The organism is Pseudomonas hygromyciniae, assembly GCF_016925675.1.
In the GTDB taxonomy this organism is placed as follows: Bacteria; Pseudomonadota; Gammaproteobacteria; order Pseudomonadales; family Pseudomonadaceae; genus Aquipseudomonas; species Aquipseudomonas hygromyciniae.
The window spans coordinates 295,320-352,138 of record NZ_CP070506.1 but is presented as its reverse complement, the minus strand read 5'-3'; the positions used below and the strand labels follow the sequence as shown (position 1 = coordinate 352,138).

Below are 56,819 nucleotides of genomic sequence, written 5' to 3'. Positions count from 1 at the left end.
TGCAGCGTTCAAGGCCGTGCCCTACACCGCCGGCATCAACAACCACATGGGCAGCCGCATGACCGCCGAGCCGGGCGCCATGGCTTGGCTGATGGGTGAACTGCAACGTCGGCACAAGTTCTTCGTCGACAGCCGCACCAGCGCCAAGACCGTGGCCGCCGCCGAGGCACAGAAGATCAACCTGGCCCACGTCTCACGGGATGTATTTCTGGATGACGAACGTACCGAAGCGGCTATCACCACGCAGTTGCAGACCGCTATCAAGCTGGCCCACAAACAGGGCTCGGCGGTGATGATCGGCCACCCTTATCCACAGACCCTGGCGGTATTGGAGCGCGAGCTGCCCAAGCTCAAGGCCCAGGGCATCGAGTGGATTGATATCAAGTTGATGATCAGTGTGCGCAGCAACCAGGCCATGGGCGGCCACGGCAAAAATGGTATCTACCGCTAGATAGCTACCGCACCGGCGCACGTGAACACCTGAATAGTGAACGGACAACGTTCAACTATCAGGATGCCCATGAATATCTCCCCACACCTTTTTTCAGCAGTAGAGCTAGCCGCTCGATGGCGGACGTGTCGTGCCAAAAAATCACCAAGCACTGAGACCTGCGAATGGAATCGATAAAATTTGGCAACCTGCTCATCAACTTCACAACCCAGTTCACTCGGCTGTGGAACAACAAGGGTTCACCCAACGCATCACCCGTCGGTTTTTGGCGGCCGGTACCGTCCGCCGACTTCCTGACGGACTATTTCCCGCTTGGCGACCATGCAGTTGCAGGACACAGCGATATCAACCAGAAAACCGTAGTCGCCGTGGTTTCGGAGGCCCCTGCGCAAACCGAAGAAGAGCGCACTAAAGGCAAGGCGCTCATGCCGCCCGATGAATTCGAAAAGGTGTGGGATGACAAAGGCTCCCAGGCCCATTCCAACGGGGCCATCTGGCGCCCGCTCCCGCCCACCGGCTATGTGGCAATGGGGCTCGTGGCCACCGATGGCTACGACAAACCTTCACGCAACACGGTTCGGTGCGTTCGGGCTGATCTGGTGATTGCCTCATACATCAGCGACCTGATCTGGAACAACAGGCGCAGCCCGGCCCGGCTGGACTTCAGCGCCTGGAGCATCAGCCCGCCAGGGGCAGCGGCAGGCGAGGTGTACCTGTCGGCAGGAACCTTTGTCGGCGCCGCCAGCTATACCAAACCCTCGGTACACATTGCCGCTTACTCATTGCGCATGCAGATCCCCCTGCAGGTCAGTGTCCCGCCTCCGGCGCCGGCGCTTGCAGGCGAGCAACAGCCTTCGCCCTTCGAGAAGGCCGAAGTCACCCATATCGCAAAACTGGCCTGGTTTACCGTCAAGGACCCCAACCTGTCGCCCCTCCAACAACTGCGTACGTCCCCCACTTACCGCCTGGAGAGAGCGGACAAATACATATTGGTCGGGTTTGGTCATAACAGAAGCTCGCTGAACCAGTCCTTCAAATGGACCGCTACGCGAGGGCAAAACGGCAGTAGCCTGAAGACACTGACCCACACCACCGCCATCGAAATTGGCACTGAGTGGGGTTTCAACGTGTGGGGCGCTTCGGGCAAGGTCTCGGCAAAACTCAGCGGTGGCCTCACGCACACGCAAACGTCCTCCGATGGATGGACCACCTCGACCGCTTTTGAAGTCAACGCCACGGTGCTGTTCTGGTCAAGTTTTTCCGGACACCGACTACGGTAATTAAGCCGACTGCTGCTCCATGGCTATTGGCGACAGGTAGTTGTTGTAGCTGTGGAGCCTGATTCGGTTGTATCGCATGAAGAAGCTGGTCATATCCTGCCTGGCTTCTTCAACTGTTGTGTAGCCCTTGGTGGGCACCCACTCTGATTTGAGTGTCCCGAAGAAACGCTCTGTTGGCGCGTTGTCCCAGCACTGCCCCCCTACGGCTCATGCTTTGCGCTATCCCATGCTCCAGCAGTGCGGACTGAAAGAGCTGGCTGGTGTATTGGCAGCCTTGATCCGAATGAAACATCAAGCCTGCATGTTTGCCTCGAACCTCCACCGCCATTCTCAGCGCTCTGCTAACCAGGTTGGCGTCATTGACCAGAGAAAACGCCCAGCCAACGATTCGACGGGCGAACAGATCAATGACCGCTGCCAAGTGATACCAGCGCTTCCCAACCATCAGGCTGGTAACGTCGCCGCACCAGACCTGATTGATTGCGGTTGGCTCGAAGTTACGCTCGAGCAGGTTCTTGGCCACAAATGCTTCGACGCCTCTAGAGCGATACTGATGGCGGCGGCGCTGTCTGCTGGCCAGGTTTGCCTCCGCCATGAGTCTTCCGGCCAGATGCCGTCCCACCTTGATCTGCTGGGCCTTCAAGTGCTGAGAGATCATCCGCGCGCCTGCACTTCCCCGGCTTTCGACATGCAGTTGCACGACTTTTGCTCTGAGCGCGTCACGCTTGGCATTCGGCGCTGAGCGACGCTTAAGCCAGTCATAAAACGCGCTGCGGGAAACGCCCAGCGCACTACAAAGCAGACGGGTCGGATATGAGCTCGACTCCCTCAGCTCCTCGATCAGGAAAAACGATCGGGATCCGACATCAAGAGAGCCGTAGCCTTTTTTAAGATTTCAGCCTCGGTCTCCAGGCGCTTGACCTTGGCTCGCAGCTGTTGAAGCTCTCGCTGTTCGTCGCTGATTGCTTTGGTACCTGCCACTGGCTGCCCTTTCTGACGTTCTTTACGAACCTGATCAACCCAGCGGCGCAGAGCCGTAGGGCCAACGTCCATCGATGCACAGACGTCAGGAACTGAGCAGTTATCATCAAGAACCATGCTTGCAGCACGTTGCTTGAACTCGCGGGTGTAGGTCTTTCGTTCTTGCATGGAACCTCCTGGTTGGGCGAATCATATCGCCCTTAAGAGGTGTCCGGGATCATTAGGCCAGTTCAAGCCCGCGCACAAGGCGGTAGCCGTCTATCTGGTGCAAAGCGACTACAAGTTGCTACGAGAAAACGGTACGCAAGTAGCAACGAGCATCAGCTACACCGATGGTGACAGTGTGTATTGGAGCGAATACCCACCGGCCCGGGAATGCGAGGTCACGTGCAGGCCACTGCCAGCGCCTGCCTCATGAACCGCTAGAGATAGCGCCCCATGATCTCGGTTACCACGCCCTCTTTACGGAGCTGATCCAGCGCGGCTTGCAGTTTGGCGACGGTTTCGTCCGGTACGTCTTTGTTCAGGGCCAGGTACAGCTGGGCACTGTTGAAACGCAGCACGGTCTTGAGCCCGGTTATGCCGACTTGCCGCGCCAGGTAACGTCCGGCTGGATCGCCAGTGGCCCAGAGATCGATCTGGCCATCCCGCAGTTTTTGCGCATTGTCCTGGTCGCGGAGCACGACCACAGGTGTGAGCCCTTGTTTTTCCAGACTCTGGGCAATCGCGTCACCCTTGTAGGCACCCACCTTGTAGCGCCGGGCCTGCTCAATTTCGGTCAATTGGATCTTGCTGTCAGCGTTGGCCAACAGCACCCAATCGTCCGGGCCGATAGGGCCGACCCACTTGAACAAGGCTTCGCGATCCGGCTGGCGCGCCATGACGAATACCCCGTAGCCAGGTTGCTCCAGGGCGAGTTTATAGATCCGCTCCCAGGGGAAACGCAGCGTAAGGCTGTAGGAAACGCCAGCGCGCTTGAAGGTTTCGCGCACGATGTCCACGGCGATGCCTTCGATGTTCTCGTCCCTGGCGAAGTTCTTGCCGTTTTTCGCCATGTTGTAGGGCGGAAAGTTTTCCGTCAGCAACACTAGAGAATCAGCCGAGTGCTCGGCAGCATTGGCCGAAGCTGCCAACAGAATGGAAGAACTGGCGAGGGCAAGAAGCAGGTCTTTGAGCATGAAGGGTTACCGGAATCCATGGCTGGCCCCAGAGTGCCGCGAGCCTGTCATGGTGTCCAGTGACGTTTAGCGTACGACGATGCCGCGCGCCGCCATGTAGGCCTTGGCCTCGGGAACGGTGTATTCGCCAAAGTGGAAAATGCTCGCCGCCAGCACCGCGCTGGCGTGGCCTTCGATGACGCCGTCGGCCAGGTGTTGCAGGTTGCCCACACCACCGGAAGCGATCACCGGAATGCCCAACGCGTCACTGATGGCGCGGGTCACGCCCAGGTCGAAGCCGTTTTTCATGCCGTCCTGGTCCATGCTGGTCAGCAGGATTTCACCGGCGCCCAGGCCTTCCATCTTCATGGCCCACTGCACCGCATCCAGGCCGGTAGGCTTGCGCCCGCCATGGGTGAAGATCTCCCAGCGCGGAGGTTCACCCGGCCCGGAGACTTTCTTGGCGTCAATGGCGACCACGATGCATTGCGAACCGAAATGCTGCGCGGCTTCGCCGACAAACTCCGGGTTGAACACCGCGGCCGTGTTGATCGAGACCTTGTCCGCACCGGCATTGAGCAGGTTGCGGATATCCTGCACGGTGCGCACGCCACCGCCCACGGTCAGCGGGATAAACACCTGGCTGGCCATGCGCTCCACCGTATGCAGCGTGGTATCGCGGCCGTCGACGCTGGCGGTGATGTCAAGAAAGGTAATCTCGTCGGCACCCTGCTCGTCGTAACGACGGGCAATTTCCACCGGGTCGCCGGCGTCACGGATGTTCTCGAACTTGACGCCCTTGACCACGCGACCGTTGTCGACGTCCAGGCAAGGGATGATGCGTTTAGCCAGCGCCATGGTCAGTCCTCAGCCTTTGTAGGCATCGCAGTAAGCCTGGGCTTCAGCCACGTCCAGGGTCCCCTCGTAGATCGCGCGGCCAGTGATGGCGCCGATGATCCCCGGCGCCTTGGCGTCCAGCAGCGACTTGATGTCGCCCAGGTTGTGGATACCACCGGAAGCGATCACCGGAATTTTGGTGGCGGCCGCCAGGGCAGCGGTGAAGGGCACGTTGCAGCCTTGCATCATGCCGTCTTTGGCGATGTCGGTATAAACGATGGCGGACACGCCGTCTGCCTCGAACTGCTTGGCCAGGTCGATCACCTGAATGGTGCTGATCTCAGCCCAACCGTCGGTGGCGACGAAGCCATCCTTGGCGTCCAGGCCCACGATCACCTTGCCCGGGAACGCGCGGCAGGCCTCGGCGACAAAGGCCGGGTCTTTCACGGCCTTGGTGCCGATGATCACGTAGCTCACGCCCGCTTTGACGTAGTGCTCGATGGTTTCCAGGGAGCGGATACCGCCGCCGATCTGGATCGGCAGGTTCGGGTAGCGCTTGGCGATGGCGGTGACCACTTCGCCATTGACCGGCTGGCCTTCGAAGGCGCCGTTCAAGTCCACCAGATGCAGGCGACGGCAGCCGCCTTCCACCCACTTGGCAGCCATGCTGACCGGGTCATCGGAAAACACCGTGGAATCTTCCATGCGGCCCTGGCGCAGACGTACGCAAGCGCCGTCCTTGAGATCGATAGCGGGGATAATCAGCATCTGGCAAACCTTATTCGATATTCAGCATTGCTCGAAGAATCAGGGTTTTTCGAGCGCCCACAAGTCGCTTTCGATGCTCTCGAACCTTTCTTTAAGGTGCGTCTGCACATCGAAAATCGCCCTGTTGTAATAGTGCGGAGCAATTTCAGTGGTGAACAGTTCGAGGATCTCAGCCACCTCGAACGACCCGAGCTTGAGCTCGAAGCGGTCATCCATGAAACGCTTGATCTTGTCGGTCGCCTCACTCTCCTGCTGGGGAGTGAGATTGAGGATCGGCGGCTTGATCTTCTTGGCCATTACCAACGCCCATCCCAACTGGCGAAGTTCTGCAGCAACTGCAGGCCATGGGTATGGCTCTTCTCCGGGTGGAACTGCACGGCAAAGCGCGAGCCTTCGGCCAGCGCGGCGGCGAAATCGACGCCATAGTGCCCGCCACCCACCACCTGGCGCGGGTTACCGGCGGCGATGTAGTAGCTGTGTACGAAGTAGAAACGCGCCATGTCCGGGATGTCATGCCACAGCGGGTGGTTGACGGTGCGGCGCACTTCGTTCCAGCCCATGTGCGGGACTTTCAGGTGTTCGCCGTCTTCATGCAGGTCTTTGCCGAAGAACTTCACATCCCCCGGGAACAGGCCGATGCAGTCGACGCCGCCGTTTTCTTCACTGCGTTCGAGCAAGGCTTGCATGCCCACGCAGATCCCGAGGAACGGCCGGTCCTGGCTGACTTCGCGCACCAGGCTGTCAAAGCCCAGGCGACGGATTTCAGCCATGCAATCGCGAATCGCGCCTACACCGGGAAACACCACCCGGTCGGCTTCGCGGATCACCTTGGCATCGCTGGTAATCAGCACCTTGCCGGCGCCTACGTGTTCGAGGGCCTTGGCCACCGAATGCAGGTTGCCCATGCCGTAGTCGATAACCGCGACCGTCTGCATTACAGAACGCCCTTGGTCGAAGGCATTTGCCCGGCCATGCGGTCATCGAGCTCCACGGCCATGCGCAGGGCGCGGCCGAAAGCCTTGAACACGGTTTCGATCTGGTGGTGGGTGTTGGTGCCACGCAGGTTGTCGATGTGCAGGCTGACCAGGGCGTGGTTGACGAAGCCCTGGAAGAACTCCTGGAACAGGTCCACGTCAAAGCCGCCTACGGTGGCGCGGGTATACGGCACGTGCATCTGCAGGCCTGGGCGGCCGGAGAAGTCGATGACCACCCGCGACAGTGCCTCGTCCAGCGGGACATAGGCGTGGCCGTAGCGACGGATGCCTTTTTTGTCGCCGATGGCCTTGGCAAACGCCTGGCCGAGGGTGATACCGACATCCTCCACGGTGTGGTGGTCGTCGATATGCAGGTCGCCCTTGCTGACGATATCCAGGTCGATCAGCCCATGACGGGCGATTTGATCCAGCATGTGCTCAAGAAAAGGGACACCGATATCAAATCGGGCCTTTCCGGTGCCATCCAGGTTGATCGAGGCTTTGATCTGGGTTTCCAGAGTGTCGCGCTCGACGGACGCCTTACGTTCGGCCATCACCAGCTCCGCAAAATCATTGGGCGAAAAAGGTGGCCATTATAGGGGGTGTGGGCGCTAAACAGAAACATCGGAGGGGATAAGACTGACGGCCTGTCGGGCATAGACATGTCAGTACAAGTGCGGGAGCTGGCTTGCCTGGGATGCAGACGCCTGAGTACCACAGCTACATCGAGCTGATTCTATCGCGGGCAAGCCCGGCTCCCACAGGAACCGGGCCCACACGGGTTATGCGGTGTTAGTGGAACAGCACTGCAGTCTTCTGCAAGGTCACCCACACGCCCCACGCCAGCGGAATACCTACCACCAACCAGGCCGCAATGGCCAATGGCACGGTGCCGGAAGCGGCTTTCCACTCCAGGGACGTGGTGGCATCGGCGCCCTTGTCATGACCCAGCGCCTGTTCGGCAGCCAGTTCGGCGTCGGTCATGAAGTACTTGTCGGCCACCGGGCGTACCAACAGGTTGCAGATAAAGCCCAGCACCAGCAGGCCGGCAAGGATATACAAGGTGATGTCATAGGCCGCGGCGCGCTCGACGCCGATGCTCAATTGATACTCACGCAGGTAGTTCACCAACACCGGGCCCAGCACGCCGGCCGCCGCCCAGGCGGTGAGCAGGCGACCATGGATTGCACCAACCATTTGCGTACCGAACAGGTCCGCCAGGTAGGCCGGCACGGTCGCGAAGCCGCCGCCGTACATCGACAGGATGATGCAGAACGCCGCCACGAACAGCGAGACGTTGCCCAGATGGCCGAGGTTCGGGATCAGCGCGTACAGGGCAAAGCCCAGGGCGAAGAACACGAAGTAGGTGTTCTTGCGGCCCAGGTAGTCGGAGAACGACGCCCAGAAGAACCGCCCACCAATGTTGAACAGGCTCAACAACCCGGTGAAACCCGCAGCAATAGCGGCGATGGAGGCCAGTTGACCGGCATCCAATTGGCCAAACGGAACATCCACACCCAGCAATTTGCCGCCGAACACTTCCTGCAACAGCGGCGACGCCATGCCCAGGATGCCGATACCGGCCGATACGTTCAGGCACAGCACCAGCCAGACCAGGCGGAATTGCGGGGTTTTCCAGGCCACGTTCACGTGGACGTGACGGTGGGTGATCATCGCATTACTGGCTTTTTTCGCCGGTGCGGTCCAGCCCTCAGGCTTCCAGCCGGTCGGCGGCACGCGGTAGGACAAGGCGCCGCCGATCATGAACACGAAGTAGATCGCGGCCATGACCAAAAAGCTCTGCCACACGCCTACGCCAGTCGGCGAAGCAAAGTGGCCCATCAGCGCTGCAGCCAGGGGCGCACCGACCATCGCACCACCGCCAAAGCCCATGATCGCCATGCCCGTGGCCATGCCGCGTTTGTCCGGGAACCACTTGATCAGGGTCGACACCGGCGAGATATAGCCCAGGCCCAGGCCGATACCACCAATCACCCCCGAACCGAGCCACATCAGCCAGATCTGGTGGGTATAAATCCCCAGCGCCGAGATCAGCAGGCCCCCACACCAGCACAGTGCCGAGACCACACCGGCCTTGCGCGGCCCGGCGTGTTCCAGCCAGCCGCCCCAGATCGCTGCCGAGCAGCCCAGGAAGATGAAGAACAGGGTGTAGATCCAGCCCAGCATGGAGATCGGCCAGTCGCAGGACGACGAGAAGACCTGCGCGATAAAGCTCATGTCCGGTGCACAGGCCACCGGTGCGGTCACGCCCAGCGCCTTGGACAATGGCAGCCAGAACACCGAGAAGCCGTAGGCCATGCCGATGCACAAGTGGATGGCCAGGGCGGCCGGCGGAACCAGCCAGCGGTTGAAACCGGGCTTGGCGATGATGCGTTCCTTGGACAGGAACGCAGGCTGCGCAGCAGAATTGCCGGCCGCAGTGCTAGTGTTCATTGGTGTTTCCCCCAGTTGTTGGTCTGTGTTCGCCAGGCGCTCTCCTCCTCGGCCTTTGCACGCAATGCGTGGCCGTTTTGTCGAGTGAAGCTCCCTGTAGGCGCGACGTTTCGTCGCAGAAGGCGGGCGAACGCGCAAAGATTAGCATTTGGCGCAGCGAGAGAAACCAAACTGACACTACCTTTTTCAGCCCATCTGTTTTGTTTGACACTATGTAACGATGCGTAAACAGCCGCGGACCTCCCGGCGTTATACTCTGCGGCTAAATTTTGAAATCGACATACAAGGACTCGCCCATGAAAGCGTTCGGCAAAATCCTGGGTCTGGTACTTCTCGGGCTGTTGCTGATCATTGTGGCTCTGGGCTTTGCCCTGACCCACCTCTTCGATCCCAACGACTACAAAGACGAGATTCGCCAGATTGCCCGCGACAAGGCCCACATCGAGCTGACGCTCAATGGCGATATCGGCTGGAGCCTGTTCCCCTGGCTGGGCCTGGAGTTGCATGAGGCCAGCGTGGCCACCCTGAACAACCCTGCCCAACCATTTGCCGACCTGCAGATGCTCGGCCTGTCGGTGCGCGTGCTGCCGCTGCTGCGCCGCGAAGTGCAAATGAGCGATGTACGCGTCGAAGGCCTGAACCTGCGCCTGACCCGCGACAAGCAAGGCCATGGCAACTGGGAAGATATCGGCAAGGCTCCGCCCGTTGCGGCTACCACCAGCGCCGAAGTGCCCGCCACGACTGCGCCAGCTACCGCGCCAACGCCTGAGAAACCGGCCCAGCCAATCCGCCTGGACATCGACAGCCTGACGGTCAATAACGCCCGCATCGAGTACAACGACGAGCAGACCGGCAAGCAATTGAGCGCCGAAAGCATCCAACTGAGCACCGGTGCCGTGCATGAAGGCGCGAGCATTCCGGTCAAGCTCACCGCATTCTTCAGCAGCAACCAGCCGGTCATGCGGGTCAAGAGCGAGCTCAGTGGCGAGCTGCGTTTTGATCGCGCCCTCAAGCGCTATCAGTTCGAAGACATGAAAGTCGCCGGCGAAGCCACGGGCGAGCCCCTGCAAGGCAAGACTGTAACGTTTGCCACCCAGGGCCAGTTGCTGGTGGACCTGTCGGCGAACATCGCCGAGTGGACCGGCCTCAAGCTCTCGCTCAACCAACTACGGGCACTGGGCGAACTGAAGGTCCACGACCTGGATAAAACCCCACAGATCAGCGGCGCCCTGTCGATTGCCCAGTTTGACCTGGCCAAGCTCCTCGACAGCGTCGGCCAACCACTGCCAGCCATGGCCCCAGAGAGCCTGAGCAAGGTCGAGCTGGTCAGCCGCCTGCAAGGCACGCCGTCGAGCATGGCGCTGGAAGACCTCAACCTGAAAGTCGATGGCAGCACCTTCACCGGGCGCCTGGCGGTGGAAGACTTTGCCAAGCAATCCCTGCGTGTGCAGTTGAAGGCCGACACGTTCAACGCCGACCACTATCTGCCCGCCAAGTCCGAGGCCGCCAACAGCGCCGCCGTCGCGCGCCAGGCCGAAGTGCAGAGCAGCGAAGCCGGGGCCATGGCCGCCGGCGGCACCACGCCGTTGCCGGATGCGCCGACCAAAGGCGCCTGGAGCACCGACAAGCTGCTGCCGCTGGCACGCCTGCGTACCCTGGATGTGATTGCCGACCTGTCCTTCGGCCAACTGACCCTCAGCCAGTTGCCCATCGAGAACGCCACCCTCAAAGCCTCTGGCCAGGGTGGTCAGCTCAAGCTCGACACCTTGAGCGGCGGCCTCTACAACGGCACCTTCCAGGCCAACGGCAACCTCGACGCCCGCGAAGATGTACCGCTGTTGGCACTGCAGACCAAAATCAAGCAAGTGCCAGTCGAACGCATCCTGCAGGCCCAGGGCAAAACCCCACCGGTCAAAGGCCAGATCACCCTCGACAGCAACCTGACGGGGCGCGGCAACAGCCAGAAGGCGCTGATCGACAGCCTCAATGGCACCGCCAGCTTTGTGATCAACAATGGCGTGCTGCTCAACGCCAACATTGAGCAACAGCTGTGCACCGGCATCGCCCTGCTCAATCGCAAGACCCTGGCCAGCGAACCGCGCGGCAAGGACACACCGTTCCAGGAGCTCAAGGGCAACCTGACCTTGCGTAACGGCGTGGCCAGCAACCCGGACCTGAAAGTGCGGATCCCCGGCCTGACCGTCAACGGCAATGGCGACATTGATCTGCGCGTGCTGGGCATGGACTACCGTGTGGGCATCATTGTCGAGGGTGACAAGCGCGACATGCCGGACCCGGCCTGCCAGGTCGGCTCGAACTTCCGAGGCATCGAAGTCCCGCTGCGCTGCCGTGGGCCGCTGGAGCTGGGAGCCAAGGCCTGCCGCCTGGACAAGGACGGCCTGGGCCAGGTTGCGGCCAAGATGGCCGGCAACAAGCTCAGCGAGAAAATTGAAGAGAAACTCGACAAGGTCAATCCCAAGCTCAAAGACGCCCTCAAAGGTTTGTTCAACCGATGAGAGACGAGCAATTCTCAGCGGCCGTGCTGGACTGGTACGACCGCCATGGTCGCCATGACCTGCCTTGGCAGCAAGGCATTACCCCGTATCGGGTGTGGGTCTCGGAAATCATGCTGCAACAGACCCAGGTCAGCACCGTGCTCAACTACTTCGACCGTTTCATGACCTCGCTGCCAACGGTCGAAGCCCTGGCCGCCGCGCCCGAAGATGAAGTGCTGCACCTGTGGACCGGGCTCGGTTACTACACCCGGGCGCGCAACCTGCAAAAGACCGCGAAGATTGTCGTCGCCGAATACGGCGGCGAGTTTCCCCGCGATGTAGAAAAGCTTACCGAGCTGCCGGGCATCGGCCTGTCCACCGCCGGCGCCATCGCCAGCCTGAGCATGGGCCTGCGCGCACCGATCCTCGACGGCAACGTCAAGCGCGTGCTGGCACGCTTTACCGCCCAGGAAGGCTATCCGGGCGAGCCCAAGGTGGCCAAGCAGCTGTGGGCCACTGCCGAGCGTTTTACCCCCCACGACCGCGTCAACGCCTACACCCAGGCGATGATGGACATGGGCGCCACCCTCTGCACCCGCAGCAAGCCCAGTTGCCTGCTGTGCCCCCTGGAAAAGGGCTGCGAAGCGCACATGCTGGGCCTGGAAACCCGCTACCCGATCCCCAAGCCACGCAAGACCATCCCGCAAAAGCGCACGCTGATGCCCTTGCTGGCCAACCAGGAGGGCGCGATCCTGCTTTACCGTCGCCCTTCTACGGGCCTGTGGGGCGGGCTGTGGAGCCTGCCGGAGCTGGACGACCTGAACGACCTGGAACACCTGGCCAACCAGCACTCGCTGGCGCTGGGCAAGCAACAGGAGCTACCGGGGCTGGTGCACACCTTCAGCCACTTCCAACTGGCTATCGAACCCTGGCTGGTGCAGGTCGAGGAATCGGCCCATCACGTGGCCGAGGCCGACTGGCTCTGGTATAACCTCGCCACCCCGCCGCGCCTGGGCCTTGCCGCCCCGGTGAAAAAACTGCTGAAGCGCGCGGCCGACGTATTGAACGCAGGAGTTTCGTCATGACCCGCACCGTTATCTGCCGCAAGTATCACGAAGAACTGCCCGCCCTGGAGCGCGCCCCGTTTCCGGGAGCCATGGGCCAGGACATTTTCGACCACGTTTCCGCCAAGGCCTGGGCCGACTGGCAGAAGCACCAGACCCTGCTGATCAACGAAAAACGCCTGAACATGATGAATGCCGAAGACCGCAAATATCTTCAGGGCGAGATGAAGAAGTACTTTTCCGGCGAGGATTACGCCAAGGCCGATGGCTACGTGCCGCCTGCTCAATAATTGAGCAAAAAACGGGGTCGGCACGTAAGCGACGGTAATAATTAAATATTTTTTGAAAACTTGCTTGACGACCCCCTGAAAAACCCGTTTAATGCGCCCCGTTGCCCAGATAGCTCAGTCGGTAGAGCAGGGGATTGAAAATCCCCGTGTCGGCGGTTCGATTCCGTCTCTGGGCACCACTAATTAGTTTCAGGTGGTGCAAACGTCATCTGAAACACACAAGAAACCCGCCTAGTGCGGGTTTTTTGTTGTCTGCGATTTGGTACGCCAGCGCCCCTCTGGTTACTTTAAGGTTAACGCCAAGCCTCACCGGCACTTGATGTGTTATTTATCGGGCTGCTCAATCGTCTAGCCTTAATCCAATCTTCAGCAAGGTAGTTACTTCCATGAACCGGTACTTGTTCTGCACGCTGTTAATGCTGACAGCGCTGCTCAGCGGATGCGCCACGACGATGGACGTCGCGATCAACGCAACCCCTGACCCGGACTATCACTTTGATCGACAGGCGCCAGTGCTGGTGACGTCGGTCAGCGGCAATGGCGAGAACGCGCTCAACGCCCGCTACTATCTGCGCGATATGGTCAGCGCCATGAAGGACCAGGGCTTTCGCGAGGTCTATACCGACATGACCCTGCCCAAGAACCGGGCACCGAAAATCACGATCACCCTCGACATCGACAGCCACCAGGTGACCTATCGCTATACCGCCACCGACTATGGGCAAGTGCCAACCAGCACTTCCACGGTGTGCAAGAACAGTAAGAAAAAAAGCGACCAGATGATCTGCACCAGCACGCCGAACACCACCTATGGCCCGGTGGGCAGCTCGGAGCGCACCGCCTACACCACGCTCACCACCTTCACCGCCACGGCCCGGGATGAAGCGAGCAAACGTGCGGTGTACCTGCTGCGAGTGACGTCCTACAACGAGGACTGCCAGGCTGCCAAGGTCGAGGCCTTCCTGGTGCAGCAGGGCCTGCAGAACCTGAATTTCCAGGATCGCGTGCAACGCAACTACAGCGTCACGATGCCCGAAGGGTATCGCTGCAAATAATTCATCCATGATGACGGTCACTTCGGAGTCAGCGGTCTCGGGCCCCAGCCCAGGATCAAAGACTCCGCAGCCTTGATCGCTCCCTCCCCGCGCAAGACCGCCCTATCGCCACCCCACGCATCGAATGCCTGCGGCCAAAAATCCAGGATTGACCAGCATTCAACGTTGCTAATAGCAATTATTATCATTTAAGCTGGCGCGCAAAATATCCTCCCCCTGCATCACTAAAAATAATCAAGGAGCTGCAATGCCCTCTGCACGCGAGCCAGGTTCATGGTTGAAGGCGCTCGGCCTTGCCCCCTTCGGATTCGCTTCGATGCTGGTCCCGGTCGCAAACGCGGCCCAGGAAACAGGCCAGCTCGAACTGCCCAGCCAAAGTATTACGGCAACTGCCTCAGAAGAAATCGCAGACGGCCCGATCAAAGGCTATGTCGCCAAGCGCAGTACAACGGGGGCCAAGACCGACACTCCGATTACTGAGATCCCCCAGTCGATTTCCGTCATCAGCGCCGACCGTATGCGTGATCAGGGCGCGCTGACCGTGCAAGACGCGTTGCGTTATGTGGCCGGGGTGCGCGCCGAAACCTTCGGGCTCGATAGCCGGGGAGACTGGTCGAAAGTGCGGGGCAGCTCACCTGCCCTGTTCCTTGATGGCTTACAGCAGAGCTTCGGCACTTACACTAACGTGCGCACCGATCCCTTCACCCTGGAACGCCTCGAAGTGCTCAAGGGCCCGGCGTCAATGCTTTATGGGCAAAGCCCGGTGGGGGGCTTGATCAACCAAGTCAGCAAACGCCCCAAGGCCGAACAACACACCGAACTGCAACTGCAATACGGCAATTACAACCGCAAGCAGGTCGCCGTCGACACCACGGGCTCCCTGAACCCACAAGGCACGCTGTTGTACAGGCTGGTGGCGATTCAACGGGACAGTGACACTCAGGTTGACCACGTCAAAGATAACCGCCAGGTCCTGATGCCATCGCTGACTTGGCGCCCCAACGAAAATATCGACTGGACCCTACTGGCCAACATCCAGCGCGATGACAGCGGCTCCACCACGCAGTTCTTCCCACATAAAGGCACGGTCTGGAATGCGCCCTATGGCCGGATCCACAGCAACCGATTCGCCAGCGAGCCAGGATTCGACGAATACGACAGTGACCAGACAGCCCTGACGTCGCAATTCTCGTGGCACGTGAACGACACATGGACGCTGCGACAAAACCTGCGCTGGCAGAAAAGCAAAGTCAGCTACCAATCGATTTATGCAAAATTCGCAAGAAATCCACCGTTTAACGCCGATAACCAGACCCTCGACCGTGTCTATTACGTTTCCAAACCAGAGGTCAAAGTCTGGGTCGCCGACCAAAACGCCGAGGCCCGATTTGACACCGGCCCGCTACAACACACGCTGCTGCTGGGGGGCGACTACCAGCACGCTGTCTCCAACCGCGACGGCGCCAGCGGCGCGGCAACACCCCTGAACGTGTACAACCCGGTGTATGGCACCTTTGATCCCTCTGTCATTCGCCTCACCGCAGACCCGGAACAACGGGTCATGCAGCGCGGGCTCTATGCCCAGGACCAGATCAAATACGAGCAGTGGTTACTGACCCTTGGCCTGCGCAAGGATTGGGCCTCCAGCCAGACCCAAGGCAAGGCCCAGCAAAAAGACGACAAGGTGACCGGTCGCGCGGGCCTGACCTACCTGTTCGACAACGGCATAGCCCCCTACTTGAGCTACAGCGAATCATTCCAGCCGCAAATCGGCCTCAACCAGCGAACGCTTGACCCCTACGTACCGCTCAAGGGCAAACAGTGGGAGTTGGGTGTGAAATATCAGCCCGTTGGCAGCAACAGTCTCTATACCGCTGCGGTGTATGACATTCGCGAGCAAAACCGCCGCATGCCCGACCCCCTGGATGCGATGAACACCCTGCAAAGTGGTGAAACACGCGCCCGTGGGCTGGAGCTCGAAGCTCTGGTGACGGTCACGCCCGACTGGGACCTGATTGGTACCTACAGCTACACCGACACCACCGTCCTCAAGGGCTCACCCGCCGAACAAGGCAAACGCCTGGCCAGTGTTCCAGAGAACATGGCGTCGGTATGGAGCCAGCATCGGTTCAGCATCGGTGACCTATCCGGGTTCAGTGTCGGTGCAGGCGTTCGCTATGTAGGAACAAGCTGGGATGGGGCCGACCGCCTGAAAACGCCATCTACCACCCTGGTGGATGCGATGCTCGGGTACCAATACCAGAACTGGAACCTGACCCTCAACGCGACCAATCTTGAAGACAAGACCTACTACACGACATGCCTGGCGCGAGGCGACTGCTTCATCGGCAACCGCCGCACGCTCGTCGGTACGCTGGCCTACAACTTTTGATCGCGCTTTAAGATCACGGCACGCGAAACACCAGCAGCGGGTTGTCATTGAGGCGCCCATTGAACACTGGAGCCAGGTGCTCCAGCGGCGTGCCTTGCAGCAGTTGGGTTTCCTTGCGCGCGACGATGACCCAGGACGAGCGCGGCAGCGCGCTCAATTGCGCAAGGTTGTCACGCCCGACAAACAGCGGCTGCTCGTCATGGTCCAGGTTCATGATGTAGCGAATGGCCCAGGTATCCTTGCCGAGGTTGAGAAACACCAACGGCCCGGGGTTCTCGGCGCGCAGGGTTTGCACCGCCCCCACAAAGGTTTTGGTGTCGAATTGCAGATCCTTGGCCGGCTCGACAACCGTCACCAATACCAGCCATTGAGTGCCCAGCGCGATCAGGCTGAGCACCACCAGTCGCGCCCCCACACGGCCGCGCAAACGGCGCCAGGCAACCACCGCCGCCAGTTGCAGGACGATCAGCAGCGCAATCAATCCCGGCACCGAAACATCCGGCCAGAAACCGTGCTTGCTCCACAGGTGCCGGCAAACCAATACCACGACAACTCCCAGCAGCGGCAGGATCGCCACCAGCCACTCATAACCCCGACGCACGCCAAGCAACCAACCCCGGGCCTGAAGCAGCCCATAGGCCGCCACAGCGGCAAACATCGGGACCATGGGCACGATGTAGTAGGCGCGCTTGAAGTTCGGCACCGACAACCCCAGCAGGATCATCAAGCCACAACCACCCAGGCGCAGCATCAACCGCACATCGGCATCATCTTTGCGCGTCGTCCATGTGTGACGCAGGGCAATCAACGTCGCCAGCGCCAGCGGTATCACCGGGAAATAACGATACAAGCTCAGTTGAAGGTAGAAGTAGAACGGTTCACCGCTTTCATCGAGGCGACCGGCCACCTGCATCTTCTGCACCTCGTCGGCAAACCCTTCACCACCGCTGATCCGCGCCAGCTTCAGCAGCACCCACCAACAGGCCAAGAGCAGGACCAGGCCGATTACCCCGTGGGCAATTACCTTTTTGATTAAGCCAATCTTCTCTTCTCGCGAGCCAGCAGGCCCCATTGCCCAATACACACAGGCAACACCACAGACCTCGATCAGCCCCAAAGGGCCGCGAATGGCAAATGCCGCCACGAACAAGGGAAAGATTGCGTATTGGCGCAGCCTTGAGCCCAAACGCTCGCCGGTGTGCAGTAGGTAGAAACACCCAAGACACAGCAGCGAGACCATCTGATCCAGACACACCGAGCGCGACTTCTCCAGCAATTGCGCAGTCGATGCCGTGAGCAATACCGTCAGCAACGCCCATGCCCGCCCAGAAGGCACCAGCAAACGATAGACCAGCGCCATGACCCCGGCCGACGCCAGAGCGGTGGGTAGGACGTTAGCCAGGTCGTTAGGCGCACCGAACAGCCGGGCAAAGAACAGGCTGAAATAGGTCGCGGTACCCGGGTAATCCGGGTAAGGCTCACCGTAGGTGGTGGGGAAGAAGCTCGCACCGTGGCGAAACATCTCCTGCATAAACACCGCCCAGCGCCCGTCAAACCCTTGAGGCTGTTGATCCCAGATGCCTAGGGTAAATAGCAACAAGGCCACCAGGAAAACACCCAGGGCCTCCACACGAAAACGGTTGCGGTGTTCCATGCTTTAACCTGCCAGGCCGGGAGAGATGCAGGCGTATATTGCCGCCAGCGCGCCTGAATCGCGCCTGAACCAAATGCAACATTCCCTCCCTCACCACCGATCAGCAGTCACACTTAAAGATTACGGGCCTTTGCCCATCGATTTTGTTAGCGTCAACTTCCAATAAAAACTGCGCATGGGCAGCCCTTGCCCCATCGAAAGCGCATGGATCGAGGCCCGTCATGAATCTGCCCACCCACCTTCACCCCGAGGCATTCCGCGAGCCCGCCGCCGATAGCTACCCCATAGGCGGCTTCACCTGGCGTCATATCCGCACCGATATCGAACGCCCGGTAGTGATCATCAACGCCGCCACCTCGGTGCGCTGCCGGCACTATTCACGCTTTGCCGACTACCTGTTTGCCAACGGTTTTGATGTGATTACCTACGACTATCGCGGCATCGGCGAATCGCGCAGCGGCTCATTGCGCGGGTTCAAGGCCTCGTGGTCGGACTGGGGCCGGCTGGATTTCGAGGCAATCTTGCAGCGTGCGCAGCGCGAGTTTGCCGGGCAACCCATTGATGTGGTCGGCCACAGCTTTGGCGGCTGTGCGGCCGGGCTCGGAGCGTCGGGGGCGGCGATCAGGCGCTTGGTCACCGTGGGGGCGCAGTTTGCCTACTGGCGCGACTATCAAGCGAACGGCCGCTGGCGGATGTTTGCCAAGTGGCATCTGGTAATGCCGCTGGTGACCGCCGTATGCGGGTATTTCCCGGGCAAGCGCCTGGGCTGGCTGGAAGACACACCTGCCGGTGTCGTGCGCGACTGGAGCACACCCACGCCCACCTACGAGACGCGGCCCAGCGGGCGCGCCCTGGGCGAGCTGCCCTTTGCCCGAGTGAAGGCACAGATCCTGGCGGTCAGCATCAGCGACGACCCATTTGGCACGGTGCCCGCCATCGAGCGCCTGCTGAATTACTTCCAGGCCAGCGAGCGCACGCACTGGCGCATCGCGCCGATGGATATTGGCGAAGAGGCCGTCGGGCATTTCGCGTTTTTCCGTAGTGAATATCAGGATCGCTTATGGCCGATTGCCCTGGCGTGGCTGCAGCACGGCCAACTGGCGGCCGACACGCCGGGGGCGCAGCTGTAGAAACCCTTGGGATTTCGCCCGACCTGCGCTTCAATACGCCACCCAGATCCTGACCCAAGGACGTGAGCCCATGGCTTCGCCAGACAAGCAGCAAAAACGTGCCCAGCGGGCAAAAGCCAAGGCCAAGCAGAACCGCACCCAACGCGCCAATGCGCCGAAGCAGGATGCATTTGCCGGTGACGACGACCGCATTGATCTTGAGTCGGTGGACTTGACCGAACTGTTCGTGGAGATGCGCGTGGCCGGCGAGATCAGCCAGCAGGCGCTGTGTGCGGCGTTCCTGGCGCACCCGCTGCTGGCGTTGGTGCTGGAGCAGGAGGGCGAAGAGAACGCCACGGACTTTATTCTGGCAGCGCTGATCGAGTATCGGCAGTGGTCCACCGACAGCGACGATGAAGCGGCGGCGTTGGCGTGGATTGAATCGCCAGCGTTTCAGGCCGATTACGTCGCGGCGTCGCAAGCACTGACCACTTCGCAAGATTGATACAAAACCACTGTAGGAGCGAGCTTGCTCGCGAAGAACTCAAGAACAACGCGTTTACCCGGCAGCACGCGTTATCGTTGACGTTTTTTCGCGAGCAAGCTCGCTCCTACAGTATTTCGTGGCGTTAGCAGCCAGCAGGCCGATTACGTGGCCGCGTCGCAGGCACTGACCACTTCGCAAGATTGATACAAAACCCATGTAGGAGCGAGCTTGCTCGCGAAGAACTCAAGAACAACGCGCTTACCCAGGCAGCACGCGTTATCGTTGACGTTTTTCGCGAGCGAGCTCGCTCCTACAGTATTTCGTGGCGTTAGCAGCCAGCAGTCCAATTACGTGGCCGCGTCGCAGGCACTGACCACTTCGCAAGATTGATACAAAACCCATGTAGGAGCGAGCTTGCTCGCGAAGAACTCAAGAACAACGCGTTTACCCGGCAGCACGCGTTATCGTTGACGTTTTTTCGCGAGCAAGCTCGCTCCTACAGTATTTCGTGGCGTAGCAGCCAGCAGGCCGATTACGTGGCCGCGTCACAAGCACTGACCACTTCGCAAGATTGATACAAAACCACTGTAGGAGCGAGCTTGCTCGCGAAGAACTCAAGAACAACGCGTTTACCCAGGCAGCACGCGTTATCGTTGACGTTTTTCGCGAGCGAGCTCGCTCCTACAGTAGAGGGGGCTGATCAATTCAGCACTGCAGTCCCGAGGTTGCGGGCTCTGCGCCGGCTCGCCACCAGCAACCCCGCCACCACCACCAGCAAGCTCAACACACCGGTCGCAATAATCTCCACCCGGTGCGCTTCCTGGAACAGCATGATGGTCAGCGCACCGACGATAAATACGATCACTGCGTAGGTCAGGCCCGGAAACAGCCACATCTTGAAGGCAATCCTCTCGCCCGCCGCCGTACGTTTCTGACGCATGCGCAGTTGCGACACGGCAATCACCAGGTACACCAGCAGCGCAATCGCGCCGGAGCTGGCCAGCAGGAATTCAAACACTGCCGCCGGCGCCACGTAGTTGGCGAATACCGCGAGGAACGCCGCGCCCGTGGACAGCATCACTGCCCAATAAGGCGTGCCGCTTTTGTTGGTGCGTTTGGCCACCGCCGGTGCATCGCCACGACGCCCCAGGGAAAACAGCATGCGCGACGCGGTGTACAGCGCCGAGTTCAGGCAACTGGTCACGGCGACCAATACCACCAGATCGACGATCAGCTTGGCATTCGGGATGCCCATGCGCTCCAGCACAGTCTGGTAGGAACCTACAGCCGCCAGGGTCGGATCGTTCCACGGCACCAGGGCCACGACGATGAAGATCGACACCAGGTAGAACAAGCCAATCCGCCAAATCACCGAGTTGGTGGCCTTGGTGATTTGCTGGCCAGGGTTTTTCGATTCTGCGGCCGCGATGGTCACGATCTCAGTGCCCATGAACGAGAACATGGTGGTCAGAATCGCTGCGAGCACCGCCCCCATACCGTTGGGCAAGAAGCCTTGGGTGTCGAACAGATGCGATACCCCGCTGACCTGGCTACCCGGCAGCAAGCCGAAGATCGCCAGCACACCGAGGATCACAAAACCGATGATCGCCACCACCTTGATCAGGGCAAACCAGAACTCGAACTCGCCGTAGTTCTTCACGCTGAACAAGTTGGTAGCGGTCAGCAACAAGGTAATGACCAGGGTGAACGCCCAGATCGCCACGTCGGGGAACCAGGCGTGCAGGATGGTCGCGGCGGCGTTGGCTTCCAGGGGAATGACCAGCACCCAGAACCACCAGTACAGCCAGCCGATGGTAAAACCGGCCCAATGGCCGATGGCCCGGTCGGCGTAAGTGGAAAAAGAACCGGTGTCGGGAGACGCGACGGCCATCTCGGCCAGCATGCGCATCACCAATACCACCAGCGTACCGGCCGCAGCATAGGCCAGCAGCACGGCCGGGCCGGCTGCCGCAATCGCGTGGCCGGAGCCGACAAACAAACCGGCGCCAATCACACCGGCAATCGACAGCATGGTGACATGCCGCGGTTTGAGCCCCTGTTCGAGGTCATTGGAGCTTTGCGTACTACTCATTGACACACCTTTGCGAGGAATTGCGTATTCGGTCCACCCGGTTTGCTGCGCTTTCGTGAAAAGAAACAAACGGGGCGTTCTTTATTTTTTACGCAAGATTTGCGCCAAAATGTTACAAAGCCAAGATTGACGCGGCCTGTAGGACAATTCTCCAACGCTCGCAAGCCATTGAGATTACTGGCAATCCGCCACAACGTTACCAGCCGACTCACTTCCAGAACGCATGGGCGCACCAAAAACACACACAGAAAGTAAGTGACGCCCAATTAAAGGGCTGATAGGCACCGTTTACCCGTTTAACCCTTCCAACACCCGGCCAAAGCTGGCACCATCGCGCCCTTTTTTACGCGACTGCCACGGGTTTATCGGTTAAAACGGTTGTTCGGTTGTTGATGGCGCGACACGCTGCTGTGCCGATGCGACAACCTGTCACACACCGCCTGTTTAACGCCCGTGGCGCTGTTGGCTGTCATCCGAACGCTATGCTAGCTTGGCGCCACGCCAGGAAGGCGACCCAACAGCAGGAACGCAATGAACACAATGAGGACCACTCATGGCTTTGGCCGCGCCCGCGCTTGAAATCCGCAACTTGCATAAACGCTATGGTGAGCTGGAGGTGCTTAAAGGTATCTCGCTGACCGCTCGCGACGGCGATGTGATCTCGATCCTGGGCTCCTCCGGTTCCGGCAAGTCCACGTTCCTGCGCTGCATCAACCTCTTGGAAAACCCGCACCAGGGCCAGATCCTGGTGGCCGGCGAAGAGCTCAAGCTCAAGGCCGCAAAAAACGGTGAGCTGATGGCCGCCGACGGCAAGCAGATCAATCGCCTGCGCAGCGAGATCGGCTTTGTGTTCCAGAACTTCAACCTCTGGCCACATATGAGCATCCTCGACAACATCATCGAGGCCCCGCGCCGCGTGCTCGGCCAGAGCAAGGCCGAAGCCATCGAAGTGGCCGAGGCGCTGCTGGCCAAGGTCGGCATTGGCGACAAACGCCACGCCTACCCGGCGCAATTGTCCGGCGGCCAGCAACAGCGCGCCGCCATTGCCCGCACGCTGGCGATGCAACCCAAAGTCATTCTGTTCGATGAACCCACTTCGGCACTTGACCCGGAAATGGTTCAGGAAGTACTTAATGTGATCCGCGCGCTGGCCGAAGAAGGCCGCACCATGCTGCTGGTCACCCACGAAATGGGCTTTGCCCGCCAAGTGTCCAGCGAAGTGGTGTTCCTTCACCAGGGCCTGGTCGAAGAGCAAGGATCGCCACAGCAGGTGTTTGAAAACCCGCTTTCGGCGCGCTGCAAACAATTCATGTCCAGCAACCGCTAACGGAGCAACATGCATGCAGAACTATAAAAAATTCCTCCTGGCCGCCGCCGTTTCCATGGCATTCAGCGCCACGGCCATGGCCGAGACTTTGAAAATGGGGATCGAAGCGGCCTACCCGCCCTTCAACAATAAAGACGCCAGCGGCAACGTTGTCGGCTTCGACAAAGACATCGGCGACGCCCTGTGCGCCAAGATGAAAGTCGAGAAGTGCGAAGTGTATGTCTCGGATTGGGACGGCATCATCCCGGCCCTGAACGCCAAGAAGTTCGACTTCCTGGTGTCGTCGCTGTCGATCACCGACGAGCGCAAGCAAGCCGTTGACTTCACCGACCCGTACTACTCCAACAAGCTGCAGTTCATCGCAGCCAAATCCATCAAGGACTTCAAGACCGACGCCAACTACCTCAAAGGCAAGATCATCGGTGCACAACGCGCGACCTTGGCCGGCACCTACCTGGAAGACAAACTGCCAGACACCACCGCCAAGCTCTACGACACCCAGGAAAACGCTTACCTCGACCTGACTTCCGGCCGCCTGGACGGGATGCTCGCCGACAAGTACGTGCAATACGAGTGGCTCAAGAGCAAAGACGGTTCAGCCTATGAGTTCAAAGGCGACCCGGTTGTAGAAAGCGACAAGATCGGCATCGCCGTGCGTAAAGGCGACCCACTGCGCGAGCGTCTGAACAAGGCCCTGGCGGAAATCAAGGCCGACGGCACCTACAAGAAGATCAACGACAAGTACTTCCCTTTCAGCATCGAATGATCCTGATTGGCCAGACCGGCGCGCTGCGTTGAGCGCGCCGGTTTTTCGCAAGCCTTGCGCGATATGAAAAAACCATGAATTTCGATCTCTACGGATTCGGCCCCGCACTCGCTGCCGGCGCGCTGATGACCGTCAAACTGGCACTCACGGCGTTATGCCTGGGGCTGGTGCTCGGCCTGGCCGGCGCCCTGGCCAAGACTTCCCCGTACAAGTTCCTGCAATGGCTTGGCGGCGCTTACTCGACCATTGTCCGGGGCATTCCCGAACTGCTGTGGGTGCTGCTGATCTACTTCGGCACGGTCAATATGATGCGGGCCCTGGGGGAGTTTTTCGGTAACCCCGACCTGTCGCTCAGCGCCTTCGCCGCCGGGGTGATCGCCCTGGGCCTGTGCTTTGGCGCCTACGCTACCGAGGTGTTCCGTGGCGCGATCCTGGCGATTCCCAAGGGCCACCGTGAAGCGGGCATTGCCCTGGGCCTGTCGAAGCTGCGCATCTTCACCCGGCTGATCATGCCGCAGATGTGGCGCATCGCCCTGCCGGGCCTGGGCAACCTGTTCATGATCTTGATGAAGGACACCGCGCTGGTCTCGGTGATCGGCCTGGAAGAAATCATGCGCCACGCGCAAATCGGCGTGACCGTCACCAAGCAGCCTTTCACCTTCTTCATGGTCGCGGCCTTTATGTACCTGGGCCTCACCGTCCTGGCCATGGTCGGCATGTACTTCCTGGAAAAACGCGCCGCTCGCGGCTTTGCGAGGAGCACGCAATGAACGGCGACTATAGCTGGCTGTCGCATTTCGACCTGGGCCTGAACTGGGCAGTAATCATCAAGTGGCTGCCACGACTGGCCCAGGGCGCGACCCTGACTCTGGAGCTGGTGGCCATCGCGGTGATCGCCGGCCTGCTGCTGGCGATCCCCCTGGGCATCGCCCGTTCCTCACGCCTGTGGTACGTGCGCACCCTGCCCTATTGCTACATTTTCTTCTTTCGCGGCACACCGCTGCTGGTGCAGCTGTTTTTGGTGTACTACGGCCTGGCGCAGTTCGACGCCGTGCGCGAAAGCGCCTTGTGGCCGTACCTGCGGGACCCGTTCTGGTGCGCCACCGTCACCATGACCCTGCACACCGCCGCCTACATCGCCGAGATCCTGCGCGGCGCGATCCAGGCCATCCCGCCTGGTGAGATCGAAGCGGCACGGGCGCTGGGCATGTCCAAGCCCAAGGCGCTGTTCTACATCATCCTGCCGCGTGCGGCGCGCATCGGCCTGCCGGCCTACAGCAACGAAGTGATCCTGATGCTCAAGGCCAGCGCCCTGGCCAGTACGGTGACCTTGTTGGAACTGACTGGCATGGCCCGCACCATCATTGCCCGTACCTACCTGCCGGTGGAGATCTTCTTTGCCGCCGGGATGTTCTACCTGCTGATGGCTTATGTACTGGTGCGCGGCTTCAAGCTGCTGGAACGCTGGTTGCGGGTCGATGCCTGCCAGGGACGCTGATACCCGGTTGACGGGCGAGCGCCTGCTGGAACGCTTCCTCGCGCTGGATGCGTTCCTCACCGAACATCAAGGGCTGTGGCGACCACGGCCCTTTACCCATCTGCGATTGCCTTGGGAAACCCAGCATCCGCAACTGGCCCAATGGCTGCGCCAGCGCTCGCTGGCAGAGGCCGAAAGCAGCCACAACCTGCCCACCGAACTACAGGCGCCGGCGCCGTTTCCCCAATGGGCGCAGCTGGCCACGCGTCTGAGTGCTGTGGATAAGTTACCGTCCGGCGCGCTGCATACGCCGCCGTCGCGCCTGAATGTGGATGTACCCGGGCGCAAATGGCAACAGATCGAGGCGTTTGGCGCCGCCCTGCAGTTTGCCCAGCGCCCCACCCATTGGCTCGACTGGTGCGCCGGCAAAGGCCACCTCGGCCGTCGGCTGCTGCAACCGGGGCAAGAGCTGACCTGCCTGGAATACGATCCAGCGCTGGTTGCCGCCGGCAAAGCCCTCAGTGATCACCATCGATTGCCAGCGCAGCATCGTGAGCAAGATGTGATGGCCGAGGACGCCGTGCAGCACCTCACCCGCGAACACACCCCGGTTGCCCTGCATGCCTGCGGCGATCTGCACGTGCGCCTGCTGCAACTGGCCAGCGCCGCCGGCTGCATGCACCTGGCCGTGGCGCCGTGCTGTTACAACCGCATCGGCAGCGAGCAGTACCAGGCGCTGTCGACCCCGGCCCGCGCTTCGGCACTGCGTTTATCGCGCGAAGATCTTGGCCTGCCCCTGAGCGAAACCGTCACCGCTGGTGCGCGGGTGCGCCTGCAACGCGATACATCCATGGCCCGGCGCCTGGGCTTCGACCAGTTGCAGCGGCAACTGCGCGGGCGTGATGAGTACCTGCCCACGCCTTCGCTGCCCAGCGAATGGCTGAGCCGCCCCTTCGCTGACTACTGCCGGCACCTGGCGGCGCTCAAGGGGTTATCCACAGGTGAACAGGATTGGCCAAGCCTGGAGCAGCACGGCTGGCAACGCCTGGCGCAGGTACGAAACCTGGAGTTGGTGCGTGGCCTGTTTCGCCGCCCACTGGAAGTGTGGCTGGTTCTGGATCGGGCACTGTTTCTGCAAGAAAACGGCTACAAGGCTCAAGTAGGCCACTTCTGCGAAACAGCGCTGACACCGCGCAACCTGATGGTGCTCGCCGAGCGCGATTAAAGGGCAAAGCACCCTGTGGATAACTCTGTTGATGGTTTTTTGGAGTACCCCGTAAATGCGGGGTTCACAGGCCAAAATGCTGACTGGTCATTTTTTGTTCACAAAATAAAACGCACGCAAAACAGGCAGTTGCAGTGTAATGAGAACAGCTCCACAAAATGACCGTTTCAACAGCTGTCCGACTAACGGATTGTGCATAAGCATCTGCACCTAACCGTATAAGACGCCGTCCAATCGCTGACACAGCGCATGGATATCGTCACAGGCCATGCTCGCCGCCGCGCTGTCCAGCGGGTCCTCGCCAAAGGCCAGCGCCTCACTGATCAGCGGGTCACGATGGATCACTTCCAGACCGTTTTCCCCAAGGCGCTGCTGGAATAAGTCCAACATATCCAGGCTGAAGGCGTTGCCTTCGTCCAGTTGGTTGACGAACACGTGGCAACGCAGTGCCGAGGGGCGCGCAAGGTGTGGCGCCAGCAACCGTTGCATCTGCTCCAGTGCGCCCAGTGATGTCGCATCCGCCAGGGCCACCACCACCGCGGTATCGGCGACGTGCAGGGCCTGGTGCAGGTAGACGTTATTGCCGGCGGGAGTGTCAATGATGACCGTGTCCTGCTCACTCAAGCCCAGGTGCGATAAATGCTGCGCCAGCCACTCCGGATCCTGCTTGAGCCAGCGTTGCAAGTCTTCTTGCTGCTGCGTGTCGGTCTCGCCAAAGAGCACCACCCGGCAGCCGCCGAAACCGGGCTGGGCGAGGTGATCCCACGGTCGGTTGCACAGGCTGGCGCGACCGAGTCCCGGAGTGTCCAGAGGTAAGCCGAAATGCAGGTGCAGGGCGTTTTGCGGGTCCAGTTCCAAGACCGTCACCGCACGCCCCAGGCGTTGCAAGCCACTGCCCAATAACGTCGCCAGTGTGCTGCGCCCCACCCCACCATTGACCGACGCCAACACCACGACCCTAGCGCGGCAGGCCGGCATGGCAGTTGGCTGGGGTTGTTCAGCGGGGGAACGTACGTCGTCCAGGGGGGTGTCTTCGAAGAACTGCAGCGTCGACGTTATCTGCAGCTCATGCCTAGCAGTATTCTTTGCGAAACCTTCGTCGGCCTGGCTCACAGCCACTCCTCCCTTATCACGGCACCTCTTATAGAACCTGGGTGCATTTGTTGTTCAAGGAGTGTGTGACAGGACTAGGTGAGTGTCATTATTTTGGTGTTTTTTATCATGATAATTGCGACGAACGGCTAATCGTCAATTTAACGACTCTCCTTTATCCGCTCCCACTGCTGCGCAACCTGCTCGGCACTGGACGCACTGACCCGCGCCAGGTCCACGGGATATTCCACCCCAGGATTTTCGACAAACCGCGTCGCAGTAAATTGACCGTTGCTGGCCCGCAAGATGTAGCCGGTGTCCTGGCATTGCCCCGACGCCAGGAACACCACCCCCGGCGCCACCCACTCAGGCTTGAGATTATCCGGCTCGCCCTCAACACCCCACATACGCGTCTTGGCCACCGGCGACACCGCATTGACCAGAATCCCGTCCTTCGCGCCTTCCATACTCAGGGCATTCATGATGCCCAGTTGCGCCATCTTCCCGGCCGCATAGGCCACCAGACCCGACTGGGCATATTGCTGGTACATCGCCCGATCAGAAGACGTCAGCACCACCCGCGCCGCCGCCGATTGCTTGAGGTTTTTCCAGGCATGTTTGCACAGCCAAATGGGCGTATAGACATTGATATCCAGCGCACGCCCGACAAACGCCGCGTCCGCCTCCTCAATGGCTTGATAACCCACCCAGCCGGCGTTATGAATCAGGATATCCAACTGACCAAATGCAGCGATGGCCACCTCGACCAACTGCCGGCAACCTTGCTCGCTGGACAAGTCACCCTGATGATCAACCACCCTCAACCCCTGAGCCTGCAAACGACGCGCCGCGTCCTGGGCGATGGCATTATCGCCCCCCGAACCGAGGTGATCGGCGCCGATATCACTGACCACCACATTAGCCCCGCGCCGGGCCAAGGCTTGCGCGTAAACGAAACCCAAGCCACGGCCTGCGCCGGTGATAACGGCGGTTTTTCCTGCGAAGTTCATGGAATTTTCCTCGTTGAGTGCCACCTCAACTTAACAACGAACAACGGTGTTGTTTAATACTGATCAAGGGGCAGTTTGATACCTTCTGCGTATCAAGCCTCACGCCATCCCAGGGCCTGGGCACAGGCCCTCATCCGCCTTCGCGAAACCGCGGGAGCGCACGGCCGGCGAGGGAAAAATCGGGTTCTGAAAAATAGTCAGAATTCAGGGGTTTACAGAACCTTTTCAATCGCTATAATCGTCGCCCTAACACGCCGGTATAGCTCAGTTGGTAGAGCAACTGACTTGTAATCAGTAGGTCCCGGGTTCGACTCCTGGTGCCGGCACCATACAAAACGAAGCCCCTGCAGAAATGCAGGGGCTTTGTTGTTTCTGGGATTCGGGGTTTGAGCGTACCCGTCCTATCCACTCGCAGTGGGCACCCTCTTCGCCTCCCTCTCCTCCCCATTGCTTAGCTCCGTCCGGGCATCTGACGTACGTGATGCCTGCATATTTTGGGTGAGCGTAAATCTGTCTCCTTTTCCAAAACGTCCACATAGTGTCCACACCGGAATTACTAGGGCGCGCCCCACCACTTCCATTTCGGCGATTGAGATGTTGCTGTCAGATCACGACTAATCGTCAGGGACATCTGGTGAAAATAAATCCGTCCCCTTTTGAGTCCCCTTTTCACTCCCTTCGGGCTTCAATCCCTAACGTCTCCGGCTGGTGCTGGAGGTTTGCGTGCTTGACCGAATAGTGGGGCACCATGCCAATATCGCCGCAATAATCTGACCTCATTAGCGCGTTGAACGGAAGCAATCCATGCGTAAAGCTGCTCTTTTACTGACCTTTACTGCTTTGGCCGCCGGATGCACAAACACCGGGCCAGGATCACCGGGCGATCCCTACGCAAGCATACGTTGCTCGAAATCATTGGATCCCCCCCCCATCCCCATTGAGCATGTCGAGTACGTGCGCGCGCAAAGCGATGACGGAGACCTCTATTGCAAAAACGTACTTGCCCTTATGTACGAAAGCGGCACGGGTGTTCCGCAAGATATACCGAAAGCCAAAGCGCTCTTTCAATCAATCGCGGATGTGGACGAAGCGGGTTATCACAACCTCGGCCGCATGGCGGAGCAGGGTATTGGTGAAACACCCGACTATGCGAAGGCAAGAGCCCTTTACCAGCGGTCTATTTCTGTTTCTGATAGCAAAAGGAAGTTGGCAAAATTCATGGAGGAAGGGATTGGCGGCCCCCAGGACCTTAACGGGGCAATGGCGCTATATCTGGAAGTCAGCAGCGAAGATATGTACCGGCTACGCGCCAAAGGTGTGCCGTTATCCCCCGAGCAGATAAATGACTTCAACGCAGGCTGGCTCAAGGGAGTGACTAGCAGAATTCAGATGAAGACAGGGCAGGTAAAAAATAGCCTGCCCCTGGAGGTAACGCGAGGCCCTGCTCTCAAGCCAGTTTGGTTCGCGTTGAAGTACATCAAGGGGTCCTTAGTACCTGAAATCGACCTCCTCGAAAGTTCGGGCAATAACATCGTCGATCATCTGGTGTTGAAGGGAATGAGTTCCTACAGATTTCGCTATGAACCTATCATGCCCGAAGGCAAGACCGTTTGGCCGCTGGTTACCAGTCTCAGCCCAAATTCAGCTCCACGCAGTTTGGAGTAGTACGTTTCCCTTGCCGCGCAGCGGGCCGGGCTTTCGTGCTGCGCATCGAGCCTGGTCAAACAGCCGACCTGTCTCCACCTCTTCGGGCTTCAATCCCTAACGTCTCCGGCCGGGCGGCCTGCTGATCAGCACCCACACTCAATCCCCCCCACCTCAACCCAACCTATTCAAAAAATACCGACTAGGCACCTCCCCCAACACCCGCCTGAACACACTCGTAAACGCACTCGAACTGCTATACCCCAAATCAATCGCCACCCGCGTCACCGACTCGCCATTCCCCAACCTGACTACCGCCGCCAACAGGCACGCTTGCTGGCGCCATTCCACGAAGCTGATTCCGGTCTGCTGACGAAACAATCGAGTGAAGGTGCGGCGGCTCATGCCGAGGCGTTGGGTCATGTCGTCGATGCTGGTTTCCAGTGATGGCTGTTCCAGCAGGTTGCGACAGATGTGGGCCAGCCGGGGATCGTTGGGGAGGGGGGCGTTGAGTGACAGGGGGGCGCATGTCGGCTATTTCGTCGAGCAGCAGGGTCATCAGGCGGCCGTGCAGGTGTTCCTTTTCGTAGAGCGCCGGTACGTCGATGGCGCGGATCAGCAGTTCGCGTAGCAGCGTCGATACGCCGAATACCTGGCACTGCGCCGGCAGGTTGAGGCGGGTTGCGGCTCGGGCGCGGATGTAGGTGTTGAGCATGGTCACCGGGCCGCTCATGCTCATTTCGTGGGGCACGCCCGCCGGGACCCAGATGGCGCGGTGGGGCGGTACCACCCAGTTGCCTTGTTGAGTGAAGACGGTAATCACACCGCAAGCGGCGTAGGCAAATTGCCCGCGTTGATGGGTGTGTAACGCAAAGTGCTGGCCATCGTGGTAGTCGTTGGCCGTGACCACGGCGTCGCGGGGGGTGTTTTCGTAGGGGTCGATGTCAGTTTCGCGCATGGCCCGAATTTAATGATTTATGACCTGATAGTGCAAGCGAGCCATCGCGCCTATTGCGCATAGTGACGCCTTGGCTGGCGCACACAGGTGCTGGCGCTGCTTTGTGGGATCAGCACACCATGCAAAAGAAGCATCTGGCCCTGGCCGTGTTGGTGACGGCTGTCTGGGGGCTTAACTTTCCGATTACCAAGCTGGGCCTGGCGGGGATCGACCCGCTGTTGCTGACCGCCCTGCGCTTTACGCTGGCGGCGTTACCATGGGTGTTTTTTGTACAGCGTCCGGCCATTGCGATGAAGTGGCTGGTGGCCTATGGCTTGATTTTCGGGGTGGCGATGTGGGCCTTGATCAATCTGGGGATTGAACTGGGTGTACCGCCAGGCACTGCAGCATTGCTGATCCAGTTCAGTGCGTTTTTTACCTTGGGTTGGGGGGTGTTGTTGTTTCGTGAGCGACTGAGCGTAGGCCAGATCCTGGGGGTGGGTCTTGCGGCAGTAGGACTGATCGGCATTATCGCCAGCAGTCCAGGCGAGGCGACAACGCTGGGCTATGGCTTGTTGCTGGTGAGTGCGTTCAGCTGGAGTGTGGGCAACGTCATCATCAAGCAATCGAAGGTGCGCGAGATGTTTGCTTTTGTGGTGTGGGCCAGTCTGTTCCCGCCGCTGCCATTGCTATTGCTGACCTGGCTGGCACATGGATCGGCGCCGTTCGCGGCGCTGGTCACCCACATGGAATGGCTGACGGTGTTTTCGCTGCTGTTTCAGGTGTATGCGGCCACGCACTTTTGTTACTGGGGGTGGAATTTACTGCTGCGCGAGTACCCGGTTTCCAAGGTGGCACCGTTGTCGTTGCTGATTCCGGTGTTTGGCGTCACAGGGTCCATGCTGTTGCTGGGGCACCGGGTCGATATCAACGAAGGGATCTCGATTGCGCTGATTTTGTCTGCATTGGCAGTCGGGCTGGTGACATGGCGCCGGCCGAAACGGGTTGTATCGCCCGGTCAATAACTCACCGCCCACACCCGGCGTTCATCCAGAAATCTACCGCGCGCAGGAAGGTCGTATCGCACCCTGCCGGGACGCCATCTCCCGCTTGCTGCCGAAGGCGGCGAGCGCCAGATGGCACTTAGCCATATTTCTAATTGACACCCCCCTCCCCGTCCTTTAAAACCCATGCATTCGCTGTGTTCACGCGGGAAAACCTGCCCCTCAACAGCACTCGCCGTTTTTTATCGAGACATGGATGTCGAAGAACCCCCCGCTTTTTAATCGTCGTCGCTATTTGCTCGCGTTTTTTATCGTGTTGCTGGCAGTGCTCGATCCCTTTGGCCTGGCCAGTTCCAGCGACAAGGCATCCGCCCAGTGGCTCAACCGGATGTTTTCCAGCAAGTACCCCAGCAACGGCCAGCAACACATCACCGTGGTGTTGATCGATGACGCCTACCTGATGCGTAACAACACCTCATGGCCGATGCCGTACAACGAGCAGAGCAAGCTGTTCAAACGCTTGCTGGCCTATAAACCCAAAGCGGTGTTTGTGGATTTGCTGTACAGCCACGATCACTCCCTGGGTGACCCGACGCGGGGCAGTCAGTTGTTGGCGAATGTGTTCGAGCGCTATCAGCGCCGGGGCATTCCCTTGCTGCTGGCCAATACCGGGGTGACGCGGGGTGAAAAAGGGCAAGCCAATACCCTCGAACAATTTGCCGCATTCAGCCAGCCAGGGCTGGTGGTGTGGGACGGTGTGGACGACAAGTACCCGCTGGCCATGCCGACCGCGCTGGGGGTGATGGAAACCCCGGCCTTGGCGCTGTACCGCCAATTCTGCAAAGACGCACCCTGCGCGGATCTGCCCGAAGATGCCGAGGCGGCCTCACGCTTGCAGCCAATTGCCGTGCAGTGGGGCTTGAAGCTGGCACCCGAGCAGGCGCAGATCGCGGATATCCAGCACTGCGCAGCGCCACGCAACTTTGTACTGGATTGGGTGGCGCAGTTTTTCCAGGCGGTGTTCTGGAAACTGGACGACTCCGCCCAGGCCCGGTGCCCTTATAGCTTGACCTTGTCGGCCAGCGACCTGGAGGTCAGTTCGCCGGAGGATCAGGCGCTGGTGGCCGGGTTATTGCGCGACCGGCTAGTGATGGTCGGGGCCAGCATCACCTCCACCGGCGATGTGGTGCAGTCGCCCGTGCATGGGCTGATTCCTGGGGTTTACCTGCATGCCATGGCCTTGGACAACCTGATCAACAAGGGCATGGATTACGAGCGCGAGCCGGCCAATTTCCCCGGTTGGAACCTGCACTGGGTAGACGTGCTGGAGCTTGGGTTGCTGGCGCTGATTATCGTGCTCAAGGCCCTGCATGCCCGGCGCCTGGCCGGCCTGCATACCTGGACGCGCTGGCGCAGGCATGAGATCCGCTTCTTCACCTCGCCCTATCCCTCGTGGGGCTTGGTGATGCTGATGCTGCTGGCGGTGTGCGGGGTGCTCTATCTGAACCACATCACCCTGGTCAACGTACTGGGGATTGTTTTGCTGTCATTGGCGCTGTTCAGCGAGCGGATCGAAGCCTTCTTCGACCGTGGTCGCTGAAGGGTGCCGCCACGTCGTCTCACTCAAGGAAACCAAGGATGAACAGAATCCTCATCGTGTTACTCGCCGCGCTCTACAGCCAGGGCGTACTGGCCGAAACCCATGTCATCAAGGAGTTCCTGGCCGACCCGGTAGAGGTGGTGGACGAGCAAGGCAAGCTGCTGCGGGAAGTCGCCCGCAAAGACACACCCAAGCAACCCGTTCAGGTGTTGCAACTCAACAAGGACCTGGAGCTGGTCCTGGTGGAGCTGGCTGGGCAGAAAGTCTGGCTGGATACCAGGGACCTGCGAATCGACCCGCCCCTGAATGTCACAAGACTGCCCTGCCAGCAAATGCCCCAAAGCCTGGCCAAGGACAGTAACAACAAGTCCACTCTCGGCTACGGCGCGGGCTGCAATCAATAAAGGAGTACCGCGGTGAAGGGATATCTATTGCTGGCCAGTGCATTGCTCAGCGGTTGCGCCACCTTGAAGGGTGCAGACCAGGCGTTTCTGAACCTGGTGGGTCCATCGACCCAGTCACGGGTCCAGGGCCACTATGTGGATAACGCTGACGTGCGCCAGTACTACAAGCTCGACGCGCAGCGCACGGGCCAACAGCGCTTGAGTTACGACGGCCGCACCGTACCTGCCGCCGAGGCGCGCCAGCAGAACCTGGCGGATATCCCAATGCTGCAGGTGTACTTGCAGGGCATCGTCACACGCCTGTCCAAGGGCTGGCCGGGGGAGTTGCCGCTGTTGCAGGTGAAGATCACCGACAGCTACAGCTTCGGGCCATCGGCGGACCCGTACGGCAATATCTTCGTACCCCTGGGTATGCTGGAAAACGTCGGCAGTGAAGACGAAATCGCCGCCATGCTCGGCCATGAAATGAGCCATGTGCTGCTGCATCACCATGACCGCGCAGCCGCGTTCCAGGAGCAGAAAGACATGTTCACCACCGTGGCCTCGACGGTGGCCCTGGCAACGGTGGCGGCCAACACCGGGGTGGATCGCAGCTCAGGCACCATGAAGCTGTTCAGCAAGGACCCGGCCGGTACGCAAAAAACCATCGGCAACACGGTGCTGTATACCTCGCTGGCCAACAGTTTTTCCGACAACGTCTGGAGCACCGCCTGGGGCCGCAGTCAGGAAGACCAGGCGGACTTGCTCGGCACCGACCTGATGATCCGGGCCGGCTACGCGCCCCGTGCGGCGACCCACAGCCTGGAGCGCCTGAATGATTTCCAGGGCAAGCAGAAACCATTGCTGACGGGCTTTCTCACCGCGCGCAAGAACGCGATGCAAGACTCATTGCAGCAGTTCAACCTCGACCGCTTTACCAAGGAGCTGGACGTGCTGGTCAAGGACGGCCTGACCACCACCATCACTGCCACCACCGATTACTTCAACCGCTCCCACATGTCCGCCCTCGACCGTGACACCGAGCTGCGCCAATACCTGCAACGCGAGTACCGCAAGGAGCGCCGCGCTCGGGTCAATACCACGAGCTGGCCAAAGGTGCGTGACGCCGCGCCAGTGGCCAAGGCCATGCAAGGCTATAAAGATGCCTACGCCGCCACCGCCGCCCTGGCAAAAAACAAGGTGCCCGAGGCCGATGCCTTTATCCGCCGAGCCTTGAGCTCACCGGTCAAGGACCAGCCGAACATCCGTCGCACCGCCTACGCTGTACGCCTGGCCCAAGGCAGAAATGCCGATGCGCTCAAAGAGTTGCAGGCGATCAAGGACTGGTCCCTGGCTGGGCCTTCGACCTATGACTTGATGATCAGCTATTACCTCAAGCGCGGCGACGGCAAGGCCGCGTTGGCCATGATCGACAAGGCTGAACGCAACCTGGGCTCGGAAGAGCTGTTTATCACCGAGAAGCTGCTGGCCAATCAGCAACTGCAAAACACCCAGCAGGTGCAAAGCGTGCTGCGCAAATGCGGGCAGTACCCGGCGCGCAAGGCCAATTGCCAGAAGTTGGCGCAGGTCAAGGCGTAGGGTTTCAGGCAGGTATAAAAAAACCCCGACAAGTCGGGGTTTTTTATTGCCTGGTATCAGGCACGACGCACGATCTTAGAACACGTTGATCGGGTAGTCGGCGAACAGACGGATTTCGTTACCACCAACGTTGTATTTGTTGGCGTTGGTCGAAACACGCAACCAGGAGGCGCGGGCACGCAGGCTCAGGTCTTTAGCCGGGCCGCTCTGTACCACGTACTTGAACTGGTTGAAGATTTCACGCTCGGTGCCATCGCCACGGTTGCTACCGTCGTCGATGTTGGTGCCGCGCACGTAAGCGATGTTGTAGCTCAGGCCAGGTACACCGAAGGTGGTGAAGTCAATGCCATAGCCGACCTGCCAGGAGCGCTCGTCTTTAGCGTTGAAGTCAGACCAGTAGGAGTTGGCCAGCAGGATGGTGTTGCCACCGTCGCCAATGCCGCTGTCCTTGGTGTTGTCACGATAGCCGCCGTACATGTAGCCGGTGTCACCGGAGCTGCGCTGGTGAGCCAGGGTCAGGCTGTGCGGACCGAAGGCCCAAGTGGCGCCCAGGCTCCAGATTTTGTTGTCGCGAGCGCTAGCATCACCCTGGGTTTGCTGGGCGAAGCTCTTGTCCAGCTTGGTCTTGTAGCCGTTGAAGTCAAAAGTCAGCGACTGCTCTTGTGGCAGGCCCAGCACGTAGTTGACGTTGACGTATTGCTTCTTCAGCACGTCTTCCATGTCGGATGCATACAGCGCGGCCGACAGGCTTTCGGTGAATTTGTAGCTACCACCCAGGTACGAGATTTTTTTCAGGTTGCCGCTGTCGGTCCCTTCGGCGCCTTTTTGGGCTTCCTTGGTGAAGTAACCACCTTGCAGCTCCAGACCTTTGATCTCTTTGGAGACGATCGAGGTACCGGTGTAGGTTTCCGACAACAGACGGGAGTTGTCGTACTGCAGGACCGGCACGGCTGGCATCTGGTCACCGTACTTCAGTACGGTGTTGGAGATGCGTGCCTTGACGGCTGCGCCGCCCTTGGCCAGGTCGTGTGGTGCTGCGCCGCTGTCACCTTGCTTGAAGAAGTTGATACCGCCAGCGCCGCTGCGACCTTTACCACCGTCCAGACGGATGGCGTATTGGCCGATCACGTCCACACCCACACCGACGGTGCCTTGGGTGAAGCCGGATTCGAACTTACCGATAAAGCCTTGGCCCCATTCAGCTTTATCTTGCTTGCCATCTTTGTAATCGCGGCTGATATACGCATTACGCGCCGCGATGTTCAGGTGACTGTCTTCCACGAAGCCTTTGGATTGCTCCTGGTCGTTTGCCATTGCCTGAGTGGCGCTCAAAATCCCCAGAGCAAGCAGACCCATCCGTTTATTCAACATTTTCTTATTCCTATTACTGGTTGAGTACGCGCTGTGAAACCTGGCTCCGTTAGCTTTTCTGATATCGACTTTCCCCAGATACAAAAAGGCCTGCGGACGACTGAAATACGCCGCAGGCCTTTTATATTTGGAGAAGTCATGGCGGTTAGCCACAGGCGTTGAGGCGAATCCTATCCGCGCCCTCAACTGCATGTCAATTTAGTGAATCGTCTGTATTTAGGCAAAAAAAGTCTAAGCGATATTATTTAGCCATTATTTACGCCATATATACGCTCGCCCGATTCATACGGTGAATAAGCCGCTGGTGGGTAACGCATTTTCCAATATGGCGTAAAATTCCCCAAAAGACACATCTTGATACAAATACCTGAGCAGGCAGCGCAAGAATAAATTACGCGCGCAAATAGCAAGCATTATCATTCGCGCATTATTTACCCTCCCTCCTACGGATGCGCCCCTAGATGCCTGCCCCTCGCCTGACGCCCATGACCCTTGGGCTTTCTGCACTGCTGTGCGCCGGATTTGCCTGCGCCGCGACCACACTGCCCGCCACCTCCATCAGCGCCGAAGCTGATGAGGACGACCCACGCGTCAAAGACACCAACACCGCCACCCGCACAAGCACGCCGGTGCGCTACGTGCCCCAGGCAATTGACTGGGTAAAGACCGAGAACCTGCGCGCCTACGGCACCAACGATCTGGGCCAGGCCTTGAGCGGTATCCCCAACGTCAGCAGCGGCGCCGATACGCGCTTCGACAGCTTGCGTATCCGCGGCTTCGAGGCCAGCAGCGACTTCTACCTCGACGGCATCCGCGACGACAGCCAGTACGTGCGCGACCTGCATAACATCGAGCGCATCGACGTGCTCAAGGGCCCCGCCGCGGTGTTGTACGGGCGCGGTGGCCAGGGTGGGATCGTCAACCGCGTCAGTAAGCTGCCCCAGGCCGGGCGTGCTTCCAGCATCGAAGCCCAGGGCGGCAACAACGGGCTGCGTAGTCTGTACACCGACTTAAGCGCCGACCCGACCGAAAACATCAGCCTGCGCCTGAACATGGGCAACGAGGACACCGACAGTTTTCGCGACGGCATCAGCGGCAACCGCAAACTGTTCGCGCCGTCGATAAGCTGGCAACTGACCCCGCAACTGAACTGGCTGGTGCAATACGAATACAGCCGCTACGACCGCACCCCGGACCGTGGCATCCCCGGCGTGCGCGGGCGCCCGGCCGATGTGAGCCGCGACACCACCTACGGCGACCCACGCGACTACATCGACGACACCACCCAATCCCTGCGCTCCAAGCTCGCCTATGAACTCAACGACAGCTGGCAACTGCGCCACACCCTGGGCGTGTTCAAGCTCGACAGTGACTTCGACAACACCTACCAGACCGGCTACGACCCCAAGACCAACACCGTCGGGCGCCAGCGCTGGCAGCAGGACCTGAGGACGCGCAACGTATTCAATAACGTCGAGCTCGAAGGCGGCTTCAACACCTTTGGCCTGGAGCATCGCCTGCTGAGCGGTGTGGAATTGGGCAGCCAGCGCCGTGATCCGAAGCTGTACAGCGCGGTAACGGCAACAGTGCCCGGCCTTGATCTGAACCACCCCAACCGGCACCTGAGCCATACCGGGCCGATGAGGATCTCCAGCAACAACCACACCGAAGTCGAAAGCCAGGGGCTGTATGTGCAGGACCAACTGCGCCTGAACGATCAGTGGCAAATACTCGCCGGTTTGCGCTACGACCGTTTTGAAGTGGACACCACCAATAAGATCATCAACACCCGGCAAAACGTCGACAGCCACAACACCAGCCCACGGCTGGGCGTGGTGTGGACGCCGGTGGAAAACCATTCCTTCTACGCCTCCTGGAGCAAGACGTTTTCCCCCACCGGTGGCGGCCTGATCGGCATCACCCCGAATGCGACGGGCAATGCCAACGATCTGAGCCCCGAGCTGACCAAGCAAAAAGAAATCGGGGTCAAGAGCGACTGGCTCGACGACCGCCTGAGCACCACCCTCGCCGTGTATGAACTGGAACTGTACAACCGCCGCACCCGTGACCCGGAGAACCCGCTGATCACCCTGCTCAGCGGCATACAACGCTCCCGTGGTATCGAGCTGACCACCACCGGCAAAATCGTCGGCAACTGGTATGTACGCGGCGGCGTCGGCGTACAGGACGCCAAGGTGGTGAAAGACAACAACGGCTTTGAAGGCAAGCGCATCAGCGACGTGGCCAAGCGCAACGCCAGCCTGTTCGTTACCTGGAAACCGGAAATGGGCTGGTACGCCGAAACCGGCCTGACCCTGGTGGGCGACCGTTATGCCGATAACGCCAATACCGTGATACTGCCCGGCTATGGCCGCTGGGACGCCCTGGCCGGGTTCCGGCACAAGGACTGGGATGTAAGGGCGGCGCTCAATAACATCAGCGACAAGACGTACTACGCGTCGGCGACCAGTGCCAACCAGATCCAGTTTGGAGACCCGCGCAGCCTGGTGGTAACGGGGACGTACAACTTCTAACCCACATGCAGTTCCTGTGGGAGCGGGCTTGCCCGCGATAGCAGTGTGTCAGTTGATGCATATGTGACTGATACACCGCTATCGCGGGCAAGCCCGCTCCCACATTTGAATATCAGTTACGGATCAACTCGCACAGCACCTGCACCTCATCCTCGCTGAACAGCCCCACCGGGTAGCGTTCACTCATCACCCTGCGTGGATCAGCCTGCCGGATCCGGCGTGAGCCATTTGCCTTCAACCAAAGGGCCAGCGTGTGAATCGCGTCACCTCGAACGACCAAAGGATGGGACGCGCGTTTATAGACCAGGTTGATATCGGCGTTCATTTCAGCGCTCTCTCCTACTGCTTGAGCGGCCAACTTACTCAAGGTTTATGACAGAACTGCGCAGTCACAAACCCCGATCACTGTCACAACGCCGATACAAGAGCTATGCCAACAAGCCGACTTACGGGCTTACAGACACAAAAAAGCCCACGACCCTCACGGGCCATGGGCTTGCTGTTATTGCTCGGTGCATCTGCCGGCGATCAGTCGCCGTACGGCGAAATTGCCTGTTACAACTGCACTCAGTTTTTGTGCGGCGCGGGCTGTTGTTGCGTCAGGCAGTGGATATTGCCGCCCCCCAGTAACAGTTCACGCCCCGGCACCATCACCACTTCATGTTGCGGAAACAGACCCTGAAGAATTTCCTGGGCACGGCTGTCCAGCGGATCATCAAAACTCGGCGCGATAATGCCGCCGTTGACGATCAGGAAGTTGACGTAGGAACCGGCCAAACGCACGGTCGGATTACGCTCCTGGGAACCGTCCACTGGATCGACACCGGCGCACTCTTCCTCAGTGGCGTACAACGGCCCCGGGATCGGCATTTTATGTACGGTAAGTGCGCGGCCCTTGGCGTCAGTGCTGTTTTGCAGCACGTCCATGGCAGCATGGCAGCGCGCATAGTTTGGGTCTTGCGGGTCGTCAGTCCAGGCCAGCAACACTTCGCCTGGGCGCACGTAGCAGCAGAAGTTATCCACATGGCCGTCGGTTTCGTCGTTGAACAGACCGTCGGGCAACCAGATGATCTTATCCACCGCCAGGTGGGCGCTGAGGACCGCTTCGATCTCTTCACGGCCCAGATGCGGGTTGCGATTGCGATTGAGCAGGCATTCCTCGGTGGTGATCAGCGTGCCTTCACCGTCAACGTGAATCGAACCGCCTTCGAGCACAAAACCCTCGGTGCGATAACGCGGGCTGCGCTCGATCTCGAGGATCTTGCCGCCCACCTGGGCGTCGCGGTTCCACGGCGCATACAAGCCACCGTCAAACCCGCCCCAGGCATTGAAGTCCCAATTCACGCCACGGACTTCGCCTTGGTCATTGATCACGAAGGTCGGCCCGCTGTCGCGTACCCACGCATCGTCGCTGGACATCTCCACCACACGAATATTTGGCACATCCAGGCGCGCCCGGGCGTTTTCGTACTGGCCGGCCGAAACCGCGACCGTCACCGGCTCAAAGCGCGCAATGGCCTTGGCCACCGCCACATGGGCCGCCTGTGCCGGCTTGCCGCCCAGGCGCCAGTTGTCCGGACGCTCTGGCCAGATCATCCAGGCCTGGGTCTGGGGTGCCCACTCGGCTGGCATATAGAAGCCGTCAGCGCGAGGCGTGCTGTGCAAAGTGGTCATGGCGATCAGGACTCCAGGGAACCGTCGAGGGTCTTGAGCGCGCCGTACAGGTTCGGCCGGCGATCACGGAACGAGCCCCACGCGCTGCGGATGTGCTCCAGCTCATCGAGGTCGAAGCTGTGCACCAGGATGCCTTCTTCGGTTTCGTTGAGTTCTTCGACTTTCTCGCCGAACTGGTTGGCGATGAACGACGAGCCGTAAAAAGTAATGTCGTAGCCGTCCTGCTCTTCGTTGCCAATGCGGTTACTGGCGATCAGCGGCATCAGGTTGGCGCCGGCATGGCCTTGTTGCACGCGCTGCCAGTGGTCGCGGGACGAGATGGTCTTGTCGTGTGGCTCGCTGCCGATGGCGGTCGGGTAGAACAGGATTTCCGCGCCTTGCAGCGCCATGCTGCGGGCACATTCCGGGAACCATTGGTCCCAGCAGATGCCCACGCCGATTTTCGCATAGCGGGTGTTCCACACTTTGAAGCCGGTATCGCCCGGGTTGAAGTAGTACTTTTCGTGGTAGCCAGGGCCATCCGGGATGTGGCTTTTACGATAAATCCCGAGGTTGGAGCCGTCGGCATCAATGATCGCGATGCTGTTGAAACGCGCACGGCCAGCCAGTTCGAAAAAGCTGATCGGCAGGACGACTTGCAGTTCCTTGGCGATTTTCTGGAAATGCTTGATGGCCACGTTTTCTTCAACCGGGGTTGCCAGTTGCAGATAGTCCGGGTTTGGCTTTTGGCAGAAGTACGGGCTTTCGAACAGTTCCTGGATCAGGATGATCTGCGCGCCTTTGGCGGCGGCCTCACGGACCAGCTTCTCAGCGGTCTCGATATTGGCTTCGAGGTCCCAGGAACAAGCCATCTGGGTAGCGGCGACGGTAACGATACGGCTCATGAATCATCTCCTGGGCGGTGGTCAGCGGCCAGGATAACCGGGGCCGATGACAGAAAGGGGAATGCTGGGCGACTTTATAGCGGATAAAAATCGGCTTTTAAAGCTTGCAGATCTCCATCCATCGAAAAAAAACAAAATATTCCCGATAACAATCGACTTAAATTCTGAAACCCCATCGCCCTTGTGGGAGCGGGCTTGCTCGCGAAAGCGGTGTGTCTGTCTACAAATCTGTCACTGATACACCGCTTTCGCGAGCAAGCCCGCTCCCACAGTGGTGATCTCATTTCAACTCATAGAAAGGTGTCTACAACCCTTCATCCAACACCTTCGACAACATGTCGACAAAGAAATCCACACTACGTTTAGACGTAACCATCGGCGGCTTGATCTTGAGGATGTTCAGATAGTCCCCAGTCGGCTGCATGAAAACCCCCAACTCACGTAGACGATCGCACAACAGTGCGGTCTCTTCGGTGGCCGGCTCCAGCGTCTGCCGATCCCGCACCAACTCCAACCCCAGGTAGAAGCCCGAGCCATGCACCGCCCCCACCAGGGGATGGCGCTCGATCAACGCTTGCAGCCGCGCCTTGAAATGCCCGCCGACCACCTGGGCGTTTTCCCAAAGTTGCTCTTCCTCCATCACATCCAGCACTGCCAGGCCGATCCGGCAACTCACCGGGCTGCCGCCCGAGGACGAGAAGAAATACCCTTCGGCCTCCAGGGCTTCGGCGATTTCCCGGCGGGTAATCACCGCGCCCAGGGGCTGGCCGTTGCCCATGCCTTTGGCCATGGTGATGATGTCCGGCACCACGCCCTGCTCCTCAAAACCCCAGAAGAAATGGCCCATGCGTCCGTAACCGACCTGCACTTCATCGGCAATACATACCCCGCCCCGGGCGCGGACCAGGGCGTACACCTGCTGCAGGTAGCCCGGCGGCAAGGAAATACCGCCGGCATTGCCATACACCGGCTCGCAGATAAAACCCGCCAGCTGGCGCTGACTGGCCGCGATCTTCGCCAGGTTGTGCTCGACGCTACGCACATAATCCGGCGCACTGTCCGGGCCACGGAAATGGCCACGATAGGTATTGGGCGCGGTCACCGGATGCACCCAGTCTGGCCGGCTGCTCAAGGCCTGGGGGTTGTCGGCGATCGAAGTGGACACCGCATCGGCCGCCACCGACCAGCCGTGGTAGGCCTCCAGCACACTGAGCATGTCGCGTCCGCCGCTGTAGGCCCAAGCCAGGCGGATCGCCAGGTCGTTGGCTTCAGTGCCGCTGTTGACCAGGAACACCCGGTCCATGGAATCCGGGGCCAGGGCCAGCAAACGTTCGGAGAACTCGGCAATCGCGGCGTAATGAAAGCGTGAGTTGGTGTTGAGCAGCGACCACTGCCGCGCCGCCACCTGCGCCATGCGTGGATGGCCGTGGCCCAGCACCGCGACATTGTTGAGCATGTCCAGATACGAACGGCCCTGCATGTCGATCAGATGGTTGCGCCAACCGCGCTCGATGCGTGGAGGGTCGAGGTAATAGTGCTTCTGCGAGCGCGCAAAGCTGGCATCGCGCCGGGCCAGCAAGGCGTGTGGATCCAGCTCTGGCTCGGCGTCGCAGGCAAGGCCCAGCAGCGTCGCCGGCGAGGGGCACAACGCCTGCCAGGCCGCTGCGCGCGATGGCGTGCAGAACAACGGTGGCTCAAGGTCGACGCGGCACAGTTGCACCGCCAATAGCCCGCCAACCTCACCCAGGACCTGGCCCTTGAGCACCGCTGCGCCGGCCTGCAACACCGGTTCAACACCCCACAGCCATACGTTCAGTTGCGCACTGTGCACACATAACCCGCCATCGGCCGTGCGGCGCAGGGTGCCGGCAAACGGCGCCTGTACGACAGTGCCCGGGGGCGCGTGTAACTCGACATGCAGCGCGCAGGTATCGGGTTCGGCCGCGCTGTCGGGGCGTGTGCGGGACAGGCGATATTGACCATACCGGCTGGCCGCCAAGCCATGGGCCGCGGCCGCTTGCTGCAATAGCTGCTGATCGATGCCGGGGGCTTCCCAGTTGCCCGCCTCAAAATGCGGGCTGAGCACGCCCAGGTCGATCAGCGCGAACTCACGCCCCACCAGGCCCGGCAACAGCGGGGCAAAGCCTTCGCTGGTCGTGAACGACGGGGTCGCACCGACGCACGCCAGGATCGCCGACTCCATCAACTCAAATGGCACCGAGGTGGCAACCTGGAAGATTTCCCACTCGTGCTCGGCATTCTTCAACAGGTAGGCGTTATCCGGATCCAGGCGCTGCTGCTGTTCACTGCTCAACACCAACACCGCCGCGCGGGCCACGATCAGCGGCCACAGCGCCTGCAACTCCTGCGGCTGCAAGGGCGTCAGGGCGTGATAGGCCTGGATCGCCGGCAGCATCGCGAACGGGTCGCCCTCGGCATGGTGGAGTAACGCAGCACAGGTCACCGACAGATCGGCAATCCGCCAGGTGTGCACCAGATCGCCGAAATCGATGACCCCCTGCACCTGCCAATGCCGCTGGGCATCGCGCTGCCAGACCACATTGTCATCGGTGATATCCATATGCACGGCTTGCCAGGGCAATTGATCGGCCAGGGGCCGGATGCGCTGCTCGACCTGTGCGGCGACCCGTTCCAGGGCCGCGCGGTGCGGCAGGTTGTCGAGTGCCGACAACAAATGACTGATCAGCTCCCGGGCATGGCGCGGGTCCCACTGCAGCGTGCGCTCAAGGCCCGCATGGGTGAAGCCGGCCAATGCCAGGCTCATCTGCCCGCACAGCCGGCCAAAACCTTGGATCACCTCACGGCCCAGGTGCGGCAGGTGGGTCAGCGGCTGGCCTTCGATATAGTCCAGCAACCGCACATGCAGGGTTTGCCCGGCGACCGTCACGGTCAGCAGTTGCTCGCCGTCGAGGGCCCTGATGACCTCTGGCACCCGCACCCCGGATTGCAAGTGCGCCAGGGCCGCATGCTGGGCGTGCAATTCAATGGAGGCATACTCGCCACGGCAGATTTTCAGGACGAAGCGGCCACGGTCGCTATCGACTCGGTAATTGAGGTCTTGCTGGCTGCCCAGGGACTGCAGCGTGCCAGTGAAGCCGTAATGCTGCTCCAGCAACTGCAAAGCCTGCTGCGGCCCGACCTGCGGGCACGGCAAACTGGCGCGGTGGATCAATGTATCGAGCAACATGTGACGGCCCCTGGTTTTTTGTCCGGCGCTTATATCGCCATTGTTGAAGGGGTTTGCGCAAGCCCTGGGCGACGGCCAAGCCGCCAATCTGACCGCGCGCCCTTGCACCGGCCCGCGCCACAACACAAGCTATGCTCCATTCGCTTTATGTCTGTCTAAGGAAAAGGGCTTTTGACATGCGCATTCTGATTACCGGCGGTGCAGGATTTATTGGCTCGGCTCTGGTCCGGCACTTGATTCAACATACCGGGCATGAAGTGCTCAACCTCGACAAACTGACCTACGCCGGCAATCTTGAGTCGCTGACCAGTATTGCGACCAATACCCGCTATGAATTCGTCCAGGCCGATATCATCGACCAGGCCACCGTCAGCGCAGTGCTGGCACGCTTTCAGCCCCAGGCCATCATGCACCTGGCAGCCGAGTCCCATGTCGACCGCTCCATCGACGGTCCGTCGGACTTTATCCAGACCAACATCGTCGGCACCTACAGCCTGCTGGAAGCCACTCGCGCCTACTGGCAACAGTTGCCAGAGCCGGCCAAAAGCGCCTTCCGCTTCCATCACATCTCCACCGACGAAGTGTATGGCGACCTGCATGGCGTGGATGATCTGTTCACCGAAACCACGCCTTACGCGCCAAGCTCGCCCTACTCCGCGAGCAAGGCGGCGTCCGACCACCTGGTCCGCGCCTGGCAGCGCACTTACGGCTTGCCGGTGCTGCTGACCAACTGCTCGAACAACTACGGGCCGTTCCACTTCCCAGAGAAGCTCATCCCGCTGGTGATCCTCAATGCCCTGGCAGGCAAGGCCCTGCCGGTGTACGGCGATGGCCTGCAAGTACGCGACTGGCTGTTTGTCGAAGACCACGCCCGTGCGTTGCTCAAAGTGGTCACCGAAGGTGTGGTGGGCGAGACCTACAATATCGGCGGTCACAACGAACAGAGAAACATCGACGTGGTCCGTGGCATCTGTGCCCTGCTCGAAGAGCTGGCGCCACAGCGTCCGGCCGGCGTTGCCCAGTTCACCGACCTGATCACCTTCGTCAAGGATCGCCCAGGCCACGACCAGCGCTACGCCATCGATGCCAGCAAGATCGAGCGCGAATTGGGCTGGGTTCCTGAAGAAACCTTCGAAACCGGCCTGCGCAAGACCGTTCAGTGGTATTTGGATAACCTGGAGTGGTGCCGCCGGGTGCAGGACGGCAGCTATCAAGGACAACGACTGGGCAACACCGACCTAAAGGATTTGATCGCATGATGAAGGGAATTGTACTGGCCGGCGGCTCCGGCACCCGCTTGCACCCCATTACTCTGGGGGTGTCCAAGCAGTTGTTGCCGATCTATGACAAACCGATGATCTACTATCCGATCTCGGTGCTGATGCTCGCCGGCATCAAGGAAATTCTCGTGATTTCGACCCCGGCGGACCTGCCGCAGTACCGCAACCTACTGGGGGACGGTAGCCAGTTCGGGGTTACCTTCAGCTACGCCGAGCAGCCCAGCCCGGACGGCCTGGCCCAGGCATTCCTGATCGGCGAAGCATTTATTGGCAAGGACCCTGTGTGCCTGATTCTGGGCGACAACATCTTCCACGGTCAGAGCTTCAGCCAGCAACTGCACAGCGCCGTCAAACGCGAAAAGGGCGCCACGGTGTTCGGCTACTGGGTCAAGGATCCAGAACGCTTTGGCGTGATCGACTTCGATAGCGAAGGCCGCGCCCTGTCCATCGAAGAGAAGCCTCTCACGCCCAAATCCAGCTATGCGGTGACCGGGCTGTACTTCTACGACAACGACGTGATCCAGATTGCCAAATCGATCAAACCCTCGCCACGCGGCGAACTGGAGATCACCGACGTCAACAATGCCTATCTGCAACGAGGCGACCTTCAGGTTGAGCGTTTTGGCCGAGGTTTCGCCTGGCTCGACACAGGTACCCACGACAGCCTGCTGGAGGCCTCGCAGTACGTACAAACCATCGAGCACCGCCAAGGCTTGAAAGTGGCGTGCCTGGAAGAGATCGCTTACCAGAACGGCTGGATCGACCGTGAGCATTTGCTCGAGCGGGCGAAGTATTTTGGCAAGACCGGCTACGGGCAGTACCTGTTCGCCCTGGCTGGAGAGCGCCAGTGAATATCGTCCAAACCACCCTGCCGGGCGTGTTGATCATCGAACCTAAGGTGTTCGGTGACGAACGTGGTTTCTTCTACGAAAGTTTCAATGCCCGCGCGTTTGCAGAGGCCACCGGCCTGACGCGCAACTTTGTCCAGGATAACCACTCACGCTCACAGAAAGGCGTATTGCGCGGCCTGCATTACCAACTGGAACATACCCAGGGCAAACTGGTGCGCGTCAGCGCCGGCGAGGTCCTGGACGTGGCGGTCGACATCCGCCGCGGTTCGCCGAATTTCGGCCAATGGGTGGGTGTGCGCCTGTCTGCGCAGAATCATCGGCAACTGTGGGTACCGGAAGGGTTCGCCCATGGCTTCGTGGTACTGAGCGACTACGCCGAGTTCCTCTACAAAACCACCGACTATTACCAGCCAAGTGCCGAGCGCTGCATTTTGTGGAATGACCCAACGCTGGCCATTGACTGGCAATTGACCGAGCCGCCACAACTATCCGCCAAGGATCAGCAGGGCAAGCCCCTGCTGGAAGCCGACCTGTTCCCATGAGCACACCCTTGAAAATCCTCATCACCGGCCAACACGGCCAGGTTTCCCGTGAGTTGCAACAGCGGCTCCAGGGCCTGGGCGAACTGGTGGTGCTGGGTCGCGACCAGCTCGACCTGACTAACCCCGAACAGATCCGCCAACAGGTACGCAGCCATCGCCCCGGGCTGATCATCAACGCTGCGGCGCATACCGCTGTGGACCAGGCCGAGAACGAGCCCGACGTTGCCTTCGCGATCAATGCCACCGCGCCCGGCATCCTGGCCGAAGAAGCCAAGGTCCTGGGCATTGCGTTGATCCACTACTCCACAGACTACGTGTTCGACGGCAGCAAACCTGCGCCCTACAGCGAGGACGACGCGCCCAACCCGTTGGGCGTCTACGGCATGAGCAAGCTGGCGGGCGAACAGGCCATCGCGGCGGTGGGCGGTCAGTACCTGATCCTGCGCACCAGTTGGGTGTATTCGTGCCACGGCAAGAATTTCCTGCTGACCATGCAGCGTCTGCTCCAGGAAAAGCCGCAGATGCGCATCGTCGCCGACCAGATCGGCGCGCCGACCTGGGCCGGGACCATCGCCAACAGCACCCGTGCACTGATCGAGCGCTGGCAGGCCGGCCAGGCCGGAGACTGGGGCGTGTATCACCTGACGGCCCAGGGCGAGACCTCGTGGTTCGGCTTTGCCCAGGCCATTGGCGAGCACCTGCTGGCCGAAGGCAAGGCCTGCGCCGCGCTTGAAGGGATTCCCGCCAGTGACTACCCAACGCCCGCCAAGCGCCCGTTGAATTCGCGCCTCGATTGCAGCCGCCTGCAACAACAATGGCAAGTCGGCCAACCACAATGGCGCGAAGCATTGCGCGAGTGTCTTGCACAGCAGCACTAGGCATAATGCGCCTGTACCCATAGGCGCATGACTCCCATGACTCCACCCCTTCCACCAAGACCCCGCTGGCGCAGCCTGGCCCTGTTGGCCTTGTGCCTGGCCCCGCTGCTGTGGCCGCTGGAGCATCTGGCCGAACGTTACTACCGCAGCGAACTGGCCGGGCAGAACCGCCAGACCCTCGACCTGTACGTCGCCAACCTGCTGGGTACCCTGCACCGCTACGAAGTGCTGCCGCAAATCCTCGGCGACCTGCCGGCCCTGCGCACCGCCCTGGCGGCGCCCCAGGTCAGCACCAACCTGGTCGCCGCCAACCAATTGCTCAAGCAGGTTGCGGCCCAGGCAGGCGTGGAAGTGATGTACCTGATGGACACCCGCGGCAAGACCCTGGCCGCCTCGAACTGGGACAAACAGGACAGTTTCGTCGGCCGCAACTTTTCCTTTCGACCTTATTTCAGCGAAGCCATGGCCGGGCGCCTGGGCCGTTTCTTCGGCCTGGGCACCACCTCAGCCAAGCGCGGATACTTCTTCGCCGCTGCGGTGCGCGAAGATGAACATGTGATCGGCGTGCTGGTGGTCAAGGTTGACCTGGACCATACCGAAAGCCTGTGGGGCCAGACTCCCGAACAACTGCTGGTGACTGACCACAACGGCGTGGTGATCCTGACCTCACGCCCACAATGGCGTTTTCGTGCGACCCGGCCCCTGACCGAGGCCGAGCGCCAGGCGATCATCGCGATCCAGCCCTATCCGACCCGAGATCCGCAGCCCCTGAATTTCAGCCCCAGCGCCTGGCTGCGCCAATCCAGCGAAATCGCCGAAACCGGCTGGAATGTGGAAATCCTCACCCCCCGCACCCTGATCGACCGCCCCGTGCGCACGGTAGTCGCGGTCGGCGGCGCGACCTTGCTGGTGCTAATGCTGCTGCTCGGCTTGATGATGCAGCGTCGTCGTCATTACCTGGAACGCATTGCCTTTGAAGCCAAGGCCCGGCGCGAGCTGGAAATGCGCGTGGCCGAACGGACCAGCGACCTCGAAGGCCTCAACCGCCGCCTGCGCCAGGAAGTACTGGAGCGGGAAAATGCCCAGCAGGAGCTAGTACGCGCTCAGGATGACCTGGTGCAGGCCGGCAAACTGTCGGCGCTGGGTACCATGTCGGCGAGCATCAGCCATGAGCTCAACCAGCCCCTGGCGGCCATTCGCAGTTACGCGGAAAACGCCGAGATCCTCCTCGACCACCAGCGCACCGACGACGCCCGAGGCAACCTCAAGCTGATCAGCGAACTGACCGGGCGCATGGCCTCGATCATCGCCCACTTGCGCGCCTTTGCCCGCCGCGACCGGCATGCCCCGGAAAGCGTGGCCCTGCAACCGGCCCTGGACGATGCGCTGGCGTTGCTGGCCAAGCGTCGGCGGGCCATGGAAGTGGAACTGATCCGCGACTTGCCAGAGGCCTCCCTGTGGGTGGAAGCCGGGGAAACCCGCCTGCGCCAGGTACTGGGCAATCTGTTGGCCAATGCCCTGGACGCCCTCACCGAAAAAGGCCCACCGCGCAAACTGTGGCTGAGTGCCGAATCCACCGATCAAGGCGTCAACCTGTACATCCGCGATAACGGGCCGGGATTCTGCATGGAAGCCCTGGGCCGCGCCGGCGAGCCGTTCTACACCACCAAGACCCGTACCCAGGGCCTGGGGTTGGGCCTGGCCATCTGTGACACCCTGATGCGTGCCTTTGGTGGCGAACTGTTGTTCGCCAACCACAAGGAAGGCGGCGCACTGATAACCTTGAAACTGCGCGCCGGAGCACCTGGCGTCAGTCTGCAACCGTCCGAGGACCGCAGTGTATGAGTATCGATAACCAGATTCAGGTGGTGTTGATCGACGACGATCCGCACCTGCGTCAGGCCCTGTGCCAGACCCTGGACCTGGCCGGGCTGAAAGTCCTGCCCCTTGGCGAAGCCACCGGCCTCACGGCGCAGCTGTCACGTGACTGGCCGGGGGTGGTGGTCAGCGACATTCGCATGCCCGGCATGGACGGCATGGAGCTGCTCGCCGAACTGCACGGCCAGGACTCGGAGTTGCCGGTGCTACTGATCACCGGCCACGGCGATGTGCCTCTGGCCGTACAGGCGATGCGCGCTGGTGCCTATGATTTCCTCGAAAAGCCCTTTGCCAGCGACGCCCTGCTCGACAGCGTGCGCCGCGCCCTGAGCCTGCGCCGACTGGTGCTGGACAACCGTAGCCTGCGCCTGGCCCTGAGTGATCGCCAGCAACTGAGCACCCGCCTGGTGGGCCAGTCGGCGCCGATGCTGCGCCTGCGCGAGCAGATTGGCGCGCTGGCGGCGACCCGCGCCGATGTGCTGATCCTCGGTGAAACCGGCGCCGGCAAGGAAGTGGTAGCGCGCGCCCTGCACGACCTGTCGAACCGCCGCACCGGGCCCTTCGTTGCCATCAACGCCGGGGCGCTGGCCGAATCCGTGGTCGAAAGCGAACTGTTCGGCCATGAGCCGGGGGCGTTTACCGGGGCGCAGAAGCGGCGGATCGGCAAGTTCGAGTTTGCCAACGGCGGCACGTTGTTCCTCGATGAAATCGAAAGCATGAGTTTGGATGTACAGGTCAAGCTGCTGCGCCTGCTGCAAGAGCGCGTGGTCGAGCGCCTGGGGGGTAATCAGCAGATCCCGCTGGATATCCGCATCATCGCCGCCACCAAGGAAGACCTGCGCCAGTCCGCCGACCAGGGGCGCTTCCGTGCGGACTTGTACTACCGCCTGAACGTCGCGCCGTTGCGCATTCCGCCCCTGCGTGAGCGTGGCGAAGATGCCTTGATGCTGTTCCAGCACTTCGCCGACGAGGCCAGTAGCCGCCACGGCCTGCCACTGCATGAGTTGCAGCCCGGCCAACGGGCAATGCTGTTGCGCCATAACTGGCCAGGCAACGTGCGGGAGCTGCAAAACGTCGCCGAACGCTTCGCCCTCGGCCTGGAACTGGCCCTGGACAGCACGCCCGACGGCCCGGCGCCCGGCGTACCGATGTCTACCGGTGGCTTGAGCGAGCAAGTCGAGCACTTTGAAAAAGCCTTGATCGCCGCCGAACTCGGTCGCCCCCACAGCTCCGTGCGCAGCCTGGCCGAAGCCCTCGGAGTGCCACGCAAGACCTTGCATGACAAGTTGCGCAAGCATGGGCTGAGCTTTGCCGACAGCGGCAACGCCCATGCCGATGACGAATGACCTTTCCCCCCCGCCAAGAGACCGCCATGAGCCGCGATAGCCGTTACCTGGAATCCATTCTGCACCATGACATCCCCCTCACCCGGGAGATGGGCCTCAAGGTGCTCGACTGGCAGGACCGGCAACTGCGCCTGCACTTACCCTTGCAAGCCAATATCAATCACAAGAGCACCATGTTTGGCGGCAGCTTGTACTGCGGCGCCGTACTCGCAGGTTGGGGCTGGCTGCACCTGCAATTGCGGGAGGAAGGGATCGAAGACGGGCATATCGTGATCCAGGAAGGGCAGATCAGCTACCCATTGCCTGTCACCCAAGACGCCACGGCGATTTGCCAGGCGCCGGAAGACAAGGTGTGGAAGCGCTTTGTGACGACCTACAAGCGCCATGGCCGGGCACGGCTGGCGTTGCAGACATGGATAGTGAATGAGGGCAGTGAAGAGCGGGCAGTGGTGTTTACCGGGCAGTACGTCCTGCACCGCTAAACCCTGCAACACATAACCACTGTGGGCACAGGGGTTATGTGGGAGCGGGCTTGCTCGCGAAAGCGGTGTATCAGTCAGCACTTGTATTGGCTGATACACCGCTTTCGCGAGCAAGCCCGCTCCCACATTTTTGGTCGCGGCGGTTTATGACCTTGCCAGGGCCAGCAACCGCTCGCGCCAGGCGGCCTTGGCCGGCAAAGCCAGGAAGAACGGGTTCAACAGCGACGCCCGCGCCGGGTAGCTGAACGGCTGGCCATTCAACTCAAGCACTTGGCCGCCAGCACCCTCCAGCACGCCCTGGGCGGCAGCGGTGTCCCACTGCGACGTCGGCGCCAGGCGCGGATAGCAATCGGCGCTGCCTTCGGCCAACAGGCAAAACTTCAAGGAACTGCCGATATTGGCCAGTTTCAACTCCCCCAGCCCTTCACTCAATCCGTCGAGCAAGCGCTCTTGTTCGGGGCTGGTATGGCGACGGCTGGCGACTACGGTGAACGCCTCGCCAACGGCGGGCTTCTGGCGCACCTGGATCGGCCGGGGCGCAGCATTCACGTCGGAACGCCACGCTCCAAGGCCGGCGCCACCGAAGTAGCAGCGGCCACTGGTGGGCATCGACACCACACCAAACACCACCCGCCCCTGTTCGATCAAGGCGATGTTGACGGTAAATTCTTCACTGCCACTGATAAATTCCTTGGTGCCATCCAGTGGGTCTACCAGCCACCAGCGCTGCCAACCGGCACGCACGCTCTGGTCGATATCGGCGTCTTCTTCCGACAGCACCGGGATGCTCGAGTCCAGCTTGGTGAGACCGTCGAGAATCAGATGATGGGCGGCCAGGTCGGCGGCGGTGACCGGCGAATCATCCTTCTTGGCCGTCACGGCCACATCGGCGCGCCAATACGGCAGGATCGCCTCGCCGGCCTGGCGGGCCAGTTCAATCACCGGGGCAATGTAGGGGTGGCCGAGGAACAACTCGCTCATGGCTGGTAGGCTCCGCGCTGGGTCAACAGGTCACGCACCAGGTACAACGCGGCCAGGGCGCGGCCTTCGCTGAACTGCACGTTCTGCGCCAGTTGTGCAAGCTCGCGCAGGTTGACCCGGTCCACGCGCATAGGCTCGGGCTCGTCGCCCTCCAGGCGCTCTTCGTACAAATCGGTGGCCAGCACCACCTGGATTTTCTGGCTCATATAGCCGGGGGACAGGGACAGTTCGGTCAAGTGTTCCAACTGCCGTGCGCCATAGCCCGCCTCTTCCTTGAGCTCACGGTCTGCCGCCGCCAGCACGTCCTCGCCCGGCTCGATCAGGCCCTTGGGCAAGGACAGTTCATACTCATCCGTGCCGCCGCAGTATTCTTCCACCAGCAGCGCGTGGTCCGCGTCGATCATCGCCACGATCATTACCGCGCCATACCCTGCACCACGGCCCACCAGGCGCTCGTAGGTCCGTTCAACGCCATTGGAAAAGCGCAGTTGCACTTCCTCCACGCGGAACAAACGACTACTGGCGACAATTTCGCGGGCGAGGACGGTGGGTTTCTGGCGCATAAACGGCTCCTTGGCGTGATCGGGTTACTATACCGTGGCTTTTCCGATTGTCTGTGTCGGATATATTTACTTACCTGCTTGAGAACCCACCATGCCGCCACTGCCCTGGTCCGATATCGATACCGTCCTGCTGGACATGGACGGCACCTTGCTCGACCTGCATTTCGACAACCACTTCTGGATGGAACACCTGCCCCGGCGCTATGCCGAACTGCACGGGGTAAGCCTGGCCATGGCCGAGATGGAGTTGCAACCGCTGTTCGAGCGTAACGCCGGCCAGTTGCAATGGTATTGCCTGGATTTCTGGAGCGCCGAACTGAAGATTCCGGTGCGCGAACTCAAGCTGGAAACCGCCCACTTGATCGCCCTGCGCCCGGACGCCGATACCTTTCTGGCGGCGATCAAAAAGGCCGGAAAGCGCGTGATCCTGATCACCAATGCCCACCGCGACTCGCTGTCTTTGAAGCTGGAACGCATCGAGTTGGCGCCGTATTTCGAGCGACTGATCAGCTCCCACGACTATGGTTTTGCCAAGGAAAACCCGCAGTTCTGGGACGCGTTGCAGGCAGATATCGATTTTGACCCGGCGCGCAGCCTGTTTATCGACGATACGTTGCCGATTCTGCGCAGTGCGCGGGATTTTGGCGTGGGGCATTTGTTGGCGGTCAAGGAGCCGGACAGCCGCAAAGGGCCGAAGGATACGGCGGAGTTCGATGCGGTCGAGGATTACCGGGAATTGATTTTAGAATTATCGTTGTAGTAGCGAGCTTGCTCGCGAAAAACGTCTGGACGGCGCTTTCATTCAGGATGTCCGCGTTATCGTTAACGACCTTCGCGAGCAAGCTCGCTCCTACAAGGGGACAAGCTTACTCAGGAATACGCAGTGTCTGCCCTGGGTAGATTTTGTTCACATCCTTGAGCATTGGCTTGTTGGCCTCAAAGATTTTGTTGTACTGATTGGCGTTGCCATAGACGGCCAGAGAGATCGCGCTCAGGGTGTCGCCCTTTTTCACGACAACAAAGCGAGCTGCGGCCACAGCAGGCCCGGTGACGGTAATCTTATCCTCCACACTGGCGACGCCTGCGATGTTACCTGCGGCCAGCAGAATTTTTTCCTTCTCTTCCTGGCTGGAAACCTCACCGGTGATCGTGACTTTGTCACCATCAACAGTAGCCGTCACATTCGGATTGCCCAGCCCGACGGCTTCAATGTGCTTCTTCAGTTCATCACTCGCGTTCGCATTACCCGGCGTCAACAGATCAATCAGCTTTTCGCCTGCTTCCTTAACAAAACTAAAAATACTCATACGTGCGCTCTCCTTGGGATTGGGTTTCCAGATGCCAAAGACTAGACCAGTCTTACAGACCTTGGTTCCAGTCCGACCAATGACGCAAACGCGCTAGAATCCCCCCGCCATTGGAATAAGAGCCCCGGAGCGAAGATGGACATCAAACAGCTGAAATTCCTCATCGCCCTCGACGAAACCCGTCACTTCGGCCAGGCCGCCGCGCGCTGCCACATTACCCAGCCGACCCTGTCGATGCGCCTGCGCAGCCTGGAAGAAGAGCTGGAGCTGCCGCTGGTCAATCGCGGCCAGCGTTTCGAGGGCTTTACCGCCCCCGGCGAGCGGGTGTTGGCCTGGGCGCGTACGGTGCTGGCAGCTTATGACGGCCTGCAGGCCGAAGCGGCCGCCTGCCGTGGCAACCTGGTGGGGACATTGCGCTTGGGGGTGGTGCCGCTGTCGAGCTTCGATCCGCTGGCCTTGATGCAAGCGTTGCACAAGCAGCACCCCAGCCTGCGCTTTGAGCTATCGGCCCTGAGCTCCGAGCAGATCCTCGAACAACTGGCGAGCAATCGCCTGGACCTGGGCGTGTCCTACCTCGAGCGCCTGGACGCCGAGCGCTTTGACTCCCTGGCCCTGGAAGAAACCCGTATGGGCCTGCTGTACGACCAACGGTTCTTCAGCTTCGGCGAAAAGCCCCTGAGCTGGGAGGCGCTGATCGAACTGCCCTTGGGCATGCTTACCAGCGGCATGCACTTTCGCCAATCCATCGACCACAACTTCCACAGCCGCGGCCTGACCCCCCAACCCTTGCTGCAAACCGATGCCGTCCATCAGTTGCTGCAGGCGGTGCACGGCGGCCTGTGTTGTGCGGTAATGCCCCTGGACGGTGGCCTCGACGCCCTGACCGAGCACCTGCGCCTGCAACCCATCGAAAACGCGCAAACCCTGGCCAAGCTAGGGCTGATCATGCGCCGCAGCGCGCCGCGTTCGGCGCTGGCCGAGGCGTGCTTCGCGCTTTATCAGTAATCGCTACTGGAACCTTGATCGACGTCATCTATCGCAAGATCAGTACTGACGATTAGACGCGACCCTTTGTCGCGCCTAGTCTTCACTCTGAACACTTCGCCGGTGACTAGACTTCATGAACGCCCAGCGCCCAGCATGCGCGGCGCCCGCCCTGACAACGCCCGCGCCCGCCGCCAGCCAGAGTTATCAGTATTGCAACCTCGACCACACGCAATCGACCAGCACCGCGCTGGCCGAGGAAGTCGCGTTGGCGATTGCCTATAACGACATCAGCCAGGCCGTGATGCTGGTGACGCCCACCGATCTTGAAGACTTTATCGTCGGCTTCAGCCTGGGCAGCGGCATCATCAGCGACATCAGCGATATCTATGACCTGCAATTGAGCGGCACAGGCTCGGCCCAGTACGCCCAGGTGCAGATCTCCAGCCGCG

Annotated in this window: 51 protein-coding genes, 2 tRNA genes and 2 pseudogenes (2 of these 55 cut by a window edge); 32 read left to right on the top strand and 23 right to left on the bottom strand. The window is 60.4% G+C overall.

The annotated features are described in order from the left end of the window. Together JTY93_RS01495 and JTY93_RS01490 are read left to right on the top strand one after the other, a co-directional pair. Positions 1-451 carry the 3' portion of a divergent polysaccharide deacetylase family protein gene (locus JTY93_RS01495; protein ID WP_205477628.1) on the top strand. The gene continues 323 nt to the left of window position 1, outside the view, so the window shows 451 of its 774 coding nt (coding positions 324-774); its start codon lies beyond the left edge, outside the window; it ends in the stop codon at positions 449-451. A gap of 164 nt (positions 452-615) precedes the next feature. Further along, positions 616-1,731: a Vps62-related protein gene (locus JTY93_RS01490; protein ID WP_205477627.1), complete on the top strand. Its 1,116-nt coding sequence runs from the start codon at positions 616-618 to the stop codon at positions 1,729-1,731. On the opposite strand, the pseudogene JTY93_RS28820 reads toward JTY93_RS01490, so the two are convergent. From JTY93_RS28820 to JTY93_RS01450, 10 genes and pseudogenes are all read right to left on the bottom strand, one after another. Continuing rightward, positions 1,732-1,872: pseudogene (locus JTY93_RS28820) on the bottom strand (IS3 family transposase); the annotation flags it as partial. Next, on the bottom strand, positions 1,841-2,563 hold the full coding sequence (locus JTY93_RS28815; protein ID WP_240357298.1) for an IS3 family transposase: 723 nt from the start codon (positions 2,561-2,563) through the stop codon (positions 1,841-1,843). The gene JTY93_RS28815 and the pseudogene JTY93_RS28820, both read right to left, overlap by 32 nt. Positions 2,564-2,571: 8 nt before the next feature. Next, complete coding sequence (locus JTY93_RS28810; RefSeq protein WP_012723623.1) at positions 2,572-2,880, bottom strand: transposase; 309 nt, start codon at positions 2,878-2,880, stop codon at positions 2,572-2,574. Between the two features lie 254 nt (positions 2,881-3,134). Further along, complete coding sequence (locus JTY93_RS01480; RefSeq protein WP_205477904.1) at positions 3,135-3,890, bottom strand: substrate-binding periplasmic protein; 756 nt, start codon at positions 3,888-3,890, stop codon at positions 3,135-3,137. 66 nt (positions 3,891-3,956) lie between these two features. Continuing rightward, positions 3,957-4,727 carry an imidazole glycerol phosphate synthase subunit HisF gene (gene hisF / locus JTY93_RS01475; protein ID WP_029295900.1) on the bottom strand — a complete coding sequence of 257 codons (771 nt, stop codon included), beginning with the start codon at positions 4,725-4,727 and terminating at the stop codon, positions 3,957-3,959. Positions 4,728-4,736: 9 nt separating this feature from the next. Then, positions 4,737-5,474 carry a 1-(5-phosphoribosyl)-5-[(5-phosphoribosylamino)methylideneamino]imidazole-4-carboxamide isomerase gene (gene hisA / locus JTY93_RS01470; RefSeq protein WP_088425906.1) on the bottom strand — a complete coding sequence of 246 codons (738 nt, stop codon included), beginning with the start codon at positions 5,472-5,474 and terminating at the stop codon, positions 4,737-4,739. A gap of 39 nt (positions 5,475-5,513) precedes the next feature. Beyond that, positions 5,514-5,771 (bottom strand): DUF2164 domain-containing protein, encoded by a 258-nt coding sequence (locus JTY93_RS01465; protein WP_169991926.1) that lies wholly within the window; start codon positions 5,769-5,771, stop codon positions 5,514-5,516. Then, complete coding sequence (hisH, locus tag JTY93_RS01460) at positions 5,771-6,409, bottom strand: imidazole glycerol phosphate synthase subunit HisH (protein WP_205477903.1); 639 nt, start codon at positions 6,407-6,409, stop codon at positions 5,771-5,773. Before hisH ends, JTY93_RS01465 begins: the two co-directional genes overlap by 1 nt. Next, complete coding sequence (gene hisB / locus JTY93_RS01455; RefSeq protein WP_003218037.1) at positions 6,409-7,002, bottom strand: imidazoleglycerol-phosphate dehydratase HisB; 594 nt, start codon at positions 7,000-7,002, stop codon at positions 6,409-6,411. Before hisB ends, hisH begins: the two co-directional genes overlap by 1 nt. Before the next feature lie 238 nt (positions 7,003-7,240). Continuing rightward, positions 7,241-8,902, bottom strand: coding sequence for an OFA family MFS transporter (locus tag JTY93_RS01450; protein ID WP_205477902.1), 1,662 nt, complete (start codon positions 8,900-8,902; stop codon positions 7,241-7,243). Positions 8,903-9,198: 296 nt separating this feature from the next. On the opposite strand from JTY93_RS01450, the gene JTY93_RS01445 reads away from it, so the two are divergent. From JTY93_RS01445 to JTY93_RS01420, 6 genes are all read left to right on the top strand, one after another. Next, on the top strand, positions 9,199-11,418 hold the full coding sequence (locus tag JTY93_RS01445; RefSeq protein WP_205477901.1) for an AsmA family protein: 2,220 nt from the start codon (positions 9,199-9,201) through the stop codon (positions 11,416-11,418). Then, positions 11,415-12,482 (top strand): A/G-specific adenine glycosylase, encoded by a 1,068-nt coding sequence (gene mutY / locus JTY93_RS01440; protein WP_205477900.1) that lies wholly within the window; start codon positions 11,415-11,417, stop codon positions 12,480-12,482. Before JTY93_RS01445 ends, mutY begins: the two co-directional genes overlap by 4 nt. Next, positions 12,479-12,751 carry an oxidative damage protection protein gene (locus tag JTY93_RS01435; protein ID WP_205477899.1) on the top strand — a complete coding sequence of 91 codons (273 nt, stop codon included), beginning with the start codon at positions 12,479-12,481 and terminating at the stop codon, positions 12,749-12,751. Before mutY ends, JTY93_RS01435 begins: the two co-directional genes overlap by 4 nt. Before the next feature lie 103 nt (positions 12,752-12,854). After that, positions 12,855-12,930: transfer RNA gene (locus JTY93_RS01430), tRNA-Phe, on the top strand. Positions 12,931-13,137: 207 nt separating this feature from the next. Beyond that, complete coding sequence (locus JTY93_RS01425; protein ID WP_205477898.1) at positions 13,138-13,806, top strand: YajG family lipoprotein; 669 nt, start codon at positions 13,138-13,140, stop codon at positions 13,804-13,806. A gap of 316 nt (positions 13,807-14,122) precedes the next feature. Beyond that, positions 14,123-16,198 carry a TonB-dependent siderophore receptor gene (locus JTY93_RS01420; RefSeq protein ID WP_205477897.1) on the top strand — a complete coding sequence of 692 codons (2,076 nt, stop codon included), beginning with the start codon at positions 14,123-14,125 and terminating at the stop codon, positions 16,196-16,198. Positions 16,199-16,211: 13 nt separating this feature from the next. Here the strand turns inward: JTY93_RS01420 and JTY93_RS01415 are convergent, their stop codons facing one another. After that, entirely contained in the window at positions 16,212-17,852 is a 1,641-nt protein-coding gene (locus tag JTY93_RS01415) for an ArnT family glycosyltransferase (protein ID WP_205477896.1), read from the bottom strand. 221 nt (positions 17,853-18,073) lie between these two features. Here JTY93_RS01415 and JTY93_RS01410 point away from each other — a divergent pair, with 221 nt between their 5' ends. Then, positions 18,074-18,982, top strand: coding sequence for an alpha/beta hydrolase family protein (locus tag JTY93_RS01410; RefSeq protein WP_205477895.1), 909 nt, complete (start codon positions 18,074-18,076; stop codon positions 18,980-18,982). A 70-nt stretch (positions 18,983-19,052) separates the two neighbouring features. After that, on the top strand, positions 19,053-19,466 hold the full coding sequence (locus JTY93_RS01405) for a hypothetical protein (protein WP_205477894.1): 414 nt from the start codon (positions 19,053-19,055) through the stop codon (positions 19,464-19,466). Positions 19,467-20,148: 682 nt separating this feature from the next. Here the strand turns inward: JTY93_RS01405 and gabP are convergent. Beyond that, positions 20,149-21,540 carry a GABA permease gene (gene gabP, locus JTY93_RS01400; RefSeq protein ID WP_205477893.1) on the bottom strand — a complete coding sequence of 464 codons (1,392 nt, stop codon included), beginning with the start codon at positions 21,538-21,540 and terminating at the stop codon, positions 20,149-20,151. Positions 21,541-22,093: 553 nt separating this feature from the next. Here gabP and JTY93_RS01395 point away from each other — a divergent pair. The 5 genes from JTY93_RS01395 (at position 22,094) to JTY93_RS01375 (ending at position 26,335) form a co-directional block, all read left to right on the top strand. Then, the gene (locus JTY93_RS01395) at positions 22,094-22,867 is read left to right on the top strand and encodes an ABC transporter ATP-binding protein (RefSeq protein WP_029295861.1); all 774 of its coding nucleotides are present in this window, start codon (positions 22,094-22,096) and stop codon (positions 22,865-22,867) included. A 13-nt stretch (positions 22,868-22,880) separates the two neighbouring features. Next, on the top strand, positions 22,881-23,633 hold the full coding sequence (locus tag JTY93_RS01390) for an ABC transporter substrate-binding protein (RefSeq protein WP_205477892.1): 753 nt from the start codon (positions 22,881-22,883) through the stop codon (positions 23,631-23,633). Positions 23,634-23,707: 74 nt separating this feature from the next. Then, positions 23,708-24,403, top strand: a complete 696-nt coding sequence (locus JTY93_RS01385) for an ABC transporter permease (RefSeq protein WP_057437111.1) — start codon at positions 23,708-23,710, stop codon at positions 24,401-24,403. A 38-nt stretch (positions 24,404-24,441) separates the two neighbouring features. Next, positions 24,442-25,131 carry an ABC transporter permease gene (locus JTY93_RS01380; protein WP_029295855.1) on the top strand — a complete coding sequence of 230 codons (690 nt, stop codon included), beginning with the start codon at positions 24,442-24,444 and terminating at the stop codon, positions 25,129-25,131. Further along, positions 25,112-26,335 (top strand): methyltransferase, encoded by a 1,224-nt coding sequence (locus JTY93_RS01375; RefSeq protein ID WP_205477891.1) that lies wholly within the window; start codon positions 25,112-25,114, stop codon positions 26,333-26,335. Before JTY93_RS01380 ends, JTY93_RS01375 begins: the two co-directional genes overlap by 20 nt. A gap of 210 nt (positions 26,336-26,545) precedes the next feature. Here JTY93_RS01375 and bcsQ read toward each other — a convergent pair whose 3' ends face one another. Then, a complete protein-coding gene (gene bcsQ / locus JTY93_RS01370; RefSeq protein ID WP_240357262.1) occupies positions 26,546-27,448 on the bottom strand; it encodes a cellulose biosynthesis protein BcsQ in 903 nt (300 codons plus the stop codon). 140 nt (positions 27,449-27,588) lie between these two features. Then, the gene (locus tag JTY93_RS01365; RefSeq protein WP_205477890.1) at positions 27,589-28,437 is read right to left on the bottom strand and encodes an SDR family NAD(P)-dependent oxidoreductase; all 849 of its coding nucleotides are present in this window, start codon (positions 28,435-28,437) and stop codon (positions 27,589-27,591) included. 253 nt (positions 28,438-28,690) lie between these two features. Here JTY93_RS01365 and JTY93_RS01360 point away from each other — a divergent pair. After that, positions 28,691-28,766 (top strand) — tRNA-Thr (locus JTY93_RS01360). A gap of 475 nt (positions 28,767-29,241) precedes the next feature. After that, complete coding sequence (locus JTY93_RS01355; RefSeq protein WP_205477889.1) at positions 29,242-30,102, top strand: tetratricopeptide repeat protein; 861 nt, start codon at positions 29,242-29,244, stop codon at positions 30,100-30,102. Between the two features lie 153 nt (positions 30,103-30,255). Here JTY93_RS01355 and JTY93_RS01350 read toward each other — a convergent pair. Then, positions 30,256-31,039, bottom strand: a pseudogene (locus JTY93_RS01350) (AraC family ligand binding domain-containing protein). Positions 31,040-31,158: 119 nt separating this feature from the next. Here JTY93_RS01350 and JTY93_RS01345 point away from each other — a divergent pair. The 4 genes from JTY93_RS01345 to JTY93_RS01330 all read left to right on the top strand — a co-directional run bounded on the left by JTY93_RS01345 (position 31,159) and on the right by JTY93_RS01330 (position 35,604). Next, positions 31,159-32,043, top strand: a complete 885-nt coding sequence (locus JTY93_RS01345; RefSeq protein WP_205477887.1) for an EamA family transporter — start codon at positions 31,159-31,161, stop codon at positions 32,041-32,043. A gap of 235 nt (positions 32,044-32,278) precedes the next feature. Then, complete coding sequence (locus tag JTY93_RS01340) at positions 32,279-33,622, top strand: CHASE2 domain-containing protein (RefSeq protein ID WP_205477886.1); 1,344 nt, start codon at positions 32,279-32,281, stop codon at positions 33,620-33,622. Positions 33,623-33,660: 38 nt separating this feature from the next. Continuing rightward, on the top strand, positions 33,661-34,026 hold the full coding sequence (locus tag JTY93_RS01335) for a hypothetical protein (RefSeq protein ID WP_205477885.1): 366 nt from the start codon (positions 33,661-33,663) through the stop codon (positions 34,024-34,026). 12 nt (positions 34,027-34,038) lie between these two features. Next, on the top strand, positions 34,039-35,604 hold the full coding sequence (locus JTY93_RS01330; protein ID WP_205477884.1) for a M48 family metallopeptidase: 1,566 nt from the start codon (positions 34,039-34,041) through the stop codon (positions 35,602-35,604). A gap of 75 nt (positions 35,605-35,679) precedes the next feature. Here the strand turns inward: JTY93_RS01330 and JTY93_RS01325 are convergent, their stop codons facing one another. Further along, positions 35,680-36,975: an OprD family porin gene (locus JTY93_RS01325; RefSeq protein WP_205477883.1), complete on the bottom strand. Its 1,296-nt coding sequence runs from the start codon at positions 36,973-36,975 to the stop codon at positions 35,680-35,682. A gap of 461 nt (positions 36,976-37,436) precedes the next feature. On the opposite strand from JTY93_RS01325, the gene JTY93_RS01320 reads away from it, so the two are divergent. Next, positions 37,437-39,509, top strand: coding sequence for a TonB-dependent receptor (locus JTY93_RS01320; protein WP_205477882.1), 2,073 nt, complete (start codon positions 37,437-37,439; stop codon positions 39,507-39,509). A 112-nt stretch (positions 39,510-39,621) separates the two neighbouring features. Here the strand turns inward: JTY93_RS01320 and JTY93_RS01315 are convergent, their stop codons facing one another. From JTY93_RS01315 to JTY93_RS01300, 4 genes are all read right to left on the bottom strand, one after another. Next, complete coding sequence (locus JTY93_RS01315; protein ID WP_169991881.1) at positions 39,622-39,834, bottom strand: hypothetical protein; 213 nt, start codon at positions 39,832-39,834, stop codon at positions 39,622-39,624. A gap of 242 nt (positions 39,835-40,076) precedes the next feature. Further along, positions 40,077-41,183, bottom strand: a complete 1,107-nt coding sequence (gene aguA / locus JTY93_RS01310) for an agmatine deiminase (protein WP_205477881.1) — start codon at positions 41,181-41,183, stop codon at positions 40,077-40,079. 5 nt (positions 41,184-41,188) lie between these two features. Next, positions 41,189-42,067 carry an N-carbamoylputrescine amidase gene (gene aguB / locus JTY93_RS01305; protein ID WP_169991877.1) on the bottom strand — a complete coding sequence of 293 codons (879 nt, stop codon included), beginning with the start codon at positions 42,065-42,067 and terminating at the stop codon, positions 41,189-41,191. 304 nt (positions 42,068-42,371) lie between these two features. Further along, on the bottom strand, positions 42,372-45,275 hold the full coding sequence (locus tag JTY93_RS01300) for an aminotransferase (RefSeq protein ID WP_205480206.1): 2,904 nt from the start codon (positions 45,273-45,275) through the stop codon (positions 42,372-42,374). A 176-nt stretch (positions 45,276-45,451) separates the two neighbouring features. On the opposite strand from JTY93_RS01300, the gene rfbB reads away from it, so the two are divergent. From rfbB to JTY93_RS01265, 7 genes are read left to right on the top strand one after another with little or no spacing between them, the layout of a single operon-like run. After that, a complete protein-coding gene (rfbB, locus tag JTY93_RS01295) occupies positions 45,452-46,534 on the top strand; it encodes a dTDP-glucose 4,6-dehydratase (protein WP_205480204.1) in 1,083 nt (360 codons plus the stop codon). After that, positions 46,531-47,406 (top strand): glucose-1-phosphate thymidylyltransferase RfbA, encoded by an 876-nt coding sequence (gene rfbA, locus JTY93_RS01290; RefSeq protein WP_205480202.1) that lies wholly within the window; start codon positions 46,531-46,533, stop codon positions 47,404-47,406. Before rfbB ends, rfbA begins: the two co-directional genes overlap by 4 nt. Next, positions 47,403-47,948, top strand: coding sequence for a dTDP-4-dehydrorhamnose 3,5-epimerase (gene rfbC / locus JTY93_RS01285; protein WP_205480199.1), 546 nt, complete (start codon positions 47,403-47,405; stop codon positions 47,946-47,948). The genes rfbA and rfbC overlap by 4 nt, the downstream gene beginning before the upstream one ends. Next, positions 47,945-48,826, top strand: a complete 882-nt coding sequence (gene rfbD, locus JTY93_RS01280) for a dTDP-4-dehydrorhamnose reductase (protein WP_205480197.1) — start codon at positions 47,945-47,947, stop codon at positions 48,824-48,826. The genes rfbC and rfbD overlap by 4 nt, the downstream gene beginning before the upstream one ends. A 36-nt stretch (positions 48,827-48,862) precedes the next feature. Further along, positions 48,863-50,671 carry a sensor histidine kinase gene (locus JTY93_RS01275; protein ID WP_205480188.1) on the top strand — a complete coding sequence of 603 codons (1,809 nt, stop codon included), beginning with the start codon at positions 48,863-48,865 and terminating at the stop codon, positions 50,669-50,671. Continuing rightward, positions 50,668-52,050, top strand: coding sequence for a sigma-54-dependent transcriptional regulator (locus JTY93_RS01270; RefSeq protein ID WP_205480185.1), 1,383 nt, complete (start codon positions 50,668-50,670; stop codon positions 52,048-52,050). Before JTY93_RS01275 ends, JTY93_RS01270 begins: the two co-directional genes overlap by 4 nt. A gap of 26 nt (positions 52,051-52,076) precedes the next feature. Beyond that, positions 52,077-52,532 (top strand): thioesterase domain-containing protein, encoded by a 456-nt coding sequence (locus JTY93_RS01265; RefSeq protein WP_205480183.1) that lies wholly within the window; start codon positions 52,077-52,079, stop codon positions 52,530-52,532. 144 nt (positions 52,533-52,676) lie between these two features. Here JTY93_RS01265 and cysQ read toward each other — a convergent pair whose 3' ends face one another. Further along, complete coding sequence (gene cysQ / locus JTY93_RS01260) at positions 52,677-53,513, bottom strand: 3'(2'),5'-bisphosphate nucleotidase CysQ (RefSeq protein ID WP_205477180.1); 837 nt, start codon at positions 53,511-53,513, stop codon at positions 52,677-52,679. Then, positions 53,510-54,076, bottom strand: a complete 567-nt coding sequence (gene nudE, locus JTY93_RS01255; RefSeq protein ID WP_205477181.1) for an ADP compounds hydrolase NudE — start codon at positions 54,074-54,076, stop codon at positions 53,510-53,512. Before nudE ends, cysQ begins: the two co-directional genes overlap by 4 nt. 91 nt (positions 54,077-54,167) lie before the next feature. On the opposite strand from nudE, the gene yrfG reads away from it, so the two are divergent. Beyond that, entirely contained in the window at positions 54,168-54,836 is a 669-nt protein-coding gene (yrfG, locus tag JTY93_RS01250) for a GMP/IMP nucleotidase (protein WP_205477182.1), read from the top strand. 106 nt (positions 54,837-54,942) lie between these two features. Here yrfG and lysM read toward each other — a convergent pair whose 3' ends face one another. Further along, positions 54,943-55,383 carry a peptidoglycan-binding protein LysM gene (gene lysM, locus JTY93_RS01245; protein ID WP_205477183.1) on the bottom strand — a complete coding sequence of 147 codons (441 nt, stop codon included), beginning with the start codon at positions 55,381-55,383 and terminating at the stop codon, positions 54,943-54,945. Positions 55,384-55,518: 135 nt separating this feature from the next. On the opposite strand from lysM, the gene JTY93_RS01240 reads away from it, so the two are divergent. Together JTY93_RS01240 and fdhD are read left to right on the top strand one after the other, a co-directional pair. After that, positions 55,519-56,388, top strand: a complete 870-nt coding sequence (locus tag JTY93_RS01240; RefSeq protein ID WP_169991853.1) for a LysR family transcriptional regulator — start codon at positions 55,519-55,521, stop codon at positions 56,386-56,388. Positions 56,389-56,503: 115 nt separating this feature from the next. Then, positions 56,504-56,819, top strand: the beginning of a protein-coding gene (gene fdhD / locus JTY93_RS01235; protein ID WP_205477184.1) for a formate dehydrogenase accessory sulfurtransferase FdhD. Its footprint extends 524 nt past the window's final position; only the first 316 of its 840 coding nucleotides appear in the window; it begins with the start codon at positions 56,504-56,506; its stop codon lies off the right edge, out of view.

Excerpts from the sequence above, each read along its gene's own strand:
- JTY93_RS01325 (WP_205477883.1), bottom strand. The coding sequence starts at position 36,975 with ATGTTGAATAAACGGATGGGTCTGCTTGCTCTGGGGATTTTGAGCGCC.
- JTY93_RS01270 (WP_205480185.1), top strand. The coding sequence starts at position 50,668 with ATGAGTATCGATAACCAGATTCAGGTGGTGTTGATCGACGACGATCCG.
- rfbA (WP_205480202.1), top strand. The coding sequence starts at position 46,531 with ATGATGAAGGGAATTGTACTGGCCGGCGGCTCCGGCACCCGCTTGCAC.
- nudE (WP_205477181.1), bottom strand. The coding sequence starts at position 54,076 with ATGCGCCAGAAACCCACCGTCCTCGCCCGCGAAATTGTCGCCAGTAGT.
- JTY93_RS01385 (WP_057437111.1), top strand. The coding sequence starts at position 23,708 with ATGAATTTCGATCTCTACGGATTCGGCCCCGCACTCGCTGCCGGCGCG.
- JTY93_RS01450 (WP_205477902.1), bottom strand. The coding sequence starts at position 8,902 with ATGAACACTAGCACTGCGGCCGGCAATTCTGCTGCGCAGCCTGCGTTC.
- JTY93_RS01395 (WP_029295861.1), top strand. The coding sequence starts at position 22,094 with ATGGCTTTGGCCGCGCCCGCGCTTGAAATCCGCAACTTGCATAAACGC.
- JTY93_RS01415 (WP_205477896.1), bottom strand. The coding sequence starts at position 17,852 with ATGGAACACCGCAACCGTTTTCGTGTGGAGGCCCTGGGTGTTTTCCTG.
- JTY93_RS01365 (WP_205477890.1), bottom strand. The coding sequence starts at position 28,437 with ATGAACTTCGCAGGAAAAACCGCCGTTATCACCGGCGCAGGCCGTGGC.
- JTY93_RS01300 (WP_205480206.1), bottom strand. The coding sequence starts at position 45,275 with ATGTTGCTCGATACATTGATCCACCGCGCCAGTTTGCCGTGCCCGCAG.
- aguB (WP_169991877.1), bottom strand. The coding sequence starts at position 42,067 with ATGAGCCGTATCGTTACCGTCGCCGCTACCCAGATGGCTTGTTCCTGG.
- JTY93_RS01375 (WP_205477891.1), top strand. The coding sequence starts at position 25,112 with ATGCCTGCCAGGGACGCTGATACCCGGTTGACGGGCGAGCGCCTGCTG.
- JTY93_RS01435 (WP_205477899.1), top strand. The coding sequence starts at position 12,479 with ATGACCCGCACCGTTATCTGCCGCAAGTATCACGAAGAACTGCCCGCC.
- JTY93_RS01445 (WP_205477901.1), top strand. The coding sequence starts at position 9,199 with ATGAAAGCGTTCGGCAAAATCCTGGGTCTGGTACTTCTCGGGCTGTTG.
- yrfG (WP_205477182.1), top strand. The coding sequence starts at position 54,168 with ATGCCGCCACTGCCCTGGTCCGATATCGATACCGTCCTGCTGGACATG.
- rfbD (WP_205480197.1), top strand. The coding sequence starts at position 47,945 with ATGAGCACACCCTTGAAAATCCTCATCACCGGCCAACACGGCCAGGTT.
- hisB (WP_003218037.1), bottom strand. The coding sequence starts at position 7,002 with ATGGCCGAACGTAAGGCGTCCGTCGAGCGCGACACTCTGGAAACCCAG.
- JTY93_RS01465 (WP_169991926.1), bottom strand. The coding sequence starts at position 5,771 with ATGGCCAAGAAGATCAAGCCGCCGATCCTCAATCTCACTCCCCAGCAG.
- rfbB (WP_205480204.1), top strand. The coding sequence starts at position 45,452 with ATGCGCATTCTGATTACCGGCGGTGCAGGATTTATTGGCTCGGCTCTG.
- lysM (WP_205477183.1), bottom strand. The coding sequence starts at position 55,383 with ATGAGTATTTTTAGTTTTGTTAAGGAAGCAGGCGAAAAGCTGATTGAT.
- JTY93_RS01315 (WP_169991881.1), bottom strand. The coding sequence starts at position 39,834 with ATGAACGCCGATATCAACCTGGTCTATAAACGCGCGTCCCATCCTTTG.
- JTY93_RS01345 (WP_205477887.1), top strand. The coding sequence starts at position 31,159 with ATGCAAAAGAAGCATCTGGCCCTGGCCGTGTTGGTGACGGCTGTCTGG.
- hisH (WP_205477903.1), bottom strand. The coding sequence starts at position 6,409 with ATGCAGACGGTCGCGGTTATCGACTACGGCATGGGCAACCTGCATTCG.
- JTY93_RS01410 (WP_205477895.1), top strand. The coding sequence starts at position 18,074 with ATGAATCTGCCCACCCACCTTCACCCCGAGGCATTCCGCGAGCCCGCC.
- JTY93_RS01265 (WP_205480183.1), top strand. The coding sequence starts at position 52,077 with ATGAGCCGCGATAGCCGTTACCTGGAATCCATTCTGCACCATGACATC.
- JTY93_RS01240 (WP_169991853.1), top strand. The coding sequence starts at position 55,519 with ATGGACATCAAACAGCTGAAATTCCTCATCGCCCTCGACGAAACCCGT.
- cysQ (WP_205477180.1), bottom strand. The coding sequence starts at position 53,513 with ATGAGCGAGTTGTTCCTCGGCCACCCCTACATTGCCCCGGTGATTGAA.
- JTY93_RS01320 (WP_205477882.1), top strand. The coding sequence starts at position 37,437 with ATGCCTGCCCCTCGCCTGACGCCCATGACCCTTGGGCTTTCTGCACTG.
- JTY93_RS01335 (WP_205477885.1), top strand. The coding sequence starts at position 33,661 with ATGAACAGAATCCTCATCGTGTTACTCGCCGCGCTCTACAGCCAGGGC.
- JTY93_RS01390 (WP_205477892.1), top strand. The coding sequence starts at position 22,881 with ATGCAGAACTATAAAAAATTCCTCCTGGCCGCCGCCGTTTCCATGGCA.
- JTY93_RS01355 (WP_205477889.1), top strand. The coding sequence starts at position 29,242 with ATGCGTAAAGCTGCTCTTTTACTGACCTTTACTGCTTTGGCCGCCGGA.
- JTY93_RS01480 (WP_205477904.1), bottom strand. The coding sequence starts at position 3,890 with ATGCTCAAAGACCTGCTTCTTGCCCTCGCCAGTTCTTCCATTCTGTTG.
- JTY93_RS01405 (WP_205477894.1), top strand. The coding sequence starts at position 19,053 with ATGGCTTCGCCAGACAAGCAGCAAAAACGTGCCCAGCGGGCAAAAGCC.
- JTY93_RS01490 (WP_205477627.1), top strand. The coding sequence starts at position 616 with ATGGAATCGATAAAATTTGGCAACCTGCTCATCAACTTCACAACCCAG.
- hisF (WP_029295900.1), bottom strand. The coding sequence starts at position 4,727 with ATGGCGCTGGCTAAACGCATCATCCCTTGCCTGGACGTCGACAACGGT.
- JTY93_RS01425 (WP_205477898.1), top strand. The coding sequence starts at position 13,138 with ATGAACCGGTACTTGTTCTGCACGCTGTTAATGCTGACAGCGCTGCTC.
- JTY93_RS01275 (WP_205480188.1), top strand. The coding sequence starts at position 48,863 with ATGACTCCACCCCTTCCACCAAGACCCCGCTGGCGCAGCCTGGCCCTG.
- JTY93_RS01420 (WP_205477897.1), top strand. The coding sequence starts at position 14,123 with ATGCTGGTCCCGGTCGCAAACGCGGCCCAGGAAACAGGCCAGCTCGAA.
- JTY93_RS01340 (WP_205477886.1), top strand. The coding sequence starts at position 32,279 with ATGTCGAAGAACCCCCCGCTTTTTAATCGTCGTCGCTATTTGCTCGCG.
- hisA (WP_088425906.1), bottom strand. The coding sequence starts at position 5,474 with ATGCTGATTATCCCCGCTATCGATCTCAAGGACGGCGCTTGCGTACGT.
- mutY (WP_205477900.1), top strand. The coding sequence starts at position 11,415 with ATGAGAGACGAGCAATTCTCAGCGGCCGTGCTGGACTGGTACGACCGC.
- JTY93_RS28810 (WP_012723623.1), bottom strand. The coding sequence starts at position 2,880 with ATGCAAGAACGAAAGACCTACACCCGCGAGTTCAAGCAACGTGCTGCA.
- gabP (WP_205477893.1), bottom strand. The coding sequence starts at position 21,540 with ATGAGTAGTACGCAAAGCTCCAATGACCTCGAACAGGGGCTCAAACCG.
- aguA (WP_205477881.1), bottom strand. The coding sequence starts at position 41,183 with ATGACCACTTTGCACAGCACGCCTCGCGCTGACGGCTTCTATATGCCA.